This is a genomic window from Halobellus captivus (assembly GCF_003697845.1).
In the GTDB taxonomy this organism is placed as follows: Archaea; Halobacteriota; Halobacteria; order Halobacteriales; family Haloferacaceae; genus Halorubrum; species Halorubrum glutamatedens.
The window spans coordinates 112,993-170,384 of the sequence record NZ_RDQE01000006.1 but is presented as its reverse complement, the minus strand read 5'-3'; the positions used below and the strand labels follow the sequence as shown (position 1 = coordinate 170,384).

The 57,392-nt window shown below is 68.3% G+C and carries 50 protein-coding genes and 1 tRNA gene (2 of these 51 only partly in view); 27 read left to right on the top strand and 24 right to left on the bottom strand.

Going from position 1 to position 57,392, the window contains the following annotated elements; genetic code table 11:
- On the top strand, positions 1-633 hold the 3' portion of the coding sequence (locus EAO78_RS08925; RefSeq protein ID WP_122105494.1) for an ArsA family ATPase. Its footprint begins 339 nt before the window's first position; the window shows 633 of its 972 coding nt (coding positions 340-972); its start codon lies off the left edge, out of view; it ends in the stop codon at positions 631-633.
- 164 nt (positions 634-797) lie between these two features.
- Positions 798-2,645, top strand: coding sequence for a carbon starvation CstA family protein (locus EAO78_RS08920; protein ID WP_122105493.1), 1,848 nt, complete (start codon positions 798-800; stop codon positions 2,643-2,645).
- Positions 2,646-2,726: 81 nt separating this feature from the next.
- Here EAO78_RS08920 and EAO78_RS08915 read toward each other — a convergent pair whose 3' ends face one another.
- Entirely contained in the window at positions 2,727-3,359 is a 633-nt protein-coding gene (locus EAO78_RS08915; protein WP_122105492.1) for a hypothetical protein, read from the bottom strand.
- Positions 3,352-3,765: a cupin domain-containing protein gene (locus EAO78_RS08910; protein ID WP_122105491.1), complete on the bottom strand. Its 414-nt coding sequence runs from the start codon at positions 3,763-3,765 to the stop codon at positions 3,352-3,354. The genes EAO78_RS08915 and EAO78_RS08910 overlap by 8 nt, the downstream gene beginning before the upstream one ends.
- 205 nt (positions 3,766-3,970) lie before the next feature.
- Here EAO78_RS08910 and EAO78_RS08905 point away from each other — a divergent pair, with 205 nt between their 5' ends.
- The 4 genes from EAO78_RS08905 (at position 3,971) to EAO78_RS08890 (ending at position 5,702) form a co-directional block, all read left to right on the top strand.
- Positions 3,971-4,195 (top strand): hypothetical protein, encoded by a 225-nt coding sequence (locus EAO78_RS08905; protein WP_122105490.1) that lies wholly within the window; start codon positions 3,971-3,973, stop codon positions 4,193-4,195.
- 117 nt (positions 4,196-4,312) lie between these two features.
- Positions 4,313-4,999, top strand: a complete 687-nt coding sequence (locus tag EAO78_RS08900; protein WP_122105489.1) for a DUF5828 family protein — start codon at positions 4,313-4,315, stop codon at positions 4,997-4,999.
- A gap of 57 nt (positions 5,000-5,056) precedes the next feature.
- Positions 5,057-5,296, top strand: coding sequence for a hypothetical protein (locus EAO78_RS08895; protein WP_122105488.1), 240 nt, complete (start codon positions 5,057-5,059; stop codon positions 5,294-5,296).
- A 31-nt stretch (positions 5,297-5,327) separates the two neighbouring features.
- Positions 5,328-5,702: a helix-turn-helix domain-containing protein gene (locus EAO78_RS08890; protein WP_122105487.1), complete on the top strand. Its 375-nt coding sequence runs from the start codon at positions 5,328-5,330 to the stop codon at positions 5,700-5,702.
- A 29-nt stretch (positions 5,703-5,731) separates the two neighbouring features.
- Here the strand turns inward: EAO78_RS08890 and EAO78_RS08885 are convergent, their stop codons facing one another.
- Entirely contained in the window at positions 5,732-7,858 is a 2,127-nt protein-coding gene (locus EAO78_RS08885) for a S9 family peptidase (protein WP_122105486.1), read from the bottom strand.
- Positions 7,859-7,933: 75 nt separating this feature from the next.
- A complete protein-coding gene (locus EAO78_RS08880; RefSeq protein ID WP_122105485.1) occupies positions 7,934-8,524 on the bottom strand; it encodes an IMP cyclohydrolase in 591 nt (196 codons plus the stop codon).
- A gap of 208 nt (positions 8,525-8,732) precedes the next feature.
- On the opposite strand from EAO78_RS08880, the gene EAO78_RS08875 reads away from it, so the two are divergent.
- Positions 8,733-8,805, top strand: a tRNA-Gln gene (locus tag EAO78_RS08875).
- A gap of 197 nt (positions 8,806-9,002) precedes the next feature.
- On the opposite strand, the gene cgi121 is transcribed toward EAO78_RS08875, so the two are convergent.
- The 4 genes from cgi121 to EAO78_RS08855 form a co-directional block, all read right to left on the bottom strand.
- The gene (gene cgi121, locus EAO78_RS08870) at positions 9,003-9,602 is read right to left on the bottom strand and encodes a KEOPS complex subunit Cgi121 (protein WP_122105484.1); all 600 of its coding nucleotides are present in this window, start codon (positions 9,600-9,602) and stop codon (positions 9,003-9,005) included.
- Entirely contained in the window at positions 9,599-12,055 is a 2,457-nt protein-coding gene (locus EAO78_RS08865; RefSeq protein WP_122105483.1) for an ATP-dependent DNA helicase, read from the bottom strand. The genes cgi121 and EAO78_RS08865 overlap by 4 nt, the downstream gene beginning before the upstream one ends.
- A gap of 370 nt (positions 12,056-12,425) precedes the next feature.
- On the bottom strand, positions 12,426-12,680 hold the full coding sequence (locus tag EAO78_RS08860) for a hypothetical protein (protein ID WP_122105482.1): 255 nt from the start codon (positions 12,678-12,680) through the stop codon (positions 12,426-12,428).
- A 26-nt stretch (positions 12,681-12,706) separates the two neighbouring features.
- Positions 12,707-13,486 (bottom strand): helix-turn-helix transcriptional regulator, encoded by a 780-nt coding sequence (locus tag EAO78_RS08855; protein ID WP_122105481.1) that lies wholly within the window; start codon positions 13,484-13,486, stop codon positions 12,707-12,709.
- A 202-nt stretch (positions 13,487-13,688) separates the two neighbouring features.
- Here EAO78_RS08855 and EAO78_RS08850 point away from each other — a divergent pair, with 202 nt between their 5' ends.
- Complete coding sequence (locus EAO78_RS08850; RefSeq protein WP_122105480.1) at positions 13,689-13,931, top strand: ferredoxin; 243 nt, start codon at positions 13,689-13,691, stop codon at positions 13,929-13,931.
- A 45-nt stretch (positions 13,932-13,976) separates the two neighbouring features.
- On the opposite strand, the gene EAO78_RS08845 is transcribed toward EAO78_RS08850, so the two are convergent.
- Together EAO78_RS08845 and EAO78_RS08840 are read right to left on the bottom strand one after the other, a co-directional pair.
- Positions 13,977-14,282, bottom strand: coding sequence for a putative quinol monooxygenase (locus EAO78_RS08845; protein WP_122105479.1), 306 nt, complete (start codon positions 14,280-14,282; stop codon positions 13,977-13,979).
- 103 nt (positions 14,283-14,385) lie between these two features.
- Positions 14,386-15,030 (bottom strand): bifunctional 4-hydroxy-2-oxoglutarate aldolase/2-dehydro-3-deoxy-phosphogluconate aldolase, encoded by a 645-nt coding sequence (locus EAO78_RS08840; protein WP_122105478.1) that lies wholly within the window; start codon positions 15,028-15,030, stop codon positions 14,386-14,388.
- Positions 15,031-15,351: 321 nt separating this feature from the next.
- Here EAO78_RS08840 and EAO78_RS08835 point away from each other — a divergent pair, with 321 nt between their 5' ends.
- The 5 genes from EAO78_RS08835 (at position 15,352) to rpsJ (ending at position 21,272) form a co-directional block, all read left to right on the top strand.
- A complete protein-coding gene (locus tag EAO78_RS08835) occupies positions 15,352-17,541 on the top strand; it encodes an elongation factor EF-2 (protein ID WP_122105477.1) in 2,190 nt (729 codons plus the stop codon).
- A 347-nt stretch (positions 17,542-17,888) separates the two neighbouring features.
- Positions 17,889-18,479 carry an amino acid-binding protein gene (locus EAO78_RS08830; RefSeq protein ID WP_122105476.1) on the top strand — a complete coding sequence of 197 codons (591 nt, stop codon included), beginning with the start codon at positions 17,889-17,891 and terminating at the stop codon, positions 18,477-18,479.
- On the top strand, positions 18,476-19,468 hold the full coding sequence (locus tag EAO78_RS08825) for a homoserine dehydrogenase (RefSeq protein ID WP_122105475.1): 993 nt from the start codon (positions 18,476-18,478) through the stop codon (positions 19,466-19,468). Before EAO78_RS08830 ends, EAO78_RS08825 begins: the two co-directional genes overlap by 4 nt.
- A 226-nt stretch (positions 19,469-19,694) precedes the next feature.
- Positions 19,695-20,960, top strand: a complete 1,266-nt coding sequence (tuf, locus tag EAO78_RS08820) for a translation elongation factor EF-1 subunit alpha (RefSeq protein ID WP_122105474.1) — start codon at positions 19,695-19,697, stop codon at positions 20,958-20,960.
- 3 nt (positions 20,961-20,963) lie between these two features.
- Positions 20,964-21,272 (top strand): 30S ribosomal protein S10, encoded by a 309-nt coding sequence (gene rpsJ, locus EAO78_RS08815; RefSeq protein WP_023497061.1) that lies wholly within the window; start codon positions 20,964-20,966, stop codon positions 21,270-21,272.
- A gap of 119 nt (positions 21,273-21,391) precedes the next feature.
- On the opposite strand, the gene EAO78_RS08810 is transcribed toward rpsJ, so the two are convergent.
- Positions 21,392-21,949: a rhomboid family intramembrane serine protease gene (locus tag EAO78_RS08810; protein WP_122105473.1), complete on the bottom strand. Its 558-nt coding sequence runs from the start codon at positions 21,947-21,949 to the stop codon at positions 21,392-21,394.
- Positions 21,950-22,017: 68 nt separating this feature from the next.
- Positions 22,018-22,341 (bottom strand): hypothetical protein, encoded by a 324-nt coding sequence (locus tag EAO78_RS08805; RefSeq protein WP_122105472.1) that lies wholly within the window; start codon positions 22,339-22,341, stop codon positions 22,018-22,020.
- A 100-nt stretch (positions 22,342-22,441) separates the two neighbouring features.
- On the opposite strand from EAO78_RS08805, the gene EAO78_RS08800 reads away from it, so the two are divergent.
- From EAO78_RS08800 to EAO78_RS08785, 4 genes are read left to right on the top strand one after another with little or no spacing between them, the layout of a single operon-like run.
- Positions 22,442-23,638 (top strand): lysylphosphatidylglycerol synthase transmembrane domain-containing protein, encoded by a 1,197-nt coding sequence (locus EAO78_RS08800; RefSeq protein ID WP_122105471.1) that lies wholly within the window; start codon positions 22,442-22,444, stop codon positions 23,636-23,638.
- Between the two features lie 22 nt (positions 23,639-23,660).
- Positions 23,661-24,842 (top strand): alpha-1 4-glucan-protein synthase, encoded by a 1,182-nt coding sequence (locus EAO78_RS08795; protein WP_122105470.1) that lies wholly within the window; start codon positions 23,661-23,663, stop codon positions 24,840-24,842.
- A 39-nt stretch (positions 24,843-24,881) separates the two neighbouring features.
- A complete protein-coding gene (locus EAO78_RS08790; RefSeq protein ID WP_122105469.1) occupies positions 24,882-26,033 on the top strand; it encodes an extracellular solute-binding protein in 1,152 nt (383 codons plus the stop codon).
- A 13-nt stretch (positions 26,034-26,046) separates the two neighbouring features.
- On the top strand, positions 26,047-28,188 hold the full coding sequence (locus EAO78_RS08785) for an ArnT family glycosyltransferase (protein ID WP_122105468.1): 2,142 nt from the start codon (positions 26,047-26,049) through the stop codon (positions 28,186-28,188).
- 35 nt (positions 28,189-28,223) lie between these two features.
- Here EAO78_RS08785 and EAO78_RS08780 read toward each other — a convergent pair whose 3' ends face one another.
- The 3 genes from EAO78_RS08780 to EAO78_RS08770 form a co-directional block, all read right to left on the bottom strand.
- Positions 28,224-28,877 (bottom strand): dolichyl-phosphate hexose transferase, encoded by a 654-nt coding sequence (locus tag EAO78_RS08780; RefSeq protein WP_238987655.1) that lies wholly within the window; start codon positions 28,875-28,877, stop codon positions 28,224-28,226.
- Positions 28,878-29,092: 215 nt separating this feature from the next.
- Positions 29,093-30,742: a GMC family oxidoreductase gene (locus EAO78_RS08775; RefSeq protein ID WP_122105466.1), complete on the bottom strand. Its 1,650-nt coding sequence runs from the start codon at positions 30,740-30,742 to the stop codon at positions 29,093-29,095.
- Positions 30,739-31,311 (bottom strand): gluconate 2-dehydrogenase subunit 3 family protein, encoded by a 573-nt coding sequence (locus EAO78_RS08770; protein WP_122105465.1) that lies wholly within the window; start codon positions 31,309-31,311, stop codon positions 30,739-30,741. Before EAO78_RS08770 ends, EAO78_RS08775 begins: the two co-directional genes overlap by 4 nt.
- 130 nt (positions 31,312-31,441) lie before the next feature.
- Between EAO78_RS08770 and EAO78_RS08765 the strand changes: the two genes are divergently transcribed.
- The 6 genes from EAO78_RS08765 to prf1 all read left to right on the top strand — a co-directional run bounded on the left by EAO78_RS08765 (position 31,442) and on the right by prf1 (position 39,901).
- A complete protein-coding gene (locus tag EAO78_RS08765) occupies positions 31,442-33,052 on the top strand; it encodes an ABC transporter permease (protein WP_122105464.1) in 1,611 nt (536 codons plus the stop codon).
- A gap of 485 nt (positions 33,053-33,537) precedes the next feature.
- Positions 33,538-34,137, top strand: coding sequence for a hypothetical protein (locus tag EAO78_RS08760; protein ID WP_122105463.1), 600 nt, complete (start codon positions 33,538-33,540; stop codon positions 34,135-34,137).
- Between the two features lie 81 nt (positions 34,138-34,218).
- Positions 34,219-35,154, top strand: coding sequence for an NAD-dependent epimerase/dehydratase family protein (locus tag EAO78_RS08755; protein WP_122105462.1), 936 nt, complete (start codon positions 34,219-34,221; stop codon positions 35,152-35,154).
- A gap of 144 nt (positions 35,155-35,298) precedes the next feature.
- Entirely contained in the window at positions 35,299-36,384 is a 1,086-nt protein-coding gene (locus EAO78_RS08750) for a hypothetical protein (protein WP_122105461.1), read from the top strand.
- Positions 36,385-36,492: 108 nt separating this feature from the next.
- Positions 36,493-38,274 carry an arginine--tRNA ligase gene (gene argS, locus EAO78_RS08745; protein ID WP_122105460.1) on the top strand — a complete coding sequence of 594 codons (1,782 nt, stop codon included), beginning with the start codon at positions 36,493-36,495 and terminating at the stop codon, positions 38,272-38,274.
- A 376-nt stretch (positions 38,275-38,650) separates the two neighbouring features.
- A complete protein-coding gene (gene prf1 / locus EAO78_RS08740) occupies positions 38,651-39,901 on the top strand; it encodes a peptide chain release factor aRF-1 (protein ID WP_122105459.1) in 1,251 nt (416 codons plus the stop codon).
- Positions 39,902-39,928: 27 nt separating this feature from the next.
- Here the strand turns inward: prf1 and EAO78_RS08735 are convergent, their stop codons facing one another.
- Together EAO78_RS08735 and EAO78_RS08730 are read right to left on the bottom strand one after the other, a co-directional pair.
- Positions 39,929-40,366, bottom strand: coding sequence for a metal-dependent transcriptional regulator (locus EAO78_RS08735; protein WP_122105458.1), 438 nt, complete (start codon positions 40,364-40,366; stop codon positions 39,929-39,931).
- Between the two features lie 64 nt (positions 40,367-40,430).
- Entirely contained in the window at positions 40,431-40,916 is a 486-nt protein-coding gene (locus tag EAO78_RS08730) for a ferritin-like domain-containing protein (RefSeq protein ID WP_122105564.1), read from the bottom strand.
- Positions 40,917-41,116: 200 nt separating this feature from the next.
- Between EAO78_RS08730 and EAO78_RS08725 the strand changes: the two genes are divergently transcribed.
- Positions 41,117-42,457: an aminotransferase family protein gene (locus EAO78_RS08725; RefSeq protein WP_122105457.1), complete on the top strand. Its 1,341-nt coding sequence runs from the start codon at positions 41,117-41,119 to the stop codon at positions 42,455-42,457.
- A gap of 64 nt (positions 42,458-42,521) precedes the next feature.
- Here the strand turns inward: EAO78_RS08725 and sufD are convergent, their stop codons facing one another.
- The 4 genes from sufD to EAO78_RS08705 form a co-directional block, all read right to left on the bottom strand.
- Positions 42,522-43,745 carry a Fe-S cluster assembly protein SufD gene (gene sufD / locus EAO78_RS08720; protein ID WP_122105456.1) on the bottom strand — a complete coding sequence of 408 codons (1,224 nt, stop codon included), beginning with the start codon at positions 43,743-43,745 and terminating at the stop codon, positions 42,522-42,524.
- A gap of 1 nt (position 43,746) precedes the next feature.
- A complete protein-coding gene (gene sufB / locus EAO78_RS08715; RefSeq protein WP_122105455.1) occupies positions 43,747-45,174 on the bottom strand; it encodes a Fe-S cluster assembly protein SufB in 1,428 nt (475 codons plus the stop codon).
- A 52-nt stretch (positions 45,175-45,226) separates the two neighbouring features.
- Entirely contained in the window at positions 45,227-46,141 is a 915-nt protein-coding gene (locus tag EAO78_RS08710; protein WP_122105454.1) for an ABC transporter ATP-binding protein, read from the bottom strand.
- A gap of 123 nt (positions 46,142-46,264) precedes the next feature.
- Entirely contained in the window at positions 46,265-51,616 is a 5,352-nt protein-coding gene (locus tag EAO78_RS08705) for a DNA polymerase domain-containing protein (RefSeq protein WP_122105453.1), read from the bottom strand.
- Between the two features lie 129 nt (positions 51,617-51,745).
- On the opposite strand from EAO78_RS08705, the gene EAO78_RS18160 reads away from it, so the two are divergent.
- The 3 genes from EAO78_RS18160 to EAO78_RS08695 all read left to right on the top strand — a co-directional run bounded on the left by EAO78_RS18160 (position 51,746) and on the right by EAO78_RS08695 (position 53,023).
- On the top strand, positions 51,746-51,919 hold the full coding sequence (locus tag EAO78_RS18160; protein WP_203227857.1) for a DUF7331 family protein: 174 nt from the start codon (positions 51,746-51,748) through the stop codon (positions 51,917-51,919).
- A 95-nt stretch (positions 51,920-52,014) separates the two neighbouring features.
- Positions 52,015-52,494 (top strand): DUF7322 domain-containing protein, encoded by a 480-nt coding sequence (locus EAO78_RS08700; protein WP_238987653.1) that lies wholly within the window; start codon positions 52,015-52,017, stop codon positions 52,492-52,494.
- 46 nt (positions 52,495-52,540) lie between these two features.
- Positions 52,541-53,023: a DUF7346 family protein gene (locus EAO78_RS08695; RefSeq protein ID WP_122105452.1), complete on the top strand. Its 483-nt coding sequence runs from the start codon at positions 52,541-52,543 to the stop codon at positions 53,021-53,023.
- A 36-nt stretch (positions 53,024-53,059) separates the two neighbouring features.
- On the opposite strand, the gene rad50 is transcribed toward EAO78_RS08695, so the two are convergent.
- The 3 genes in view from rad50 to EAO78_RS08680 are tightly spaced (each overlapping or abutting the next) and all read right to left on the bottom strand, a layout consistent with a single transcriptional unit that may run on beyond the window.
- The gene (gene rad50, locus EAO78_RS08690) at positions 53,060-55,753 is read right to left on the bottom strand and encodes a DNA double-strand break repair ATPase Rad50 (RefSeq protein ID WP_122105451.1); all 2,694 of its coding nucleotides are present in this window, start codon (positions 55,751-55,753) and stop codon (positions 53,060-53,062) included.
- On the bottom strand, positions 55,750-57,093 hold the full coding sequence (mre11, locus tag EAO78_RS08685) for a DNA double-strand break repair protein Mre11 (protein ID WP_122105450.1): 1,344 nt from the start codon (positions 57,091-57,093) through the stop codon (positions 55,750-55,752). Before mre11 ends, rad50 begins: the two co-directional genes overlap by 4 nt.
- Positions 57,090-57,392: the 3' portion of a hypothetical protein gene (locus EAO78_RS08680; RefSeq protein WP_122105449.1), read on the bottom strand. Its footprint extends 54 nt past the window's final position; the window shows 303 of its 357 coding nt (coding positions 55-357); the start codon falls outside the window, past its right edge; its stop codon occupies positions 57,090-57,092. The genes mre11 and EAO78_RS08680 overlap by 4 nt, the downstream gene beginning before the upstream one ends.

The following is a 57,392-nucleotide window of genomic DNA, read 5'->3' as shown; positions in this document are numbered from 1 at the left end:
GAGGCGGCGCTCTTCGACGCGTTCGTCGGCGTGATGCGCGAGGAGGGCGAGCCGTACGACCGGGTCGTCTTCGACACGGCCCCGACGGGGTCGACGCTGCGGCTGCTCGGGCTGCCGGAGTTCCTCGGCGACTGGATCGACCGGCTGATGTACAAACGCCGCCAGTCGATCGATCTCTTCGAGAAGGCGGCGATCGGCGACAGGGAGGCCAGACGGATGATGGACGGGGACCCGGTGTTGGCCCGGCTTCAGAAGCGCAAGGAGTTCTTCGAGTACGCGGGCGAGGCGCTCCGGGAGGACGCCGCCTTCTTCCTCGTCTTGAACCCCGACCAGCTGTCGGTCAACGAGACGGGCCGGGCGATCGAGGCGTTCGCCGACCGCGACCTGACGGTCCGCGGGCTCGTCGCGAACAAGCTGACTCCCGAGCCGGACGACGACGAGAACGGCCGCGGGGCCCGCTACCTCCGCGACCGGGTCGCCACCGAGCGCGAGCGGATCGAGCAGGTCGAGGAGGGGTTCGAGCCGCCGCTGCTCGCGACGATCGAGTCACGGACCCGGGAGGTTCGCGGCGACCTCCTGGCGGAGGTGGCCGCCGAACTCGACGTCGAACCCGCGGAGCCGGAGCGCGCGTGATTGATACCGAACGAATATTCTAGAGAACAAGTACAAATACGTCGAAAATAAATGGGGACGTCGCTCGGTAGCCCGATTTCCTAGCCGTCGCGCCCGCAATTATCACGGATGATGGTAATATTTAACACGTCGTTCGAAAATCCGTAGCACGAGGCAGGGAACCTATGACAAGTGTAATCTGGATCGTAGTTGCCGTGCTGGCGACGTTCACCGCCGGGTACATGGGGTACTCGCGGTACCTCTCGCGTTTCGTCGACCTCGACGACGACCGCGAGACGCCGGCACACAAGTACGAGGACGGACAGGAGTACGTACCGGCGAAGAAGCCGGTGCTACTGGGGCATCACTTCTCGAGCATCGCGGGCGGCGCGCCGATCGTCGGCCCGATCACGGCGGGGGCCATCTGGGGATGGGTCCCCGCCCTGCTGTGGGTCGCCATCGGCAACCCGCTGATGGGCGCGGTCCACGACTTCATCTCGCTTTCCGGATCGATCCGTCACGAGGGGCGGTCGATCGGGTACATCGTTGGACAGTACGTCGGCGAGAAGGGGAAGGACCTCCTGTTGTGGTTCGCGTTCCTCACGATCATCCTCGTCGTCGCGGTGTTCGCGCTCGTCGTCGGGATCGTGTTCAACGCGTACCCGGAGGTGACGACCGCGAGCTTCGTGTACGTCGCGCTCGCGCTTGCTTTCGGCGTGTACCTCTACCAGCTCAACGGCCCGTTCATCCCGGGGACGATACTGTTCGTCGCCGGCGTGTTCGCCGGCATCTGGCTCGGTATCCAGTACCCGTTCGCGCTGTTCGAGGCCGGGAGGGACGCGTTCGTCCTCTCCGAGGCGCTCGGACTCGGATCGGGGAGCTGGGTCCCCGGCGCGGCGGCCGTCGGCGCTAACACCGCCGCGTGGGTCCCGGTGATCATGGTGTACGGGGGAATCGCGAGCGCGCTCCCGGTGTGGGTGTTGCTCCAGCCGCGTGACTACCTCTCGTCGTTCCTGCTGTACTCCGGCGTGGGCGGCGGGATCGTCGCGATCATCGTCGGCACGGTGTTCGCGACCTCGAGCCAGCCGCTCGTCGTCGACTCGTCGATCGCTGCGTTCGAAGGATTCTGGGGCGTCGACGCCGCGGGGCTGTATCCGCTCTTCCCGCTGCTCTTCATCACCATCGCCTGCGGGACGATAAGCGGGTTCCACTCGCTCGTCTCCTCGGGGACGACCTCGAAACAGCTCAACAAGGAGAGCGACGCCCGCCTCATCGGCTACGGCGGGATGCTCGGCGAGGGGCTGTTGGCGGCGCTCGCGCTGTCGACGCTCGCGGTCGCCGGCTTCGTGGCCGACGCCGCGGCCGGCGGGATCGGCGGTGCGCTCCCCAACTTCGCGTCCGGGGGCGGGATCATCCTCACGAGCCTCGGGATCCCCGAGACGATCGGCGCGGTGTTCATGGCGCTCGTCCTGGTGAGTTTCCTCCTCACGTCGACCGACACCGCCGTTCGGCTGGGTCGGTACATGATGGAGGAGATCGTCGGCATGGACGACGGGATGACCGTCAGCGGGCTCTCCGGCGACTTCGGTTCGATCGCCCGCGGACGGTACACGAACCCGATCATTCAGATCGGGATCGCGTACGCGCTCGTGATCTCCGGCGAGTGGGCGACCCTGTGGCCGCTGTTCGGCGGGGCGAACCAGCTGCTCGCCGCGCTGGCGCTGCTGACGGCGACCATCTGGATCGCGAACTGGGACGACTCCAAACAGCTCGTCACCACCGGCGTGCCGATGGCGATCATGGTGACGATCACGGTGCTCGGGCTGCTCTGGTTGGCGTTCTACCAGAACCTCTACGTCAACCTCATCCAGGGCGGCGCCGACACGCTCAGCGCACAGATCTCCTCGAGCGCGCAGATCGTCCTCGCGCTCGTGTTGATCGGGCTCGCGCTGTCGCTCGTCCGGATCGGCTACGGTAACCTGAAGACGGTGCGGGGCGGGAGCCGACCCGCCGCCGAACCCGGCGACGACTGACGGTCGGTACCGCTCGACCGGTTCGGCTCCCGCTCGCGAACTCCCTCCTCTCACGCGCGCAGATCCGTCAGCGACCGCCGACTACCGCCAGAACCGCTTCGCGAACCGCGAGAAGAAGCCCTCGTCGGGCGTCTCGACCGGCTCCCAGAGCCGGAAGGCTCCGGTGACGCCCGCCGCCTCGCTGTCGACGATCTCCTCGCGTTCCGGCGCGACGACGATCAGGTTCACCTCGTAGTGGCCGTAGTAGCCGAACTTCAGCAGGGTCCGGTCGCGGAAGCCGTCGACGAAGTCGGCGACGTCACCGGGGACGCGGTCGCCGACGAGCACGAACGTGATGTCGGTGCCGTAGTGCTGTTCGTCCCCCTCCACCCGCTCGTCGGCTATCCCGTGACCGAGCTCGACGAGCCGCTCCAACTCGGCCACCGTCGGGGTCGGGACCCGTCGGGCGAACACGTACTCCTTCGTCTCGTGGTCGGCGTAGCTCAACGCGGGGTGGAGGAACTGCTTCTGGTTCCGCATGCGCATCTCCGCGTACAGATCGAACCGCTCCCCGTTGACGACGACGTCGGCGTCCAGATCGTAGCTGTACATCAGCCGATCGGAGACCCGGTCGAGGTACTCGTCGTCGTAGTCGGGGACCCTCTCGCGGATCTCCGCGGGGAGCTCCTCGGGGTCGTGTCGCGGACCGGTTCCCGGCTCCGCGTTCTCACTCATGGTCGGCACTGGCGTCGGTCGAGTCGTCGACCGCGTCCGGATCGTACGCGACCGCGTCGTCGTCCGCCTGCGGTGCGCCGATCGCGAGCAGTTCGACCGCGCCGTCGGCGTCCGCGGGGTTGTGCGCCCGCTGGGGGCTCCCGGGATCGACGGCGAAGAGCCCGCCGGCGTCGACCTCGTAGGTCCGATCCGGGGTCTCGACCGCGAGCGTCCCCGACAGGACGTAGAAGGCCTCCTCCTGGGTCTCGTGGTGGTGGTACGCGAGCGGGACCTGTTCGCCCGGCTCGGCGCGGAAGCGGTTCAGCGCCATCTCCTCGAGCCCCGCCGGCCCCGTCAGCTTCCGGCACTCGCAGGGGCGGTCCGGCTCCGGCTCGACGGAGTCCGTGTCGACGACGCGGTATCCCATGCGTGATGATTCCACACGCGATATAAAAGCGCGTCGGGGGAGGAGGTGCGGGGCGAAGGGAGACGAGGGGAGACGTGCGTGGAACTGGACGGGGATCGTGCCGAGCGTCGAAGCGGACGGGGATCGCGTCGAACGCTCGTGCGTCCGACGCGCACCGTCGACACCGTTTAGTGGACTCGCATCCACGATCGTGACAGATAGCCCCATGACCGAGGGAGAAAAACGGACCGAAGCGTGCGGGCGGTGTTCGATGTCGACCGTCGTCGACGCGGTGAGCGACGGCGAGGGGCGCGCCGAGCGAGACCCGTTCGCCGGCGAGCGGATCGAGGTCGACGAGTCCGCGATCCGGCGGGTGTCGCCGGCGGGGTTCCTCGGCGACCTCAAGACCAGGATCGACGACGCCGCGCGGCGGATCGCCTACGGGAAGTAGACCACGTCGATATCGGATCTCGACCACGTCGGGACTGGATCCCCGCCGCAGCGGTATCGCGGCCGAGAACTCGACGGGGAGACTTATACTCGTCCGACACGTCGTTCCGTACAACCAATGGAAGAGAGCATCTCCGGGTTCAAGCAACGCGGGGACTGGGGGGACGTCGTCGAACACGGCGAGCGGATCACGCTCGCGCTCCGGGAGACCGGCGTGGACGGCGACGCGTTCCACGAGTTCGACGACTGGCGGCCGAAGGCCCACGAGCGGATCGACGAGGACGTCTCCGAGAAGACCGCGAAGCAGGCGTCGGTGAGCGAGGGTAACGGCGAGAAGGCGGGAAAGACCCCGGGAGACGACCTCCAGACGGCCGGCGAGAAGCTCACCGAATCCTACGAGAAGGTCGAGGAGGACGACACGGAGGGCGCGGTTGAGCGCTGGGGCGAGTCGATAAACCACGTCGCCCGCGCCGCCGACTCGGCGGGCCGGAAGGCGATCCGGAAGGTCGAGGACACGGTCTACCGGAAGGTGATGACCCAGATGGCGCCGTACTACTTCGACAACGAGCTCATCAGCGCCAACGTCACCGAGGTCGCCCGCGGCGACGACGGCGAGACCTTCGAGTTCGAGGTGAACGTCAACGACGACGAGCTGAAATCGGAGGTGAGCGACGTCCTCGCGGAGTACGAGTCGGAGATCGACCGTTGGCACGTCGAGACCGAGAAACGCACCGAGGACGTCGCGGCCGCGGAGGGGGTCGAACCGCCGGAGGAGGAGGGCGGCCCCGAATCGACGATGACCTGACGTGGGCCGGTGACCTGACACGGGGACTTTTTGTTCCGACCGCTCGAACCGGGGGTCATGAAGTCCCCACTCCGGCTCGAGCCGGGCGAGCGTCCGGCAGACGACATCATCGCCGCGCTGCGGGAGGGACGGCGGGTCGTCCTCGACGTCCAGGTGGCCGGGAGCGCACACGAGGTGGTGTTGCGGTACGACGGCGAGACGTACCACTGTGACACTCCGACGAGCCTCCACAGACACAGCGAGGAGGCCGAAATGCGTGCCTGCCTCGACCGCATGGGGTACGCCGCGGAAAACTGAGGTTTAATCCCGTCGCGGACGATTCCCCGTCATGGCCGAAGCAGAGATCGAGGACCTCGTCGGCGACGTCTCCCCGTCGTTCGAACACGTGCTCTCGTGCGTCTTCGGCATTCGAGACCACGAGAGCCGGACGTACCTGACGCTCATCGAGTATCGGGGCAGCACCGTCGCCGAGCTGGCCGACGTGCTCGACCGCGACCGCTCGAACGTGAACCGGTCGCTGTCGACGCTCCGGGAGAAGGGGCTCGTCGAGCGCCGCCGCCGACTGCTGGACTCGGGCGGGTACGTCTACCAGTACACCGCGATCCCCGTCCCGGAGGCGAAACGGCTCCTCCACGACGCGCTCGACGAATGGGTCGCCGGCGTCCACGAGTCGATAGACGCGTTCGATCCCGACGAGACGTGAACTGCCTGTAGAGCGCCCGACTGCCCCGGTTATTCCGCTTCCGTCGTCGACTCTCTCCCGCTCGCCGTCAACCCCGCGTCGGCCGGACGGTCGAGAGCGCGCGGCGCGTCGTGGTACTCGGAGTAGCCGTCGAACCAGCGAGCGATCCGCTCGATCCGGTCGACGATATGCCCCGGCTCGCCGGACCGCGAGAGCTCGTGACCCTCCCGCGGATAGCGAACCAACCGGGTGCCGACGCCGTTCTTTCGGAGGATCCGGTGGTACAGCTCCGCCGTACAGATCGGGGTTCGGGTGTCGTCCTCGGAGTGGATCAGAAGCGTCGGCGTGTCGACCTCGTGGGCGTGGCCGGTCGGCGACTGCTCCCACAGCCACCCCGGCTCCTCCGAGGGGACGGTGTCGAAGTCCCCCTCGAGCAACCCGTACGCCCCGTCCGTCGACCCGTAGAAGCCGGTGAGGTCGTAGACGCCGCGCTGGGCGACCGCCGCACGGAACCGGTCGGTCCGTCCGACCGCCCACGCCGTCATGAACCCGCCGAAGGAGCCGCCGGTGACGAGGACGTTCCCCTCGTCGATCGGGTACCGGTCGATCGTCTCGTCGACGCCCGCCGTCACGTCGGCGAGGGTCGTCTCCCCCCAGTCGCGGTCGATAGCCCGACTGAACGCCTCGCCGTACCCGGTCGATCCTCGCGGGTTCGACCAGAAGACGACGTAGCCGCGGGCGGCGAGCGTCTGGAACTCGTGCCACATCGTCCCCGCGGTCGACCACATCGCGTGCGGACCGCCGTGGATCTCGACGGCGAGCGGATACTTCCCGTCCGCGTCGGGGTCGAACTCCGGCGGCGTGAGGACCCACCCCTGGATCTCGGTCCCGTCGGACTCGAACCGGACCTCCTCGGGCTCGCCGACGTGACGGTCGGCGAGGAGGTCGGCGTTCAGCTCGGTCAGCCGGGTCGTCGTCCCGGCCGCGGCGTCGAACAGGAACACGTCGCCCGGATGGTCCCACTCGCTTCGCGCGAGCGCGACCGTCACCTCGTCGGGACCCGCCCCGTCGTCGCCGCCGACCGTCGCGCCCGAGACGGTCCCCTCCCGGAGGAGTCGCTTGGGAGCGGTGCTCCCGTCGGCGGGGACGTGCCACAGCGCGGTCTCGCCCTCGTCGGGCGTGGCGAAGTAGAGCGTCTCGCCGTCGGGCCCCCACTGCGGGGCCACCCCGTCGTCGAGGTCACGGTCGAGACCGTCGGTCAGCGAGATCACCGAGCCGTCCGCGCGGTCGAGGAGGTGGAGGTCCGTCTGCCGGAGGGATATGCGGTCGGGCTCGGCGTGGGTGAACGCGATCCGTCCGTCGGCGGTCGCCGCCAGCGGCGATGCCCAGTCCGTCGTGGTGTGGAGTCGCTCGACCGCGTTCGTCGCGAGGTCGTGCGCGTGGATCGCGATCTCGTCGGAGTCGTCGGGATCGCCGCCGACGGACTCGGTGTAATACAGCGTGTCGGCGTCGCCCCACTCCGGCGCGCCGAAGTCGGCGTCGCGGTCCGTCACCCGCTCGATCGAAGGGGTTCCGTCGGCCCTCCCGCCGCCGTTCGTTCTCTCGACGCCGTCCACGAACGCGTCCGCGTCGACGACGTAGATCCCCGGCCGCCGCCCGCCGAAGAACGCCTCCTCCGAGCGGAACACCGTCCGGTCGATCACCCGCGGGTCGGGGTGCTCGTCGAGCTCGTACCCGTCGGGAACCGACAGGTCGCGGTCGGCCGCTCGGTCCTCGGCGGTCACCGACTGGACGAACGCGAGCCGATCGCCGTCCGGCGACCACACCACGTCGGAGACCCCGCCGCCGACGTCCGTGATCCGGCGAGCCTCGCCTCCGGCGACCGGAAGGATCCACAGCTGTCGGCGGTCGTCGTCGGGCCCGCGCGTGGAGGTGAACGCGATCCGGTCGCCGGAGGGGCTCCAGCGCGGCTCCGCGTCGGCCCCCTCGGCGAGCGAGAAGCGGCGCGGCTCGTCGGCGTCGCCGTCGCCGGCCTCGACGAGATGGACGGTCGACTCGTACGTCTCGTCGCTTTTCGGCCGTCGACGAAGGAAGGCGACCCGCTCGCCGTCCGGGGAGACGCGAGGGTCCGCCGGCTTCGCGATGTCGTGATACGCCGCGGCCGTGATGGGCTTCATACCCGCTCGTCGACCCGTTCCCTCAAAAGCCGTCGGGAGCCGGAAGAGGGGCGAACGGACGCGCCGGTCGGCGGGTCACTCCCCGTTGTCGAACGCCAGCGAGACGCCCTCGTCGTCGACGGTCGCGCCGGCGGCACACACCGGGTGCTCGAAGTCGGCTCCGAGGACCTCGCTCGCGGCGGCTTCGGCGTCCTCGGCCGCGATATCGTAGGCATCCGGCGAATCCCGCTCGTAGGTCGCCACGAGCGTCGGCTCGTCGACCGACTCCACGAGCAGGGCATCGCGTCGGACCGTGCCGATCGTCGCGGTCTCCGCGCCGACGACGCCGGCGATCCGCGGGGTGTCGTAGTCGTCCTTCTCGAAGTCGAGCGCGAGGAGCGGCGTCGCGAGCGCGTCGCGAGCAGGGTAGCCGAGCTCGAGCTTCTCGGCTATCGAGTCGACGTGCGAGCCGTTGCCGAGGACCGCGAGCGGCTCGCCGGTCGGCGTCTCGACCCGCCGAACGCAGTTGTACGAGACGTACGGGTTGTCCGTCTCCGGCGCGTCCGGCGTGGGCCCGACCGTCAGCGTGCCGTCCCGATCGACCACCCGCCGATCCGGGAACGACCGTGAGGAGACGCGATACGCGCCGATGCCGGGACCGACGACGACGAACCGTCCGATGTACATACACAGGTGTGAGTATTCGTCGGGTTAAAACACGTCGATCGATCCACGTCCGGCGACAGAGACGGGTGATCGGCGGGAACGATCGGAGGGGTCGGAGCGGTCGAACGGGCGTCGTGTGCGAGGCCGCGACTTCCGTGTGCGAGCGTGTGACAGGGAGAACGCGACGCGCAACGCTTACAAACACGCGTGGAGTAGCGATGGTGCGCACAGTCCATTGGGGTAGTGGCCAATCCTGAAGCCTTCTGGGGGCTTCGACCCTGGTTCGAATCCAGGATGGACTATCCGTCTTCTCCGCGACGACGTTCCCTTCGCGACGTCCCGAGGACTCCGTCCCGACGCCCCTCCCGATGCGTCGCGGCACCTCCGTTTCTTCCGTTTCTACTGGAACGATACCGTACTCCTGTATTGCGATCTCCAACGGAAGCAAGGGGGTATGTCGTGGCGTAACGAACGGGCCTTCGAGCGGCGACCCGTGCTCTCACTTCTCGACGTCCAGCAGCGCGACGCGCTCGTGGACGGCGTCGGCGAGGTCGCCGTCGGTCGCGTCGAGCTCGCGATCGGTGACCCCGTAGTAGTCGCGGACCGCCCCGTCGTCGAACTCGCCGAGCGTCGGTTCCGGTCCGTCCGAGAGCAGGTCCTCCACCGACGTGACGGCCGTCTCGAGGTCCGCGGGGGGACACTCCGCGTCGGAGACACCGCCGAGATCGCCGACCACGAGGGCGGCCCGTCGCTCGCCCGGCGAAACCCCGAGGTCGAGCGCACGGTCGATCTGGCGGCGGCCCGCGGCGTACACCAGTATCTCGACCGCGGGATCGCGGGCGACCGCCTCGTCCCGTGCGATCGATCGGGCGGCGAGCCGCGTCGCGAGACGGAGGTGGGCGGCGTCGACGACGCGGTCGGCGTCGAACGCCTGGACGACCGCGCCGGTCTCCTCCCGGATCGACTCGAGCGAGGCGAGGAACGCGTCGAGGTCGTCGACCACGAGAGTTCCCTCGACGATTCGGACCTCGGGATCCGGTGCGGGGTGGCTCGGCGACGGCGGATCCGTCGCTTTGTCCGGGTCGGTCGGACCCCTCACCGGAAATCACCGAGGCTGGCCTGCCCCTCGTCGTCGCCGTCGCCGCTTCCGGCGGTCGCCGCCGCGGAGGCCGACCGGTCCGCGTCGATCCCGTCCATCGAGGGGTCCTCGCGGCCGGCGTGTTCGAGGATCCGCTCCGCCGTCCGCTCCCGGCCGCGGAGCGCGCCGAGCACGACCGCCTTGTCGGTCTCCCGGAGGTCGGCGCGCGTCTCGACGCCCGCCTCGTACAGCCGACGCGCGCGCTTCCGCCCGACGTTCCGCACGCCGGCGAGGTCGAGCAGCTGCTCGCGGACGCCGTACTCGACCCGCTTTCGCGCCCGTCGAACCGCGAGGACCGCGTCGCCGTCGACTCCCTCGACGTCGGCGGCGAGCGTCTCGGCCGCGCGCAACAGCCACTCGGCGGTGTCGACCTTCCCGCGGATGTCGCCCGGGCCGACGCCGTAGCGCTCCGCGATCCGGTCCTCGTCGACCTCGTCGGCCCAGTCCTCGAGCAGCCGAGCGGTCTTGAGCGCCGCGAGCCAGTCCTCGAAGCGAACGTCCTCGTACTCGGAGGGGACGTCCCCGAGGAACTCCGTCTCGCGCTCGTAACAGATCTCGGTGTACGTCTCGCGGTCCCCCGACTTCAGGTAGAGCTCGTACATGTCCGGCGTCCGGCTCACCAGGTGATAGAGGCCGAGCGGGGTGACGTCCGGAGGCGAGTCGTCGGCGGCGGTGTCCTCGTCGTCGGCGACGGTTTCCTCCTCGCCGCCGTCGGAATCGTCATCGACCCGACTGTACGTTCCGAACCCGGGCTCCTCGATCCCGTCCTCCGGCGCCGACCGCTCGTACGCTCCGGCGGTTGCCCCGGCGGCGTCCTCGGTCGCACACGCGTCCCGGAGGCCGTCGATCATCTCCGCCGCGCTCATCGGGTCGAGGTAGAGCCGCGAGACGGTGTGGCCGATCCCGGTCGCCGAGAGCGACTCCGTTCCGCCCTCGCGGTCGCGCTCGAGGAAGCCGTTGACCGCGAGGTACTCGAGGACGCTGTCCGTGACCGCGGCGAGCCGCCCCGCGTCGTCGGTCTGGGCGGCGTACAGCGTGTTGTCGAGGAACTCGAGAAGTCCGCCGCGGGTCGAGGCGAAGCCGGAGGCGACCGTCGCGAGCACGTGGGTCCGGAGCGCGGGCTCGGCGGCGAGCTTCGAGCGGACGGGCTCGGCGGCGGCCCAGACGTACCGGTCGAACAGCTCCTCTTTGGTGTCGGCGTCGTTCGCGAGCAGCACCGCCTCGCCGTACGGGTCCAGTCCGGGACGGCCGGCGCGGCCGCACATCTGGTGGATCTCGAGGACGTCGAGCGGCTTCATCCCGCCGAACTCGCCGTCGTAGCGCCGCCAGTCGCGGACGATCACCCGGCGGGCGGGGGTGTTGACCCCGGCCGCGAGCGTCGGCGTCGCGGAGACGCACTTGATCAGCCGGTCGCGGAACGCGTCCTCGATCAGGCTCCGGTGTTCGGCCGCGAGCCCCGCGTGGTGGAACGCCGACCCCTGCTCCACCGCGTCCGCGAGGTCCTCGGAGGTGTCGGTGTCGGAGACGCCGCGGACCTCCTCGGCCAACTCGCGAAGGCGGTCGCGCTCGTCGGTCGTGAGACGCGGGCCGGTCACGTCGGCGAGCTTCCTCGCCGACGACTCGGCGTTCCGCCGGGAGTTGACGAACACGAGCGAGGAGCCGCCCTGCCCGTCCTCCTCCGTGTCGAGCGCGTCGGCGACGAGCCGGGCGGTCTGGTCCTCGCCGCGGTCGACCGGGACCTCCCGCTGGCTCCCGTCGTCGAAGTCGATCGCGTTGCCGAAGTGGACGCCGACCCGGAGGTCGATCGGCCGCCAGTCCGACTCGACGAGTTCGGCGTCGAGCCACCCGGCGATGGCGTCGGCGTTGCCGACGGTCGCCGACAGCGCCACGGTCTGGAGGCCGGGGTTCACCTTTCGGAGCTTCGCCAGGGTGACCTCCAGGGTCGGGCCGCGGCTCGCGTCGTCGACGAGGTGGACCTCGTCGCTCACGACGCAGGTGAGGTCGTCTATCCACGGCGCGCCGTTGCGGATCAGCGAGTCCACCTTCTCGCTCGTAGCGACGATGACGTCGCGGCTCGCGAGCCAGTCGCCGTCGGAGTCGTAGTTGCCCGTCGAGACGCCCACCGTGACCCCGTGGTCCTCCCACCGCTCGAACTCCGTCTTCTTCTCGCTGGCGAGCGCGCGCAGCGGGACGATGTACAGCGCCTTCCCGCCGCGTTCGATCGCCGACAGCATGGCGAGTTCGGCGATCAGCGTCTTGCCGGAGGCGGTGGGGACGGCCGCGACGAGGCTCTCGCCGTCGAGGACGCCCGCCTCGACGGCGGCCTCCTGGGGCGGGTACAGGTCGGCGACGCCCTCCGCCTCGAGCGCCTCGCCGACCCCCGCGGGGAGCCCGGAGAGGGCGGTCGGTTGCATTGGCGTCCCTTGGTCGCCGACGCGATTTAAACCGTCGGAAGGCTACGGAGGCCGGTGATGACTGCCGGCGGCGGGGCTCAGTCAGCAAACTCGTTCTGGCGCGCGCCCGCGAGCGCCCGACGGGGCGCGAGCCGGACCGCGCGAGGGAGCAGCGACCGCGACGCCGGACCGCACGGCGTCGCGGTCGATGCGAGGCTGGGGAGGCGTGAGGTGCGGGACTGTGCGGTCGCGGGCAACCGCGCCCGTGACTTCCGCGGCGTTCGGTTCGTGTCAGGGTGGTCAGATCCGATCCGGATCGCTATTGCGGCCTTCGATCCGGACCGAGCCGGAGACCCTCGCTACCGTGCCGTCGCTCCCGCTTGCGGCCGCTTCACACCGTGTCGTCGAGGTCGTGTTCGGCGGCCATCCGCGACGCCTCGGCGGCGAACCGCTCGACGTCCTCGGCCGAGGCCTCGCCGAGCGCGTCCTCGTTGACGTCCCGGCCGGCGGTCACCCCGTCGCCGGTGACCAGCCGCTGTTCGGCCAGCTCCTTCGTGTGGACGCGCTCGCCGTCCTCGGTCGCGTACGTCAGCCGGACGAGCCCCTTCGAGTCGAACCGTCGGTCGACGAGCCAGACTGCGGTCATCGCCGGGTTCTCCGCCCGCACCGGTCTTAAACCGGCTGGTCGACGGGAGTCGCCCGCTCCCGATACGACGCCAGCTCGGCGTTCGCCCACTCGACCGCCTCGGGCGAGTCGTTCGTCACCATCCCCGTGACGTCGCCCGTGCCGCGGAACGTGATCCCCGCGTGGTCTCCCTCCGGCGTCTCCATCACCCACAGCGCGTACGGGAGCGACCCCGGGCTTCGGTACAGATCGAATGAGTCGCGCGCGAGGAGGGTCGCCACCGGCGTGTCCGAAAGCTCGCCGAGCGCCTCCACCACCGCCGGCTCCGCGACCACCGTCACGTCGAGCGCCTCGCGGTCCAGCTCGCGGTCGATGATGAAGACGTCCGACTTGAGCACGGTCGGGGCCAATCCCCGCATCGCCGTCGCCCGCTCGAGGAGCTCGCTGCTCGCCGTCGACGCCCCTGAAGGCACGTGCGGGTCCGCGACGGTCACGGTCGCGTCCTCGAGGAAGACCGACGGGAGGGTCGTCCCCTCGGGGAGGCCGTTCAGGAGGCTACTCGCCGCCTCGATCGTTTCGGTCGTGGCCGCGTAGCGGTCGTGTTCCGCGAGCGCGAACCGGCCGGTCGCGGTGAGCGAGTAGGTCCCGTTCCGGGACTCGACGCAGTCCACGTCCGCCAGATCGTCGATCGCGCGGTCGACGGTCGAGCGCGAACTCGACAGTCGCTCGACGAGCTCCGGCTTGCTCGCGGGCGCGTCGGCGAGACGTCGGAACACCGCCGCGCGCTTGTAGAGCACGTCCCGGAGCGCGTGTCCGTCCGGATCCATGCGAGCAGGACGTGCGCCCGGATTAAAAACGGCCCGACGGAGAACGACGGAGGGCGTCGGCGTCAGCGGGCGGTTTTCCGAACGGTCGGCACGGAGATACCCTCACCGTCCGGGAGAACTCCCGGTACGCGGGAACGGCCACGGGGCGCACCGACGAACCGAACCCCGCCACCGCTTTGTACCCGCTTCGCGTATCCGCGGTATGCGCGTCGAATTCGACCGAGACACCTGTATCGGGATGTACCAGTGTGTCGCCGAGTGGGACGGGTTCGAGAAGGACCTGAACGACGGGAAGGCCGACCTCGTCGACGGCGAGGAGCGGGAGGAGGACGTGTTCGTCGTCGAGGTCCCCGACGGCGAGGAGCTCGACGCGAAGTTCGCGGCGCGGGTCTGCCCCGTCGACGCCATCGAGGTGTACGACGACGACGGCGAGCAGGTGGTGTGAACGGTCGCTCGACCGTTCCCGGCCGAAGCTAGTCTCGGGTTCCTCTCAGAGGTCGAGCTCCGCCGCGGACTCCACGTCGAACCGGCGTACCTCCGGTTCGCCGGCGAGCAGGTCCGGAAGCGCCGCCTCGAACGCCCGGAAGTGGTCGGTCTCCGTGTGAGCCTCGAACGCCGCCGCGTCCTCGTACTGCTCGAAGAAGCGAAGCGTGGTCCCGTCCTCGACGTCGGTCGCCGCCCGGTACTCGATCGTTCCGTCCTCCCGGTTCGACTCCTCGACGAGGGTTCTCGCGTGATCGAGCGCCTCGTCGAGCCGGTCCGCCTCGATCGGGAAGACCGCGTGGAGTACGATCATCGACGGGTGGAGGTGTCGGTGACACTCCGAAAACGTTCGGGTCGCGGCACGACTTCACCCCGCTTTCCGGCTCATCGAGTTCCACCCCCGTCGCGGAGCTACCCTACCCGTCCGCGCGCGCCTCCTCGACCACCCGCGTGAACTCGCGGGCGGTCTCGGTGATGGCCTCGTAGTCGCCGCGCTCGGCGGCGTCGTAGTCGACGAGCGCGCCGCCCGCGCCGACCGCGAACGCGCCGGCCTCGATGAAGTCGGCGGCGTTGTCGGGGCCGACGCCGCCCGTCGGCATCATCGGGATCTGGCCGAGCGGCCCCTTCATCGCGCCGACGTGGGCGGGGCCGACCGTCTTCGCCGGGAACACCTTCACGAAGTCCGCGCCGGCCTCGTAGCCGCGGATCGCCTCCGTCGGCGTCATCACGCCGGGCGCGCTCACGGCCCCGTACCGGTTACACGTCTCGATGACGTCCTCGTGGAGGCTCGGCGAGACGACGAACTCCGCGCCGGCCATCAGCGTCGTCCGGGCGGTCTCGGCGTCGAGGACGGTGCCCGTTCCCACGACGACCTCGTCGTCGAAGGAGCCGGACACCTCCTCGATGAGGTCCGCGACGCCGGGCGTGTCGGCGGTGATCTCGACGGCGGTGACGCCGCCCTCTCGAAGCGCCTCGGCGATCCCGACGAGCTGGTCGGCCGGCACTCCGCGCAACACCGCGACGACGCCGCTGTCGACGATCCGTGAGAGCGTCTCGTTCATGTTTCCCCGTCCCCGAGGGATCACTTAAATCCGCCCGGCGTGGGCCGGCGACCGGCGGCGTGGCGGAGCGGGTGGAGGCCGTCGCGGCGGGTCGGAGGCTGCCGCGGTAGAACGGAGGCCGTCGCGGCGGGTCGGAGGCTGCCGCGGTAGAACGGAGGCCGTCGCGGCGGGACGGAGACCCCGATGGGATCGGCGCGTGCGGCGACCGACGATCGTGCGAGCGATGGGCACGAAATCGGCGGCGATCGGGGGTGATCCCGGCCGAAACGGCCGCGGAGAAACACTACCCTTTTGACCCTGCTGTCGGTAACACGCGGTATAATGGGCCGACGCAAGAAGATCGTTCAAGAATGTGAGCGGCTGATGGACGAGCCGGAGAACATCCGGAACATCGCCATCGCCGCCCACGTCGACCACGGGAAGACGACGCTCTCCGACAACCTCCTTGCGGGCGCGGGCATGATCTCGCAGGACACCGCGGGCGAGCAGCTCGCGATGGACACGAAGGAGGACGAACAGGAGCGCGGGATCACCATCGACGCGGCGAACGTTTCGATGACCCACGAGTACGAGGACACCAACCACCTCATCAACCTCATCGACACGCCGGGCCACGTCGACTTCGGGGGCGACGTCACCCGCGCGATGCGCGCGGTCGACGGCGCGCTGGTGGTCGTCGACGCCGTCGAGGGCGCGATGCCCCAGACGGAGACGGTGCTCCGGCAGGCGCTCCGCGAGGGCGTGAAGCCGACGCTGTTCATCAACAAGGTCGACCGCCTCATCTCGGAGCTCCAGGAGGGCCCCCAGGAGATGCAAGAGCGGCTCCTCTCCGTCATCGCCGACGTCAACGAGCTCATCCGCGGGATGGCCGAGAACATGGACGACATCCCCGAGGACTGGACCGTCTCCGTCGAGGACGGCACGGTCGGGTTCGGCTCCGCGCTGTACAAGTGGGGCGTCTCGATGCCGTCGATGCAGCGGACGGGCATGGACTTCGGCGACATCATGGAGCTCGAACAGAACGACAAGCGCGACGAGCTCCACGAGCGCACGCCCCTCTCGGACGTCGTGCTCGACATGGTCTGTGAGCACTTCCCGAACCCGGTCGACGCCCAGCCCCGCCGTGTCCCGCGCATCTGGCGCGGCGACCCGGAGTCCTCGCTGGCCGACACGATGCGGCTGGTCGACGAGGACGGCGAGGTCGTCTTCATGGTCACCGACATCTCGATGGACCCGCACGCGGGCGAGATCGCGACGGGTCGCGTCTTCTCCGGCACGCTCGAGAAGGGCCAGGAGCTGTACGTCTCCGGCACCGCGGGCAAGAACCGCATCCAGAGCGTCGGGCTGTTCATGGGGTCCGAACGCGAGGAGGTGGAACACGTCCCGGCCGGCAACATCGCCTCGGTCACCGGCCTGCGCGACGCCATCGCCGGCTCCACCGTCTCCTCCGTGGAGATGACGCCGTTCGAGTCGATCGAGCACATCTCCGAGCCGGTCATCACGAAGTCCGTCGAGGCCCAGAGCATGGACGACCTGCCGAAGCTCATCGAGACGCTCCAGCAGGTCGCCAAGGAGGACCCGACGATCCAGATCGAGATCAACGAGGACACGGGTGAGCACCTCATCAGCGGGCAGGGGGAGCTCCATCTCGAGGTCATCACCCAGCGGATCCGGGACAACCAGGGAATTCCGGTCATCACCGGCGAGCCGATCGTCGTCTACCGCGAACAGCCCCAGGAGGCGTCCCGCGAGGTCGAAGGGCAGTCGCCGAACCGCCACAACAAGTTCTACCTCACCGTCGAGCCGATGGCCCAGGAGATCGTCGACGCCATCCAGCTCGGCGAGGTCTCGATGGACATGCCCGAACTGGAGCGCCGCGAGGCGTTACAGGAGGCCGGCATGGACAAGGACACCTCCCAGAACGTCGAGGACATCCACCGGACCAACATCCTCATCGACGACACGAAGGGGATCCAGCACCTCAACGAGACGATGGAGCTCGTCCTCGAGGGGCTCCAGGAGGCGCTCGACGACGGCCCGCTGGCCGCCGAGCCGGTCCAGGGGTCGCTGTTCCGTCTCCACGACGCGAAGCTCCACGAGGACACCATCCACCGCGGACCCGCACAGGTCATCCCCGCCGTCCGCGACGCGGTCCACCGCGCGCTGATCGACGGCGAGGTCCGCCTGCTCGAGCCGATCCAGGACGTCCGCATCGACGTGCCCAGCGAACACATGGGTGCCGCCTCCGGCGAGGTCCAGGGTCGTCGCGGCCGCGTCGACGACATGTACCAGGAGGGTGACCTCATGGTCGTCGAGGGCATCGCGCCCGTCGAGGAGATGATCGGGTTCTCCTCGGACATCCGCTCGGCCACCGAGGGCCGCGCCTCCTGGAACACGGAGAACGCGGGCTTCCGCGTGCTCGTGGACAACCTCCAGCGCGAGAAGATCATGGAGATCCGCGAGCGGAAGGGAATGAAGCTCGAACTGCCCTCGTCGATCGACTACATCTAGTCGAGGCTTCGCGGTCCACGCTCCGCGTTTTCCGACACGTCGCCCGTTTCCTCCGCCGTTTTCGCTCTCCGAGCGTTCTCACCTCGTTTCGCGCTCCGTTTTTTCTTAGGTTCCGCCTCCGGTCGCCGGCGGCCGCCCGGTCACCGTCGCTCGTTCTCGTGTGACGTGTTCGCGTACGTCGCGGAGGCAACGACTGCCATCGCCGAAGGCTTATACCGCTCCCCCCGACTCCTTTCGAGTATGCAGACGGGCACGACTCCCGCTCGGCGTATCGGCACGGAGCCAGCAAGCGACCGCTCCGCGTCGACAGGGACGTGCCGGACGGCTCCTCCGAGCGGGGTGATCGCGTGAGCGACGCTCGGGACGGCGCGCCCGAGGAGGCGGCCGACGCGGCGGACCCGGCGGCGGACGGCGGCCACGACCCCGCCCCCTCGACGCACACGGTTCGGCTCGAGCTCGTCGACGAGCCGGGACAGCTGCTCGCGGCGCTTCAGCCGATCGCGAACAACGGGGGGAACCTGCTGTCGATCTACCACGAGCGCGGGAACAAGACCCCGCGCGGTCGGATCCCGGTCGAGGTCGACTTCGAGGCGACGACCGAGCGCTTCGAGGGGATAGTCGAGGCGCTCCGCGAGGAGGGGATCACGGTGATGCAGGCGGGAACGGAGCGGTACGCCGAGGAGATCACCCTCGTCCTGTTCGGCCATCTCATCGACACCGACCTCTCGGACACCCTCTCGCGGATCGAGGCGTCCGCGTCGGCGTCGGTCGCCGACGTGTCGCTCGCGGCTCCGCAGGGGACCGAGGAGGTCTCGAGCGCCCGGCTTCGCCTGGAGGCACGGTCGGGCGAGACGAGCGAGGCGATCGCCGCCGTTCGCGAGATCGCCGACGAGAAGGAGTTGCGCGTCGTCGCGCCGCTCGTGGGGGTGGAAGCGTGAAACTCGCTGTCATCGGCGCGGGTGCGGTCGGCCGCTCCGTCGTCGAGCTGGCGGGCGAACACGGCCACGAGGTCGTCGCCGTCGCGGACTCCTCGAGCGCGGTCGTCTCGGACGGGACCGACGGTTCGGGCGGGGCGGTCGGCGTCGACGCGGACGCGGTGGTCGCCCGCAAGGCCGAGCGCGGGATCGTCGGCGACGGCGACCCGGCGGAGGCGCTCGCGGCCGACTACGACGTCCTCGTCGAGGCGACGCCGACGACGCTCGGCGACGCCGAACCCGGGTTCTCGCACGTTCGGACCGCCCTCGAGCGGGACCGACACGTCGTCTTGGCGAACAAGGGTCCGGTGGCGGAACGGTACGGCGATCTCCGGGCGCTCGCGGCCGACAGCGACGGCGACGTGCGCTTCGAGGCCACGGTGGGCGGGGCGATCCCGGCGGTCTCGACGGTCGAGGACATCGAGCCGAGCCACGTCACCGCCGTCCGTGGCGTGCTCAACGGGACCGCGAACTTCATCCTCACGCGCATGGCCGCCGAGGGCCTCGACTACGACCACGTGCTCTCGGAGGCACAGGACCTCGGCGTCGCGGAGGCGGACCCCTCCTTCGACGTCGACGGGACCGACGCCGCGCTCAAGTGCGTCGTCCTCGCGAACGTGCTCTCGTTCGGCGCGGCGGACGACCCGGCCGACGCCAGGGAGTTCACTCTCGCGGACGCGTCCGTGGAGGGGATCCGCGACGTGCCCGGCTCCGTGCTCCGGCTCGCCGCCGAGGACGGTCGGACCGTCCGGCTGATCGGGGAGGCGACGGGGGAGACGGTTCGGGTCGCCCCGCGGCTCGTCCCCGAGAACGGGACGCTCGCGGTCTCCGGAACCCAGAACATCGTCCAGATCGAGACCACGCACGCGGGGCGGCTCAACATCTCCGGTCGCGGCGCGGGCGGCCCCGAGACGGCGAGCGCGATCCTCGGCGACGTCGGTCGGCTCGGCTGAGTCCCGGACGCGGTCGGAGTTCCCTCGTTTCGCGACCTCGCTCGTCTCCTGACGGACCGCCTCACGACGCGCGACCGATCCGACCCGTCCGTGCGCCTCGATCCCGTGCCCCTCGATGACAGGAATCACCGGACTGCGGCGCTCTCGCCTGTGAGTCGTATCGAAACCGTTTTAGTGGAATCAACCGAAAACGTACTCACAGAGCGCCTTAGCGCGTGATTACCCCATGAGTGACAAACCGCACCAGAATTTGGCCATTATCGGCCACGTCGACCACGGCAAGAGTACGCTCGTGGGTCGACTCCTCTTCGAGACGGGGAGCGTCCCCGAGCACGTAATCGAGCAGCATCGCGAGGAAGCAGAAGAGAAGGGCAAGGGCGGCTTCGAGTTCGCCTACGTGATGGACAACCTCGCCGAGGAGCGCGAGCGTGGCGTCACGATCGACATCGCCCACCAGGAGTTCGACACGGATTCCTACTACTTCACCATCGTCGACTGCCCGGGCCACCGTGACTTCGTGAAGAACATGATCACGGGTGCCTCGCAGGCCGACAACGCGGTGCTCGTCGTCGCGGCCGACGACGGCGTCGCGCCTCAGACCCGAGAGCACGTGTTCCTGGCCCGCACGCTGGGAATCAACGAGCTCATCATCGGCGTCAACAAGATGGACCTGGTCGACTACCAGGAGTCCTCCTACGACGAGGTCGTCGAGGAGGTCAAACAGCTCCTCAACCAGGTTCGCTTCGCGACCGACGACACGACGTTCGTGCCGATCTCGGCGTTCGAGGGCGACAACATCTCCGAGGAGTCCGAGAACACCGGCTGGTACGACGGCCCCACCCTGCTGGAGTCGCTCAACGACCTGCCCGAGTCCGAGCCGCCGACGGACGCGCCGCTCCGGCTCCCCATCCAGGACGTCTACACCATCTCCGGCATCGGGACCGTTCCCGTCGGACGCGTCGAGACCGGGATCCTCAACACGGGGGACAACGTCTCCTTCCAGCCGTCCGACGTGGGCGGCGAGGTGAAGACGGTCGAGATGCACCACGAGGAGGTCCCCAAGGCCGAGCCCGGCGACAACGTCGGGTTCAACGTCCGCGGCCTCGGCAAGGACGACATCCGTCGCGGCGACGTGTGTGGTCCCGCCGACGACCCGCCGAGCGTCGCCGAGACGTTCCAGGCGCAGGTCGTCGTCATGCAGCACCCCAGCGTGATCACGGCCGGCTACACCCCGGTCTTCCACGCGCACACGGCGCAGGTCGCCTGTACGATCGAGTCCATCGATCAGAAGATCGACCCGTCGTCCGGTGAGGTCGCCGAGGAGAACCCGGACTTCATCAAGTCCGGCGACGCCGCGGTCGTCACCGTTCGCCCGCAGAAGCCGCTCAGCATCGAGCCGTCCGGCGAGATCCCGGAACTCGGCAGCTTCGCCATCCGCGACATGGGTCAGACCATCGCGGCCGGGAAAGTGCTCGAAGTCAACGAGCGATAATCGATGCAGCAGGCACGCGTCCGCCTCGCCGGTACCAGCCCCGAGGACCTCGACGCCATCTGCGACGACGTCCGCGAGATCGCGGACTCGACGGGAGTCGCCCTGTCGGGCCCGATCCCGCTGCCGACGAAGACGCTGGAGATCCCGTCGCGCAAGTCCCCGGACGGTGAGGGGACGGCGACGTGGGAGCACTGGGAGATGCGCGTCCACAAGCGGCTGATCGACATCGACGCCGACGAACGCGCGCTCCGTCAGCTCATGCGCGTCCAGGTGCCCAACGACGTCAGCATCGAGATCGTTCTCGAGGACTAAGCGCTAAGGCGCGTTCGCGCCACGCTCTCGGTTTTCCGTTTTTTCGCCGGACAGCGCCGCCGTCGTCGATCGGTCACGCCCGCCTGCGCGATCGCCTTGACCGCCGCCGAGCTCGTTCGTCAGCGCTCCAGCAGTCGCACCCGCCCGGCGAGGAGACCGCAGAACGCCCCGGTCGCGTGGGTGACGAGCGCGACGCCGGGCGCGGCGGTCGCGACCGTGAGGAGGACGGCGAGCCCGCCGAACAGCGCGAGTTGCGCACGCGACGAGAGTCGAAGGCGGTCGAACAGCGTCGCGGTCACGACGTTGCCGGCGAGCAGATACCCGCCGAGCGCGAAGGCGGCACCGCTGAGCCCCAACACGGCCGCCGACGGTCCGAGCAGGCTACCGACGGTCACCTGTGCGACCCCGGCGAGCGCGCCGGTGACGACGACGAACGCGTGGAACCGGGCTCGGGTCGTCCGCCGTTCGACGAGGGGACCGACCAGAAGCACCGCGATCCCGTTCGCGAGCAGGTGTCCGAGCGAGCCGTGCGCGTACACGCCAGTGACGAGCGTCCACGGCGCGACCGAAATCGGGGCCGAGAGCGCGAACGCCGTGGCGAAACCCACGACGCCGAGGACGGCCTGCACCGCGCCGACGAGGCAGGCGATCGCGAGCGTCTCGAGGGTGGCGCGCATCGGATCGGGGTCAGGTCCGTGTCGTGATAAGGATGTACGTGGTTCGGCGTCGACCGGCGCCCACCGCGTCACTCGAAGCGGTCGGCCCGCACGAGGAGATAGCCGACCACGACGACCGCGAGCAGTATCCGCATCGCCGGGCCGCCGGCGGAGCCGCCGCTCCCGAGGGCGAAGAGCAGTCGCATGCCGGCGCCCAGCGCTCCCGTCGCGTACAACGGCACCGCGATCCCGGACAGGAAGTCGACCCCGCCGCCGAGAAGCGCGAGGCCGGCGACGAGGTACACGCCGTTCGGTGCTCCGTCCTCGTCGGACCGTTGCTCGTCGTCGCGGCGATCGGTCGAGCGGGAGTCGCGACGCTCCGCTCGTCGCTTCTCGGCGTCGGGGAGGGACACGGCTGCCCGGACGACGAGGGAGGACAAGCGTCTTCTCACCGGCTCACCCGGCGCCGTGAACCGCCAGGACTATATTGTTTAGGCCAACCTAAACGATCGTATGACCACGCACGACGGCGACTCACGGCGCCGCGACCGCCTCCCGCGAGGATGGCTCACGGCCGTGGGAACCGTCCTCGTCCTCGCGGTCGGCGGCGTCGTGTTGACGCGGACCCTCGACGCCGGGACCGTCGTCTCGACGGTCGCCGCGGCGGACCCGTCGCTGCTCGTCGCGGCGCTCGTCGCCTACCTGCTGTCGTGGCCGGTTCGCGGGCGACGGTACCGCGACGTGCTCGCCCCGATGGGCCATCGGTGTGGGTCGGCGTTTCTCACGGCGACGGTGTTCGCCAGCCAGACCGCGAACCTGATCGTCCCCGCGCGGGCCGGCGACGGCGTTCGCGCGTATCTCCTGAAGGACCGGCGGGACGTGCCGTATCCGACCGGCGTCGCGTCGCTGGCCGTCGAGCGCGCGTTCGACCTCGTGGCGCTCGGCGTGCTCGGCGGCACCGCGCTCGCGGCGCTCCTCCTCGACGGGCGAACCGTGCTGTCGGCGGACGCCGGTGAAACCGCCGCGGCCGTCGGACCGGGTCGAGCCGTCGCCGCCGCCGCCGGGATCGCGGCCGCGGCCGCGCTGGCTTCGGCCGTCACGGTCGCGGTCGCCCGGAGCGACCGCCGGTTCGGTCCCGGCCTCCGTGACCAAGTCGACCGCCTCGATCGGCCGCGACTCTCGCGGGTTGTCGACGCCGTCGTCCGGTTCGGGGCCGCGGTTCGGGTCGTCGCCGCGGACCCGGGCGCGCTCCTCCGAGTCCTCCTCGCGAGCGGGGCCGTGTGGGGGCTCGACGTCCTGACGGCCGTCCTCGTGCTCGCGGCGCTGGTCGGCGGGACCGGCGGTCTCGCCCCGGTGACGCTCGTCGTCGTCGGGACGCTCGCGGTCTCGGCCGGGAACCTCGCGAAGGTCCTGCCGCTCTCACAGGGGGGCGTCGGCCTGTACGAGGCGGCGTTCACGGGGATCGTCGTCGCCGCCGCTCCGATCCCGGCCGAGATCGCCCTGGCCGCGGCGGTCCTCGACCACGCGCTGAAGAACGCGGTCACGCTCGGCGGCGGCGGGGTGGCCGGACTGGCGTTCAACGTCTCTCCGACGGCCGGAGCCGGCGAGGCCGAGGGGACCGACGCGCCCGCGACCGCGGAGCCGACCGCCGACGGGGCCGAGCCGGCCGCCGAGGGCGACCCCTCGGCCGCCGGACCGCCAGGTTTTTAGGCCAGCCTAAAAACTGGATCGCATGGACGAACGCCGCTCACCGGAGGGGAGAGGAGACGTCTGCGTGGTCGTTCCGACGATCCGCGAGTACGAGTGTATCCGCGCGTACGTCGGGAACGCCCGCGACCACGGCTTCGACGTCTCGCGGCTCCACTTCGTGCTCGTCACCGAGGACTTCTGTGACGTCGCGGAGATGCGAGAGATGCTCGCGGATCTCGGCGTCTCCGGCGAGGTCTTCGACGGGACCGCCCGCGAGGAGTGGTACGAGAGCGAGAGGGTCGCCGAGTACGGCCACGTCGTTCCGGCCGCGAGCCACGCGGAGACGAGCTTCGGCCTGCTGTACATGTGGGCGAACCCCGAGTTCGAGTACGGGATGTTCATCGACGACGACACGCTCCCGCACGACGACGCGGACTACTTCGGCCGACACATGGAGAACCTCGCCTTCGAGGGGGAGATAACGCGCGTCCGGTCGGACGAGAACTGGGTGAACGTCCTCTACGAGCGTGCCGACGAGCACGGTCTGTACCCCCGCGGGTACCCCTACTCGGCGATGGACGAGACCGTCGAGACGGACACGGTCGCGATCGACTCCGGCGAGGTCGTCGCCTCACAAGGGCTGTGGACGAACGTCCCCGACCTCGACGCCGTCCGGATCCTGATGGACGGCGACCTGCAGGGCCAAGCACGGACGCGAACGACCGCCGACGACTTCGGCGAGGACTTCGTCGCCGCCCGCGACAACTACCTCACCGTCTGTTCGATGAACCTCGCGTTCCGCCGCGAGGTGATCCCGGCGTTCTACCAGCTGCCGATGGACGACAACGAGTGGGAAGTCGGCCGGTTCGACGACATCTGGTCGGGCGTCTTCCTCAAGCGCGCCTGCGACGTGCTCGGCAAGCGGATCTACAACGGCGGCCCGCTGTGTGAACACAACAAGGCCGCGCGCTCGACGTTCGACGACCTCCACAACGAGGTCGCCGGACTCGAGCTCAACGAGCACCTCTGGGAGCTGATCCGCGACGCCGGCGCGGACGCCGACGGCTACGCCGCGGCCTACGACGCGATGACCGACCGGCTCGCCGACGGCGAGTTCGAGGAGTACCGGAACGGCGAGTTCTTCGTCCACGTCGGCGAGTACATGCGCGACTGGCTCGACTGTCTCGAGGCGCTCGACCGGACGCCGGCGGTCGCCGACGACTGAATCGACACGACTAAGTCTGTTTAGGTGGGCCTAAAACATATGACGGATCACGATCGTCTTCGGGACGGGATCGACAGACGCCGCCTCCTCGCCACGACGGGTGCGGTCGGCGTGCTCGGGACGTCCGGGTGTCTCGGCATCCTCGGGATCGGAGACGACGGCGGCGACGGCAACGGCGACGCGACCGACTCAACGGTCGGCCAGATCGGCTCCGGCCGCGAGGGGCGCGGACTCCCCGGCGGCACCTCGATCGCCGATATGCCCGACCTCTCCGGCGAACTCACCGTCTACTCCGGGCGCGGCGAGTTCCTCGTCGGCGACCTCGTCTCCTACATCGACGACCAGTACGACGATTTCGACCTGACGGTTCGATACGGCGGGTCGACCGACCTCGTGAACACGATCATCAACGAGGGCGACGGGTCGCGGGCGGACGTGTTCTACTCCGTCAACGCGGGCTCGCTCGGCGCGCTCGCCGACGAGGGACGCACGCAGTCGCTTTCCGAGGAAGTCACCGACATGGTCCGCGCGGAGTTCCGCACCGACCAGTGGATCGGGACCTCGGGCCGTGCCCGCACCGTCCCGTACAACACCGACGAGTTCTCCGACGACGACCTCCCGGACGACGTCATGGCCTATCCCGAGGAGTTCTCCGGCGACCTCGGCTGGGCCCCCTCCTACGGCTCCTGTCAGGCGTTCGTGACCGCGATGCGGCTCATCGCGGGCGAGGAAGCGACCCGCGACTGGCTGGAGGCGATCGTCGAATCGGGGATCACGAGCTATCCCGACGAGTTCGCCGCGTGCCAGGCGATCGCCGACGGCGAGATCGACGCCGCGTTCACGAACCACTACTACATCCAGCGCGTCCTCGACGGCAACCCGGAGGCGTCGATCGCCACCGCGTTCACGAGCGGCGACGCCGGCGCGGTGTTCAACGTCGCGGGCGCGGCCGTCGTCGACACCGCCTCCGACGCGACGCTCGCGGAGAACTTCGTCCGGCACCTGCTGTCGGCGGAGGCACAGGACTACTTCGCCCGGACCACCTTCGAGTACCCGCTGGTTCCCGACGTCGAGCCCATCGGCGACCTGCCGACGATCGACGAACTCGACGTGCCGGACGTCGACCTGGCCCAGCTGTCGGACCTCGAACCGACGATCGACCTCATGCGCGACGCGGGCGTCGACGTCTGATAGGGCGGCTCCCGTGACCGCCGACCGTTCCCTCCCGTCCGCCCCCGACCGCCCGACGCTCGCGGCCGGGCTCGTCGCGGGCGCGGCCGGCGCCCTGACGTTCGCCATCGCCGCGACCGTCTTCGCGTACCACTCCAGCAACCACGACGAGGCGGTCTACCTCACGCAGGCGGCGATGTTGCTCTCCGGGCAGCTCGAGCTCCACGCCGGCGCGCTCGCGGACGCCTTCCACCCGTGGTTCTTCGTCCAGGACGGCGGCCGGCTCTACCCGAAGTACACGCCGGTCCCCGCGGCGATGTACGCGGTCTCGATGGCGCTCCTCGGCGAGCCGCGGGCCACGCTCGCGGTCGTCGCCGCCGGCAACGCCTTCCTCGTCTACCTCCTCGGGTCGATGGCGTTCGACCGGCGGGTCGGCGTCGTCGCCGCGGCGCTGTTCGCGGCGTCGCCGCTCGCGCTCGTGACCGGCTCGACGTTCCTCCCGTACGCGCCGACGACGTTCCTCAACCTGTGTTTCGCGGTCGCGTACCTCCGGGGCGTCCGGGATCGGTCGCTTTCGGCGGCCGGCGTCGCGGGCGTCGCGGTCGGGCTCGCGTTCTTCGCGCGCCCCTACACGGCGGTGCTGTTCGCGAGCCCCTTCATCCTCCACGCGCTCGTCGGGGTGTTGTCGTCGTTGCGGAAGGTCGAGTTTCGACGTCGTCCGCGCCTTCCGGGTCCCGTCCGTCGCCACGGACTCACGGCGCTTCTCGGCACGCTGTTCGTCGGGATCACGCTCGCGTACAACCTCCGGCTCACGGGGTCGCCGCTGACGTTCCCGTACCAGGCGTTCGCGCCGATGGACGGTCCCGGCTTCGGCGAGCGGCGGATACTCGGCCATTCGGCCGACTACACCCCCGGAATCGCGCTCGAAACGAACGCCTACGCGCTGTGGTTCCTCGCCACGCGCTGGGTCACTGCGGGGCCGCTCGGGACGCTGCTCGCCCTCGGCGGATCGGGGCTTTCGGTCCGGCGATGGAGCCGCTCGGAGCGAGGGGACCGCGAACGCGACTTCGAGCGCACGGCCGGCCTCCTGCTCGCGGGCGTCGCGCTGGCGGTCGTCGTCGGCAACCTGTTCTTCTGGGGAACGCACAACCTGCTCGCGACGTTCTCGGACCCAACTGACGGACTGGTGTCGGGGTTCGGCCCGTTCTACCACTTCGATCTGCTCGTTCCGTTTTCGATATTCGGCGGGGTCGCCGCGGTCGCCGGGTGGCGCTCGCTCCCGCGGCTCCGGCGACGGCTTGAGGCGGTCACGACCGCGAGAGCCGCGCGAACGGTCGTCGTCGTCGCGGTCGCGGCCGCCCTCCTCGTCGGGGGGATCGCGGCGGTCACGGCCGTCTCGACCCCGCTCGACCGGAACGCCGAACACGCCGAGAAGTACGAGGTCGCCTACGAGCCCGTGGAGTCGGAGTCGTTCGACGACGCGCTCGTCTTCCTCCCGACGCCGTACGGCGAGTGGCAGAACCACCCGTTCCAGGCGCTGCGGAACGAACCCGGCTTCGACGGCGAGGTCGTCTACGCGCTCGATCGCGACCCGGGGGAGGACTTCGCCGTGCTCGACGCGTACCCGAACCGGACCGCCTACCGGTACGCCTATCGGGGAGAGTGGACCCCGGACGCGAACCGGCACGTCTCTCCGAAGCTCGAACCGATCGAGGTCCGTCGGGGATCGACGCTCTCGGCCGGAACGACGGTCGGCGTTCCCGAGCGCGTGGAGCGCGCCCGCGTTCGGCTGGAGGTCGAGGGTGCGGCCGGCGGCGACCGTGCGGGCTACGTCGTCGACGATCCGGGCGACTCGGTCGCGGTCGACTGGGTCTTCGACGCCGACACGGCGCGGCTGGCCGGCGACCCGGACTCGACGGTTCCGGTCGGCGACGGGGACGACGTCGTCGTCCTCACGGTGACGCTCGTCGACCCCGCGGGGTCGACGTTCACCTACCGGCAGGAGGTGACGGTCCGGACGGACGGCGACCGCGTCGAGACGGTGTGGCCCCCAGAGCGCTCCGTCTGCCCGCTGGTCACGGAGTGTGGAAACGAGGGGACGTACCTCCCGGACGACGCCGAGGCCCATCCGGAGTGGGTCGTCTTCGAGGTGGATGCCGAGACGGACGGAGAATAGATCGCTCGAGACGGACGACGGATCGACTCTCCAGTCTAGAGCCGCCGCAGTTGCTCCTCGAGACAGACGGTGACGATCGACTTCGCGATGGCCGCGCCGCCGCCGATCGGGTCGAGTTTCGTCTCGCCCAGCCGCTCGGCGTAGGCGATCGGGCGCTCTCGCACGTCGTAGCCGCGCATCAGCGGCCGGATCAGGAGTTCGGCCGAGAGTCCGGTGTTCTCGGTCCATCCGATCTCCTCGACGACCTCGCGGCGGTACGCGCGCATCCCGGTGGTGGTGTCGTGGACGCGCTCTGCCATGAGCAGGCTCGCGAGCGCCGCGAACGCGTGGTTGCCGAGGCGGTTGAACGCCGGCATCGCCTTCGCGCCGTGGTAGAGGCGGTCGCCGCTCACCACGTCCGCGCCGTCGTTGATCCCGGCGAGGAACTCGGGCAACGCGTCCATCGGGTATGTGTCGTCGCAGTCGGTCGTGACGACCACCGGGCGGTCGGGCGAGAGGATCGCCTCGCGGACCGCGACGCCGTATCCCTGCGGCTCCTGTTCGATCACGCGTGCGCCGTGTTCGCGGGCTATCTCCGGAGTTCGGTCGGACGACCCGTCGACGCAGACGACCTCGGCTCTTCCGTCGGTCACCCGGTCGACGTCCTCGAGCACCGTTCCGATCGCCTCCTCCTCGTTGTACGTACCCATCACGACGCTGAGGTCGTCGAAGGTGTACGGCTCCGCGGATCCGGCGTCGATCGTGGCCTCCTCCGCGTCGGCGTCGATAGTGTCGGCGTGATCCGTCGCGTCGTCGCCGCCGTCGACGGCCGCCGCGATTCCGTTCGTCTCGTGTACTGACTCGCTCATTGTTCCGTCAGAACGGCCGCACCCACTTGAGTTTTTAGGTTTACCTAAAACGAGGTTCAGAGCCACGCGTCGACGCCGTCGCCGACGCGCAGCGCGAGCGCGGCGATGGTGAGGGTCGGGTTCATCGCGCCGCTGGTGGGAAAGACGGAGCTGGAGGCGATCCAACAGTTCTCCAGGTCGTGGGTCCGACAGTCCGGGTCGACCACGCCCTCGGCGGGGTCGTCGCTCATCCGCGTCGTCCCCATGTGGTGGTAGGCGGGACCGGTCGCGTCGGGACCGGCGACCCACTCGACCTCCGCGCCGAGCTCCTCGAGGATCGCCACCTGGACCTCGTTCGCCCGCTCGATCGTCGAGAGCGCGCGGTCGTCGACGGTCCACTCGATCCGCGGCACGGGGTTGCCGCGGTCGTCGACGCGGTCGTCGTCGAGGGTGATCCGGCTGTCGGCCCGCGGGAGCTGCTCGACGAGCCCGCCCATCGCCACGTGGTTCCCGTACCCGTCCCGTAGCCGCTCCAGGAGCGGATCGCCCCAGTCGTCGCCCGACAGCGCCATCTCGACCGGCGAGGGGCCGGCGTAGTTGAAGAACTCGAGCTTGAACGGGGCCCGCTCCTCGTCGGCGTCGTCGTAGAACTCGTCGCAGGCGCTGGTGTAGAAGCCGACGTGGTTCTGGCGGGTCGGCTCGTCGAGGGTGCCGCCCGCGCCCGCGAACAGATGGTCCATGAAGAACCGTCCGACCGCCCCGCTGGAGTTCGCGAGCCCGTCGGGATACGCCTCGGACTCCGAGAGCAGGAGGAGCCGCGGCGTCTCGACGCCGCCCGCGGCGACGACGAAGGCATCGGCCTCCTGTCTGTGTTCCCCCCCGTCGGGCGTCGCGTAGACTGCGGCGGTCACGCGGTCGGCGTCGTGGTCGAGGTACTGGACCGGGGCGCGGTCGATCACGGTCGCGCCCGCCGCCTCGGCCCGATCGACGTGGACGGTCGCGTCGTACTTCGCGCCACTCGGACACACCGGCTGGCAGGTGCCGTAGCCGACGCAGGGCGACCGGTCGTCGTACGGCTCGGAGTTGCGCGCGTTCGGCACCGAGTGGATGTCGATCCCGAGCTCCTCGCACGCCTCGGCGAAGAGCGAGTCGCTGTAGGAGGGCTCGAAGGCGGGCATCGGATGCGGCTCCTCACGGGGCGGCGCATGGGGATTGTCGACGCCGCTCCCGCCCGCGACGCCCAGCTCCCGTTCCGCCTCGGCGTAGTAGGGACGCAGGTCCGCGTAGTCGATCGGCCAGTCGGGGCCGACGCCCCGGACCGTCCCGGAGTTGAAGTCGTCCTCGTGGAGCCGCATCACCATCCCCTGCCAGTGGAGCGTCGAGCCCCCGATCCCCTTCACGCGGGCGTGGTTCAGCGGATAGAACCACTCGCCGGCGTTCTCGTGGGCGTCGCGCTCGCCGCCCACGTCCCAGACGTCCGGGCGGTCGTACGCCGGGCGGATCGCCCGCTCCCGTCTGGCGAGGCGGTCGTCGGGATCGAACCGCGGTCCGGCGTCGAGGACCACCACCTCACGGTCGGCGGCCAGCCGGTCGGCGACGAGCGCGCCCGCCGGGCCCGCGCCGACGACACAGACGTCCGCGTTCGGGACGGGGGTACGATCGACGTCGTCACCGGTGGTACCGTCGCCGCCCGATCGGCCGTCTCCGACGCTTTCCGCGCCGCTCACGGCGGCCCCCGCTGGTAGCTCTCCGCGCCGCCGGGGTGTCCCTGTGGGTTCTCGATCCCGACCAGCTCCCCGCCCGTCGGCGAGGCGTACAGCGCGAGAAGCAGGTCGTTCACGACGTAGTACCGCACCCGCTCGGCGGTCGTTCCGTCGGGGTCCTCGTCGGCGGTGTCGGCTCCGATCCCGCGGAGCAGCTCCTCGCGTTCGGCCGCGGGGAGCTCCTCGACCGGCGCGTCGTGCCACGCTTGCGAGGCGTCGGCGAGCTCGCCGACCGCCTCGCGGAGCCCGCTCGCGTGCGCGGACCCGTCGAGCCGGCCGTCGAGGAAGCGGTCGACGAACTCGTCGATCCCGTCGACCTCCCCAGGGTAGACGACTTCCGCGACCGCGACCATCGTCGCCCGGACCGTCCCCTCGTTCGTGTCCCGATCCGACGGATCTCCGGCCGACGCGCCGTCCGTCGCGGCGTCCTCCCCGCCCTCCCGGTCCTGCATGCGACGGACGCCGACGGCGACCCCGCCGGTCGCCCCGACGGCGGCCAGCGCGGCCACGGCGTCACGTCTCGTCAGCTCCATGTCGTGATTTAGGCTTCCCTAAAAACTTATACCCGTCGGAGTCGATCGCACACTCGATGCCGCCGGGATCGGAATTCCTAACCGGGACAGCACCTTCCATCCGGATCGAACCCGGTTTCGTTTCCGACCCATGAGCAGGATACAGCGCATCATCGACCGCGCGACCGACGGCGACGGGCGGCTGCCGCCGGGACTGACGCTTTTGTCCGCGGCGATCGCCGCGACGCTCGTGTTCCCGCTGGCGTGGCTCGTGATCGAGGCCGTCACCGTGGAACCCGCTCGTGCGCGCGAACTCCTCTTCAGCCGCGGGACGGTCGAGGTGCTTCTCAACAGCCTGCTCCTGATGGCGGGCGTCACGGGCCTCTCGATCCTCCTCGGCGTCCCGCTCGCGTACCTGACGGTTCGGACCGACCTCCCGTTCCGCCGGTTCTGGTCGATCGTCGTCGCGCTCCCGCTCGTCGTTCCCAGTTACGTCGGCGCGTTCGCGTTCGTCTCCGCGTTCGGTCCTCGCGGGGAGTTCCACGACCTCCTCGCGCCGCTCGGCATCGAGCGGATCCCGGAGATCTACGGACTTCCCGGCTCGATCCTCGTGATCACGCTGTACACGTACCCGTACGTCTACCTCTCGACGCGTGCCGCGCTGCTCTCGTTCGACACGACGCTCATCGAGGCGGCCCGAACGCTGAACCACGGTCGCGCCGAGGCGTTCCGCCGGGTGACGCTGCCCGTGATCCGCCCGGCCGTCGCCGCCGGGTCGCTCCTGGCGGCGCTGTACGCGGTCTCCGACTTCGGCACGCCCTCGATCATGCGCCTGCCCGTGTTCACCCGACAGATCTACGTCGAGTACAACGCGTTCGGCCGCGACTACGCGGCGCTGCTCTCCATACAGCTCCTCGGCGTCGTGCTCGTCGTGCTCGCGCTGGAGTGGCTCGTCCGGTCGAACCGGAGCGTCCACGGCGACGACGCGGGCACCACCGACGACCTCGTCCGCCTCGGCCGATGGCGGTGGCCGGCGACGCTGGCTCCCGCCTCGGTCGCGGCGACCGCGCTCCTCGTCCCGCTGTGGATCCTGTTCCTCTGGCTCGTGCGCTCCGACGCCGGCCGTCGTCCGTCGATGGCGTTCGAGCCGGTTCAGGTGCTGAACTCGCTTTCGGTCTCGTTGGCGGCCGCGGTCGTCGCTGCACTCGCTGCGCTGCCCGTCGCCTACTTCGCGGCCACGCACGACTCGCCGCTCGCGACGCTCTTCGAGCGGGCGACGTACGTCGGCTTCGCCGTCCCGGGGATCGTGTTGGCGCTCGCGTTGGTCTACTTCGGATCGGGATACCTGCCGTGGCTCTACCAGACGCTCCCGCTTCTGGTGTTCGCGTACGTCGTCAGGTTCCTGCCGCAGGCCGTCGGATCGACCCGGACGTCGATCCTCGGCGTGGATCCCCGGCTGGTCGAGGCGGGCCGCACCCTCGGGGAGTCCTCGCTGGGCGCGTTCCGTCGGGTGACGTTCCCGCTCACCCGTTCGGGGATCGTCGCCGGCGCGGCCCTCGTCTTCCTCACCACGATGAAGGAGCTCCCGGTCACGCTCATCCTCCGCCCGTCGGGCTTCGAGACCATCGTCACCCAGATCTGGCGCGCTCAGGAGACCGCGCTCTACCAGTACGCGGTCGTTCCGACCCTCATCCTGCTCGTCATCTCCGGACTCTCGATGGTCGTCATCCTCTCCCAGGAGGGAGGCGAGGAGGGGCTGTAGTCGCGAGTATCGTGGATCCGAGGAAAGTCGTCGAGCGGCTCACCGTCCACGCGGACCCGGTTCGATCGAGGCCGGCGAGCGAGCCATCGCGACGGTGACGTCACCGGTCACGCGGTGGTGCGCGCCTCCGAGCGGCCGCACCCGGCGGCAGCGAGGAGCGCCGCGCGAGGGACGCGGTGAGCGCTCGAAGAGCGCGAGCCGCGAGGCTGGGGAGGCGTGAGGTGCGGAGGCGGTCGCGGTCGAGTGGGATCGGAACCTCGGCAGCCCCCGTCGCAGTCGCGTTCACCGCACGGGCGAGTTCACCGCGCCAGCAACGACCCCCGTTCCGTCTCGCGACCCGTCCTCCAGTACGCCCTCTCGCTGGACCGTTCCACGAGCGGTGACGCGAAACGGACGATCACGACGCAGCCGCGTCCACGTATCTGTGCTAACCACATGACTTATCGTCTTCCTGACGCACGGTCGATCCGTCACGGAGCATCCCCATGTCACTGGCCGACGCACACCGACCGACGAGCCGGCGCGAACGATACAGTCTCATGGCCGACGCCGCGAGCCGACCGTTCACGGTCGGCGCGGTGGCGGTTCCGCTCCTCCTGCCCCTTCTCGGCTACCTCTCCGGGGACGTCCGGGTCATGTTCACCGTCCACCTCTTTCTCGGCGCGTTCTGGTTCGGCACCGCGGTGCTCGGCGCGGTCGTTTTAGGTCCCGTCATGGGTTCGCTCTCCGAGGAGGCGAACGTCGAGTTCGCCGAGGGCTTCGTCCCGAAGATGAACCTCCTCATGGAGCCGGTCTCGGTCGGCGTCGTCGGCTCCGGCGTCGGGCTCTCCGCCATGATGGGACTGTTGGCCTCCCCGTCCCCGTCATTGTGGGCGGCGCTCGTGCTCGCGGTCGCGCTGCTCGTTCTCGGTTTCGGCCCGCTTCACGCGTTCACCTCCGGAATGTTCGACGAGATCGCCGCCGAGGAGACCGACCACGATCGGCTCGCGAGCCTGAACGCGAAGTACGGCATGTTGAGCATGGTCGAGCTCGTCCTCATGGTCGCCATCGTCGCCACGATGTCCGGGATCCGCTGGGGCTTTTGAGCCACGGGGCCCCATCGGGACGTTCGGCGCCGACCCGACCGAATCCCACACGTACTTACCCCTCACTCGTCACTGACGCGTATGGATCTCGCCGATTCACACGCGCTCATCACGGGCGGAGCGGGGCTCGTCGGCAGTCACCTCGCGGCCCGGATCCTCGAGGAGGGGGGGACCGTCCGGGTCGCGGACGACCTCTCGAAGGGCGACCGTGACCGCGTTCCCGACGGAGCGGAGTTCGTCGAGGCCGACGTGACCGACCCCGCGGACGTCGCCGAGGTCGTCACCGCGGACCTCGACGTCGTCTTCCACTTCGCCGCGTACACGGACACGAACTACGACGACGACCGCGAGCTGTTCGAGGCGAACACGGCGATGACGTACAACGTCCTCGAACGGATGTGCGAGGTGGGCGTCGACCGGTTCGCGTTCACCTCCTCCTCGACCGTCTACGGCGAGGCCCCGCGTCCGACTCCCGAAGATTACGCCCCGATGGAGCCGATCTCCATCTACGGCTCCTCGAAGCTGGCCGACGAGGCGCTCATCTCGACGTACGCACACTCCTACGGGGTCCGGTCGTGGGTGTTCCGGTTCGCGAACATCGTCGGGCCCCACCAACGCGGAAACGTGATCCCCGATTTCATCCAGAAGCTCGAGGACGACCCGTCCTCCCTTACCATCCTCGGCGACGGTCGCCAGGAGAAGTCGTACATGCACGTCACCGAGTGCGTCGACGCGATCCGCCACGTCGTCGAGCACGCCGAGGACGACCTGAACGTCTACAACCTCGGGACGCGGACGACCACCTCGGTGACCGAGATCGCCGACGTCGTGAGCGAGGAACTCGGCGTCGATCCCGACTACGCCTACACCGGCGGCGACCGCGGCTGGACCGGCGACGTGCCGCGGATGCGGCTCTCGATCGAGCGGCTGGCCGACCTCGGCTGGGAGCCGTCGATCGAGAGCGACGAGGCGGTTCGCCGCGCGGCGCGACAGTTGATCGACGAGATCGTGGAGTGAGATAACACGCCAACGGAAATCGAGACGATCGGGCGGATGACGTGCCTGTCACACCCATCGTCTCTCTAACTCGTGGGGTTTCGTACTTCCGCTGTCGGGTCAAATCGACCCTATATTGAAATGAGACGGTACTCAAACCACGATATGGGCGCTACAGACGAAGAGGTAGGTGACAAACAACTGTTGACATACGTCTTCGTAGAGAGGTTCGGGTTCGACGGTCTATCGACGAGGTTTTCGGTAACGATCCCGGCGCTCTATCTGTACTCCGCGACGTTCGTGCTCCTCGATTTCGGCCTGATAAACGCGTACTTCCACGTATTCACGGAACGGTCTCATGGGTTCATCCAGAACCCGTTCTCGCTTGCGATCCCTGCGGCCGTGCTACTCGCCGCTATCGGCATTCGGTACATGACGGTCAACTGTCGACGAGCACTTGACCAAACGAGTCTGTGGGAGCGGAGCGACGGTGCTGTACGGACGAACTACGCCGAATTGACGATATCGCTCCGCACGAGAACGGCGTTGTATATCTCCGTTCTCGGGGCCTATTATGTCTACATCTTCGGTATCATCGGCGTTTCGTCGTACATCGAGACGTTCGGCGTCGTCTCGACCGTCGCGTTCGCGGGGGTGATTTACCCGCTGGGGTACGTTCCTATCGCGGTCGATTTCCTGATACAGTTTATCTCGATCCAGTTCGTGTTACCGAGACGGATCGGTAAGTCTCGCCCCACCCCCGCGTTCCTTGACCCGCGCGATCTCGGCGGGTTCTACCCGATCGGAGAAGTGCTCAAACGCACGTACTACATCTACACTGCTGGCCTGTTACTCGCTCTGTGTTATATTTACGGTCCGCCCATCACCGGACTCGGGACGGCGGCGGTCTCTCGGGTCGGCGCTCCCGAGGCCGGGTTTTTCACGGTTCTCTGGGCGTTCGGACTCGTTGCCGTGGGGAACTCCATGTTCAGGATCCACCGATTGATGGTCTGCGAAAAGACGTCCCACCTCGACCAACTCGAACAACAACTCTACGACGTCGTCGACGATCCCTACGATATCTCCTCTGCTGAGCTCCACGACAATCCAGAGGTCGAACAGATTCAGCGACGTATCGAACAGGTGTGGGCGATGAGAGAATACCCGACGTCAGCGAACACCTCGATACAGTTGCTCGCCTCGATACTGGCACCGGAAATAATAAATCTGCTCTTACAGTCCATCTCGTGATTGGGGAGTGCTACTGAGGCCAGCGTCTCCGTTCCGAACACCACACCGCCGCGCTCCCTCCCGCGCCGCTTCGGAAGGCCCTTTTAATCCGCCCGTCGAACGGACGGTATGTTCAGACAGTTCCGGTCGGAGGTCGAGTCGGCGCTTTCCGACGCGCTCGCCGAGCTCGACCTCCCGACCGACGACCTCGGGATCGAACGCCCGCCGGAGGACATGAACGCGACGCTCGCCTCCAGCGTCGCCTTCCGGCTCGCGGGCGTCGTCGGCGACGCGCCGCCGAACGTCGCGAGCGACGTCGCCGCGGCGGTCGACGTCGAGCCCTCCGACTACCTCGTCTCCGTCGACACCGCCGGCCCCTACGTCAACTTCCACGCCGGCGAGCGCTACCTCGCGGACACCCTCGCGGCCGCGGCCGGCGACGAGACGTACGGAACCCTCCCGGACAAGGAGAGGTCGGTGGTCGTCGAGCACACGAGCGCGAACCCGACCGGCCCGGTCCACGTCGGCCGCGCGCGCAACCCGATCGTGGGCGACGCGGTCGCGAACGTCCTCGAGTACGCCGGCTACGACGTGGACCGCCACTACTACGTGAACGACGCGGGCCGCCAGATGGCGGTGTTCACGTGGGCCTACGAGACGTTCGACGAGTCTGACCTCGAGGGCGAGCCCGCACGCGACCGGGTCGAGTACGACCTCGTGCGCTACTACCGGCGGGGGAACGCGTACCTCGAGGAGGCCCCCGAGGAGGAGGTCGAGGCCGCGGAGGCCGAGATCTCGGCCATCCTCCAGGGGTTGGAGGAGGGTGACGAGGAGACGTACGAACGGGTCGGCGAGGTCGTCGACGCGGTGCTCGGCGGCATGAAGGACTGTCTCGCTCGGTTACCCGCGGAGTTCGACGAGTTCGTCAAGGAGACGCGGTTCATGCGCGACGGCTCGACCGACGAGATCGCGGCGCGGCTGAAGGAGACCGACGAGGCGGTCTACGAGGAGGACGCCTGGCAGCTCGAACTCGACGAGTGGGGCATCGACAAGAACCTCGTCTTCCTCCGCTCGGACGGCACGAGCCTCTACACCACCCGCGACCTGGCCCACCACGAGTGGAAGTTCGCGAACTACGACCGCGCGGTGACCGTCCTCGGCGAGGACCACAAACTGCAGGCCGACCAGCTCGGCGCGGCCCTCGAACTCCTCGGCAACGACACCGACGACCTCGGTCACGTCATCTACTCGTACGTCAACCTCCCCGACGGAAAGATGTCCACCCGGGAGGGAACCGGCGTCATGCTCGACGACCTCCTCGACGAGGCGATCGACCGCGCCCGCGAGGCGGTCGAGAGCCGGATGGAGGACCGGATCCGCGACGACGACCTCGCCGACGAGGACGTCGAGCGCATCGCGCACCAGGTGGGGATCGGCGCGGTGCGGTACGACATCGTCTCGAAGCAGCCGGCGAAGGCGATCACCTTCGAGTGGGAGGAGGCACTCGACTTCGAGGCGCAGTCGGCCCCGTTCGTCCAGTACGTCCACGCGCGCTGTTGCGGGATCCTCGCGGAGGCCGCCGGCGAGGGGGTCCCGGTACCCGAATCGGGCGACCCGATCGACGTCGACGCCGCCGTCCTCGAGACCGACGAGGCGGAGGACCTCCTGCGGGAGGTCGCGCGCTTCCCGGCGGTCATCGAGTCGGCGGCGGACGACCTGGAGCCGCACACGATCGCGACGTTCACCCGCGAGTTCGCCGACGCGTACAACGCCTTCTACCGCGAGTGTCCCGTGTTGACGGCCGAGACCGACGAACTGCGGGACGCCCGGCTCGCGGTCGTCGCTGCCGCGCGATACACGATGGCGAACGCGCTCGACGCGCTCGGCGTGGAAGCGCCCGAGTCGATGTAGAGCCGGTCGTCGTACTCGATCGTGGCTCCGACTGCCGGGAACGCCTTCAAAGCCCCAGCCGTGAGGGCTCGAGAGCCGCCGGCGACTGCCCCTTCGAGTCCCACGCAGCCGCCCCGCACCTCACGCCTCCCCAGCCTCGTCGACCGGCCTCCGCTTCGCTCCGGCCGGCCGACTCCCTCGCGCGGGCCGGCCCGCGCCCTTCGGGCGCTCCCGGGCGCGCGCCACCGCACCACCTGCGAACTGCTCCTGCGAACTGCTCCGCGTCTTTGCGAACTGCTGTTCGCCTCTCGTCGTCGACGCGGCCCGTTCTCGCGTACTCGGCGGTCCGATCGGGAGGTCAAAGCTTACTTACACGCACGGGGCCGTAGTTCGGGTAATGAGTAGCGACGCCCAGGAGGCGAGCGAGGACCGGCGGAAGTACGAGTTCCGCAAGGTCATCGAGGAGCTCAAGGACTTCGAGGGCTCCGGCACGCAGCTCGTCACCATCTACATTCCCGAAGACAAGCAGATCTCGGACGTGGTCGCCCACGTCACTCAGGAACACAGCGAGGCGTCCAACATCAAGTCCAAACAGACCCGGACGAACGTGCAGGACGCGCTGACGAGCATCAAGGACCGCCTCCGCTATTACGACACCTTCCCGCCGGAGAAGGGGATGGTGATCTTCTCGGGTGCGGTCGACTCCGGCGGGGGCCGGACCGAGATGGTCACCCGGACGCTGGAGTCGCCGCCCCAGCCCGTCGAGTCGTTCCGCTACCACTGCGATTCGGCGTTCCTCACCGATCCGCTCGAACACATGCTCGCGGACTCCGGGCTCTTCGGGCTCATCGTCCTCGACAGGCGGGAGGCCAACGTCGGCTGGCTGAAGGGCAAACGCGTCGAGCCGGTCAAGTCCGCCTCCTCGCTCGTCCCCGGCAAGCAGCGTAAGGGGGGCCAGTCGGCACAGCGGTTCGCCCGCCTCCGGCTCGAGGCCATCGACAACTTCTATCAGGAGGTCGCGGGGATGGCGGACGAGCTCTTCGTCCCCAAGCGACACGAGATCGACGGGATCCTCGTCGGCGGCCCCTCGCCGACGAAAGACGAGTTCCTCGACGGCGACTACCTCCACCACGAGCTCCAGGACAAGGTGCTCGGCAAGTTCGACGTGGCCTACACCGACGAGTCCGGGCTGAAGGACCTCGTCGACGCCGGCAGCGAGGCGCTCTCCGATCAGGAGATCGTCGAGGACAAACGCCACATGGAGACGTTCTTCGAGAACCTCCACACCGGCGAGGAGGCCACCTACGGCTTCGAGCAGACCCGCCGGAACCTGATCATGGGCTCGGTCGACCGACTGCTCATCTCCGAGGACCTCCGCTCCGACGTGATCGTCTACGAGTGTCCCAACGGCCACGAGGAGTTCGAGGTCGTCGACGCGCGCCACTCGACGCCCGACCACGAGTGCTCCGAGTGCGGGGAGGACGCCGAGGTCGAGGAGCGCGAGGACGTCATCGAACACCTGATGGCGATCGCCGAACAGCGCGGAACGGACACGAAGTTCATCTCCACGGACTTCGAGAAGGGCGAACAGCTGCTCGACGCCTTCGGCGGCGTCGCGGGGATCCTGCGGTATTCCACCGGCGTGTAGGGCGGCTTCTCGCTTCTCGTTTCGATCTCAATCCTGTTCGACCGGCACCGCTCCGACCTCCAGACACGCGCAGGCGTCGGTCTCGGGGTCGAAACAGTCCGGACACTCCGGCTGGCGGTCGATGATCGTGTCCAGCCGCTCGGCGACGGTGTCGTCGATCACCGCCTCCAACTCGTGGGCCTCCTCGCGGAACTCCTCGACGGCGAGGACGTTCGCGAGGAACCGCTCGATGATACAGTAGGTCTGGAGGGCGTCCCGCGCCTTCACGATGCCGTCGTCGGTGAGTCGGACCCCCTTGTACTTCTCGTGTTCGGCGAGCCCGCGCTCCTCGAGTTTGCCGATCATCTCGTTGGCGCTCGCGGGGCTGACGCCCAGGGCGTCGGCGATCGACCCGGTCGAGGCGGGGCCGTCCGCCTGTTTCTGTACGACGTATATCGTCTTGAGGTACTGGTCTGCGGTGTTCACGGCTCCCCTCCGTCGGTCGTCCTCGTTCTCGTCGGCGGCCGTCCCGCCGGTTCGTTCCTCCGGTTCATCGGCGTTCCATGACCTCCGTGACCTCGCTTACGCCCTCGGCTTCCTCCTCGCGGATCGCCTCCAGGGTGTCGAGCAGTTCGGCGCGGTCGATCGAGAACTCGGCGTCCGAGCCCGCGATCGCCTCGATGAGGTCGTCGTAGAACTTGTAGGCGGTCTCCTCGTTGCACAGCTGATCGTACAACACGCCGTCGAAGTCGTCCGGCTGCGTTCTCCCGTAGCGCGCGTCGACGAGCGACTCGATCTCGTCGAACGGAACGCTGTCGACCCCGAGCCCCTCGATGAGTCCCTCCAGCCGCGCGCGGTGCTCGGCGGACTCCTCGGCGGCGTCAGCCAGCAGCGTCTCGACCTCCTCGTCGAGCTCCGCGTCGAGGCTCTCGTAGTGGTGGTGTGCTCGCGCCTCGACGACCTCCTCCAACACGATCCCGATCTGTAGCAGTCTGGCGAGCTGGTCGTCGGAGGTGATCCGCTGGCTGACGCTCACCTCGACCACCCGTCGCCGTTCGATACGCCCGTTCGCATAGTGCCACGTCGGGGCCTGCCCGACTTAAGCGGTTCCCTCGGCATCCCGGTCGGAGATCGAGTCGCGGGCGGGGATGATTCCCGATCGGTCCGGTTCATGGCCGGGAACCGATTCACGGTCGGGGGATCGATTTATGTCCTCCACCCGCGACGTCCGCTTCCATGGGCGTGTTCTACAAATGGGGCGCGGGCCGCAACCCGGACCATCCCGAGATCGTCGACGCGCACGACTCGACGCTCGTGACCGCGGACGGCGAGGAGATCATTGACGCGGCCGCGGGCGCGGCCGTCGTCAACCTCGGCCACTCGCTCGAGGGCGTCGGCGACGTCATGGCCGCACAGGCCGACCGCGTCGGCTACGTCTCCACCTCGCACTTCACGAGTCCGCCCGTCGAATCGGTCGGCGAGAAGCTCGCGTCGATGACGCCCGGATCGCTGAACGAGGCGTTCCTCGTCGATTCGGGAAGCGAGGCGATCGAGGCGGCGATCAAGCTCGCCCGCGACTACCACGTCGCCCGCGGCGAGCCGACGCGCGAGGCGGTGATCGGCCGGTGGGCGTCCTACCACGGGTCGACGCTCGGCGCGCTCGCGGCCTCCGGGAACACCGGCCGCCGGACGGTGTACGACCCCCTCCTGCGGGATTGGCCGAAGATCGGTCCCGCGTATCCGTACCGCTGGGATCACGAGGGAACTCCCGAGGAGCAGGCCGTCGCGGCCGCGGGGGAGCTCGAGCGGCTCGTCCGCCGCCTGGGTCCCGAGACGGTCGCCGCCTTCGTCGCCGAACCCGTCGGCGGGTCGAGCATCCCCGCGGCCCGTCCGCACCCGGCCTACTACCGCGAGATCCGCCGGATCTGTTCGGAGTACGGCCTCCTCTTCATCGCCGACGAGGTGATGGTCGGGTTCGGCCGGACCGGGGAACCGTTCGCCTGTGAGGGACTCGGAGTCACGCCGGACCTCATGGCGCTCGGCAAGGGGCTCTCGGCGGGCTACGCGCCGATCAGCGCGACGATGGTCGCGGACCGGGTCGTCGAGACGCTCGAGGGTCACGACCATTCCTTCCAGCACGGCCACACCTATAGCGGGAACCCGATCTCGACGGCCGTGGCCGACCACGTGCTCGACCGCTACTCCGAGGACCTGTTCGCGGCGGTCCGCCGGCGTGGGCGGCGGCTCGAGGCGGTCCTCGATCCGCTCGCCGACAGCCCGATCGTCGGCGAGATCCGGCGCGCCGGCCTCCAGGTCGGCGTCGAGTTCGTCTCCGATCGGGAGACGAAGGCACCGTTCGACCCCGACGCCGACGTCGCCGACCGGATCTACGACGCCGCCCTCGAGAACGGCGTGTACACGTACCCCGGCGGGGGAAGCGTCGACGGACAGGCGGGCGACCACCTCATGCTCGCGCCGCCGTTCGTCCTCGACGACGACGCCATCGGGGCGATCGGCGACGCCGTCGTCTCGGCCGTGAACCGCGTCGCCGAGGCGGAGGGGCGGCGAACGGCGTAGCGGACTGCCGAACGATCCGTGTGGATCAGAGAACCGAAAGTGGTGAGAGTCGACGCGACCGCGCCTACTGGAGCCGCTCGACGACGAGCTCCTCGACGTCCTCGCGGAACTCGTCGACCGCGATCTCCTCGAGGACGGGCACGAAGAAGCCCTCGACGAGCATGTTCCGCGCCGTGCGCGAGTCGATGGAGCGGCTCTCCAGGTAGAAGAGGTCCTCGGCGTCGACCTGGCCCACGGTCGCGGAGTGTGACGCCTCCGTGTCGTGGTTGTGGATGATCAGCTTCGGCGACGCGTCCGCCTCGGCGTCGTCCGACAACATCAGCGTGTTCTCACGCTGGTAGCTCGAGGTGTTCCACGCGTCCCTGCCGACGTCCTGAACGCCCTCGTACACCGAGCGCGCCACGTCGTCGAGCACGCCACGTGTGACGAGGTCGGCCGTCGTGTGCTCGGCCTGGTGCCAGACGCGCGCGTTGACGTCGAAGTGCTGGTCCTCGCTGCCGAAGAACGTCCCGACGATCTGGCTCTCGGAGCCGTCGCCGTTCAGTTCGGTCTCGACGTCCGAGCGCGTGAGCTTCGAGCCGAAGTTGCTCTCGATCCAGTCGATCGTGGCGTACGTGTCCGTGACGCCGCGTTTCAGCGAGTAGGTGTAGGTGTCGTCGTCGAGGTTCTGAAGCGAGCCGAACTGGACGGTGGCGTTCTCGCCGCCGACGACCTCGACGAGGTTCGAGAAGTAGCGGTCGCCCTCGCTTCCCGAGCCCGCCTCGCTTCCCGACTCGATCGACTCGAGGATCGTCACCGACGACGACTCCTCGGCGACGACGAGCGTCTGGCTGAACAGCGACCGGGAGTTCATCTCCGCGCGCACCGTCACGTCCTCGACGTCGACGCCCTCGGGGACGTACACGAACGTCCCCGTGGTGAAGAGCGCGACCGACAGCGCGGTGAGGTAGTTGTGCTCGGGGTCGAGCACGGTCCCGAAGTGCTCCTCGAGTACGTCGCCGTACTCCTCGAACGCCTCGGTGAAGGGTGCGACGACGACCTCGTCGTCGCCGGCCGTCCGCTCGGTCGTGTCCGACTGGTTCAACGGGTCGACGAGCGCCTCGAAGTCAAGCGCCTCGAGGTCGGTCCAGCGCCGGCCGGGCGTCTGGATCACGTCGGGCAGCTCCGCCGTCTCCAGCGCGTCGAGCGCGTTCAGACGGGTCTCGAGGAGCCACTCGGGCTCGTCGCGTTCCTCGGCGATGCGTCGTACCGTGTCCTCAGAGAGGCTCTCGATTGCTTTCGTGCTCATGTTATCCGAGCGAACCCTCCATCTCGAGCTCGACGAGCCGGTTCAGCTCGACGGCGTACTCGATCGGCAGCTCCTCCGTGATCGGCTCGATGAACCCCGAGACGATCATCTGTTTGGCGTCGTCGTCGTCCAGCCCGCGCGACTGGAGGTAGAAGATGTCCTCGTCGCCGATCTTCCCGACGGTCGCCTCGTGGGCGACGTCGACCTTCGACTCGTTGATCTCCATGTACGGCATGGTGTCCGACGTCGACTCGTTGTCGAACATCAGCGCGTCACACTCGACGGCCGTCGACGAGTTCTCGGCGCCGTCGGCGATGTGGACGAGCCCGCGGTAGTTGGTGCGGCCGCCGTCCTTCGAGATCGACTTCGACTCGATGGTCGATTTGGTCTCCGGCGCGTTGTGGTACACCTTCGCGCCGGTGTCGATGTCCTGGCCCTCGCCCGCGAAGGCGATGGTGATGTGGTTGTCGGACGCGCCGCGGCCCTTCAGGATCGTCGAGGGGTACAGCATCGTCGCCTTCGACCCCATCGACCCCGAGATCCACTCCATGCGACCGCCCTTCTCGGCGATCGCGCGCTTGGTGTTCAGGTTGTACGTGTTCTTCGACCAGTTCTGCACGGTCGAGTACTGGACGTGGGCGTCCTCGCCGACGAACACCTCGACGCCGCCCGAGTGGAGGTTGAACGCCGAGTATTTCGGGGCGGAACAGCCCTCGATGTAGTGGACCTCCGAGCCCTCCTCGGCGATGATGAGCGTGTGTTCGAACTGGCCCATCCCCTCGGAGTTCATCCGGAAGTACGCCTGGATCGGCATCTCGACCGTGGTGTCCTCGGGGACGTACACGAACGAGCCGCCCGACCAGATCGCGCCGTGAAGCGCCGCGAACTTGTTGTCGCTCGGCGGCACGGCCTTCGTCATGAAGTACTCCTTGACGAGCTCCTCGTGCTCCTGGACCGCCTTGTCCATGTCACAGAAGACGACGCCCTTCTCCTCCCAGCGCTCCTGCATGTTCTGGTAGACGATCTCGGACTCGTACTGGGCGCCGACCCCGGAGAGGGCGTTCTTCTCGGCCTCCGGGATGCCCAGCTTGTCGAACGTGTCCTTGATGTCATCGGGGAGGTCCGTCCAGTCGTCGACGCCGCCGCGCACGTCGATGTCGGGGCGGATGTACGGAACGATCTCGTCGATGTCGATCTCCGAGAGGTCCGGTGCCTCCGGCCAGTCGGTCGGCATCGGCATCGCCTGGAACTGCTTCAGCGCGCGCAGACGGCGCTCCAGCATCCACTCCGGTTCGTCCTTGTCCTCCGAGATGACGCGAACCGTCTCCTCGGTGAGGCCCTTCTCGCTTTTGAACGCCGAGTTCTCCTCCTTCTTGAACTCGAAGCGCGCCTCGGTGTCGGTCTCTTTCAGGTGGTCTTGTGAACTCATATCAGTTAGTTACGCCTCCGGTTGTATAGCGTTGGTGTGTAACCACGGGCGATTACGCGGCCTCGTAGACGTCCTCGCGGACCCAGTCGTATCCCTCGTCCTCGAGCTTCTCGGCGAGCTCCGGGCCGCCGCTCTTGGCGACCTCGCCGTCCAACATCACGTGGACGTGGTCGGGCTCGACGTAGTCGAGGATCCGCTGGTAGTGGGTGATCTGGAGGATCCCCGTGCCCTGTTCGTCGCGGAGCGCGTTGATGCCCTTCGAGACGTCCTGGAGCCGGTCGATGTCGAGCCCGGAGTCGATCTCGTCGAGCACGGCGATCGCGGGCTCCAACATCGCGGCCTGGAGCACCTCGTTCTGTTTCTTCTCGCCGCCCGAGAAGCCGGCGTTGAGGTACCGCTGCATGAACTTCTCGTCCATGTCGAGAAGCTCCATCTTCTCCGAGAGGATCTCCTGGAACTCCGCGACGCCGATCTCGCCGTCGTCGGCGGGACCCTCCATCGGGGAGGTGTCGTAGCCGGCGTCGTCGTCCGCGTCCGCCTCCTCGTCCTCGTCCTCGAACAGCTCCTCGCGCTCGTCCGCCTTCGCGTTGAGCGCCTGCCGGAGGAAGTTCGTCATCGTGACGCCCTCGATCTCCGCGGGGTACTGGAACCCGAGGAAGATCCCGAGCGCGGCGCGCTCGTTGGGCTCCATCTCGAGCAGTTCCCAGTGGTAGTCCTCGTCGTCGAGGTCGGCGTCGACGTCCGCTACGTCGGCCTCATCGAGGTGGAGCGCGACGCTCCCGTCCGTGACCTCGTAGGCGGGGTGGCCGGCGATGACCTTCGCCAGCGTCGACTTCCCCGAGCCGTTCGGACCCATCAGTGCGTGGATCTCGCCGGACTCGACCTCGAGGTCGACGCCTCGAAGGATCCGTTCTCCGCCCTCTTCGGCCACCCGCACGCGTAGGTCGCTGATCTCGAGAGTTGCCATGTGTAGGGTTATGCCTCGTAGGTGTACCGAAGGTGTTGCGGAGGTTAATAGTTACGGATATCCCGTCCAAAATCACGAATTAGAGAACAATTCTTTCAGGAACGAAAACGTAGTTTGGAGAGATCACATGAACGAGCCGAGGCCCGTCTGCTCCTGGCCCGTCTTGACCTCCTTCCAGGAGGTGCCGAGCGCCTCGATCACCCGCTCGATGGGTCCTTTCAGCGTCTTCTCGAGCATCTTCTCCCAGTCGACCTCGAACTCCTCGGGGATCTGGTCCGCGTACTCGAAGCAGATCACGTCCGGGTCGCGTTTGAACTCGCCGTAGAGCCCGTTCCGCTGGGGATCGAACCCCTCCTCGCCCTCCATCCGCTCCCAGAAGTCCGGGTGGACCTTCCTCAGGTAGAGCCGTTTCGGCTTCGAACCCCGCCCGAAGTTCGTCCCGAGCAGCTCGTTGGCGTACTGTGCGCCCCGGACCTGCGCGGTCGGCGTCTCGTAGGCGTCGAGCCGCTTGCCGATCCCGCCCGGGATCCCGATCTCCTCGACGTCGACGTCCCCCGCGAGGAAGTCGTCGATGACGCCCGAGAGGTACGTCGTGATCTCCGCTAAGTCCTCGTCGATGTCGTCGCCCGTGACGATGGTCTCGATGACGTGCTGTTGGACCTCCTTCGTGATGCCCGCGATGTCCGACCGCTTGTACTCGAAGCCCGTGATGTCGATGTCGTCGACGTCCTTCCCCTCCTTCCAGACGATGTGACCCGCGTAGCGCTTCTTCTTGCCGGCCTGGAAGAACCGCCGGTAGAGCTTCTCGAACTCGATCTCGAAGCGATGGAAGTCGGCGTTCAACTCCTCGCGTGCGAAGTCGTCGTACCGCTCGTTGATGTGTTCTTGAATGTCGAAGGACGTCTCGATAGCCTTTTCTTTTGACATGTCAGACAGAGATAACATTACTGAATCAGTATCTCCATAAGCTACTTGATAGTTTAGCTCGTTTGCGGCAGTCTCAGTAAAGTCGATAACTTCACGACCGGTAGATGTGACGGCTGCCGCACCTTCTTTGTCGTACAGCCGGAACCGATCCCAACCTGTCACACCATAGAGTGATTGACCGACGAACTGGAACTTCCCGTTCCGTCCCGCGAGCAACGTGTGGTTGTCCGCGACCGTCACACAGTAGACGCCGTTTTCGGCCTCGCTCCGTGATCCGCTTCGATGCATTCGTAGCGTGTTCTTCGCGTTCTCGGCCACGTAGATCCGCCAGCTCCCGCTGTCGCGGTTGTAACTCGCGGTCAGCCCGAGGTGCGCACACAGCCGGAGTACGTCGTCGCGAAGCCGATCGCTGGACGTGGTGTACCGCCACGATCCGGACTGCTGGTCCCCGTCCCCGTCGATCAGCGTCTCCAGGAAGCGGCGCTTCTGGTCCCGGGACACGTCGAAGACGAACGCCGGGATCCGTTTTTCGAAGCTGTCGCCACCACACCGGTTTCGAAGCATCTCCCCGAGAAGCTTCGAGGTGAACTGATGGGCGCGGTCGTCGACGTAGCAGTCGAACCCCATCCCGTCGAGTAGATCGCCGATATTGGCGTGGTGACCGCCGCCGTCGGCGATGGCGTTCTGTGCGATCTTCACCGTCGTCGCGGATCCTCGATGGTTCTCGCCGAACGTCTTCTCCTCAGAGGTGTACACGTTGCCCTCGGTGACGTACCACGCCAGCAACTCGAGGAAGTCGTCGCCGTCGTAGGTCCGTGGGATCCACTTTCGACCGGATTCGCGGTGGACGAAACTCGTCTCACAGACCGACTCGACGTACTCGCGGTGCTCCTCGAACTCCTCGGCGGTGAAGACGTACCCGGTCCGTCCGACGTCCGCCTTCGGGACGCGCCGCGGCGTCCAGCCGAGTTCGGCGGTGAACGTGTGGCCGTGTACGCTCGGTCGGACCCACACCTCGTACTCCCCGTCGATCAGTTCCGTCAGGTCCACCTCGTCGATCCGTTCCCCCTCCGGGCCGTCCCAGTCGTGCGGGAGTTCGTAGTTCGTCGCACGGTCGAGGTCGCCCGCCTCGACGAACCCGTAGCCGTCCTCCGTGATCCCGTTCGTCTCGTTCTTCCGGACCACCATCCGGTGGTTCGGCGTCACGCGGAAGTCGGCCTTCGACGTCTCGATGTCGACGAGTTCGCCGCGATACTCGGGATACGCGTGCGTCTCCTCGACGGGCTTGACCGCCATCTCCTCGGTGTCCGGATCGAGCGAGTACACCTCGTCGCCGACGTCGAGATCGGTGATCGACCGCACTCCGGCGGGCGTCAACACCTCCGTGTCCGGCGTAAAGCAGTTCATGATCACCTTGACGGCTCCCTGTTGCCGGTCGTACTGTTCGTACGCGTCCGTTCCGGGATCGTGGTCGTTTCTGAGCGCCTTCTTCTGTTCGCGCTCGTCGAGCAACTCGTCGACCATCTCGCGCATGATACCGTCCGGCTCCTTCCGGAAGTGGGTCCCGTTCGGTGCGACGTACGTCTCGCCGTCGTACGCGTCGGGATCGACCTTCGTCTCCGGCCCCGCGTTGATCGTTACCATACACATGGGGTAGAGACTTTTCAAGTCTTGGACAGTTACCATCTCTTTCACCCCCGTAATGGGCTCGAAGACCGCGCCGCCCTCGAACTCCTCCGACTCCTGTTGGCCTTTCGTCGGGAGCGCGAACTTCCCGAACGCCTTGTGGAGGACGTACATGTCGACGGTGTCGCCGGGTGTCGGCGCGTCCTCGATCTTACAGCCGACGAACGTCCGCACCTCGTCCCAGAACGCGATCACGTCCTGTGCTCGGTCGATCTCGACGCACAGCTCCACGTCGCGGATGCTGTACTCCAGGAGACGCTCGGGGTCCTGCTCCCAGAGGTCGCCGATGTCGCCGGCGTACCGTTCCTTGCCGACGCCGAGTTCGCGCTCGCCGACCGCGTCGAGCCGGTACGACTCCAGCTCCGTGAACATCGTGCGCTTGTAGGCGTACAGCAGGTCGAAGACGACCCGACCCTTGATGTCGGGGCCGCCCCAGCCGGACCGCCACACCTCGTCGATGCGGGAGAATCGATCTACCGAAAGATCGTACTGGCTTCCCGGATCAAGCTCTTCCATCCGATCGAAGAAGTACGGAACGTCGAAGTCCTCGCAGTTGTGGACGAGACAGTCGTCTGCGAAGAAATTGTGCGTGCTCGTCTCGATGTCGTAGGTCGTCTCCGTACCGACACAATCCACGTCCGTCACCTCCACGAACACGTACTCTTCCCACTCGTTTCGCGTCGTCTCGTGGCGTTTGAGATTAATTCCTCGGCGGTGTTTGTCTCGACCGATCCGCTTCTCGTCGGTGCCGGTGTCCGCCTCAAAGAGCGCGTACGGGATGTTCTCGCTCCGCCCACTCTTTCCACCGTCCAGCGTTTTCACTGCATCTCGCTTCTCTGAATGGGAGAGGTAAGGGAGGATCCGAGCCTTGAGCTGCTGGATGTCACACTCTGCGCTCGGAACCCGAACCACGTTCTCACGCTGTTCTGCGTAGATGCCCAGCCGGCGGAATAACTTCACGTACCATTCACCGATGGTCCGGTTTTCGGCCGCAACGGTCACTGAAGACGAAACGCTCCCGTCTCCGTCGATAACTCCCGCCAGGAATTGTTCGATGTGTGATTCAGGGAGCTCGAAAACGGTCGAGAGATCGACCTGCTCCGCGTTTTTGTCACCAAACGGGATTCCGAGGCCGTTGAACGCGTACATTCTCGCGTAGTCCAACACGTTCTGTTTGTAGCATCCTTTCCCGTCGGGTTCGAGATGTATCTCACCGGGGAACTGTTCGTGTAACTCCTCGCGAGTGTTGTAGAAACGGATCCCATCGTCGGACGACATTGTCCCATCTGTGAGAACTAATCCCGCGAGATACAGCTCATGGGTGGTGAGTTCTCTGTCGAGGTCTTTCCGCGTACGGCGGTATTCATACCCTCCGTCAGGAAGCGCGACATCGTATTGGTCAGCCGCAACCCGACAGCGCTCCGGGGTCCAGATGTCCGTCTTCGGATGATGTAACGTTCCTGTCGCGAGGCCGAACTCATCTGCGAGCTCCGAAACGGCACCGTAGGGAAGTTCGGATTTGAACGATTTGATAGCCTCTTTACTTCCGAACCGCTGGTATTCGATCGGGACGAGGTCACCGAGAGTCGGAATTCGAGCCGAATCGACGTTCAATTTTCGTGGCTTGAGGAGATAATCGCCGACCCCGATCTCGCTTCCCTCCTTCCAGTCGATCTGCTCGTCGTCGCCGACCATCACACGATGATCTTCAGAGCTGCTGAGAGTAGTTCCGTCCGCGAGTTCGTACTGGAGGATCTCTTTCTCGCTTTTCCACTTGTTCGTGACCTCCGCGGTTGTCGTCTCTTGTTCGTTGCTTCCGATCACCTCGTCCCCAACGGATACGTCTTCGATCCGCTGTTCAGTCCCGTCAGCTTTGAGAATTTGGCTATCCGCTGGAAGGCAATTCCACCCCGTGAAGAGATCCGGATCGGTCCCTTCGAGGTAGTCGACGAACGCGTCGAGCATCGCCGCCTCCTCCTCGAAGACTTCGACCCGGAAGTCGAGTTCCGCCCCCTCGACGATCCCCTCGTAGTCGGGGAGCTCCGCCGGCGGCGGCACCGCCGCCTCGGGCGCGTCGTACAGCCAGACGACGTACTCGTCGTCGTAGGAGTCGTGGCTGGTGAGACAGACGATCGGCTCCTCGCCGTCCTCGGGGAACCCGCGGCGGTCGTCGACCTCGATGTCGAAGGTGTTCACCCGCATCTCGGCGTCGACGTCGGCCGGCTCGAGGTGGCCCTCGTGGACCTGGATCGTCCCCTCGTCGTCGTCGAGACGGCGCTCCTCGACCCGAAGCCCGCCGTTGAGCCCGTTGTCGATCAGAAAGCGATTCGGAAAGAGGATGTCCGCCTCGAAGGTGGTCTCGAAGTCGTCGCGGACGTTCCCCACGTCGCGGGGAGTTCGGGTGACGATCCGGGTGAGCGGCTCGCCGCGGATGCTCTCGTACGGCTCGCCGTCGGGGCCCTCCTCGCGGACGCCGATGACGACGTCGTAGGCCTCGACCGGGTCGCGATCGAGCTCCGCGGTGGGCACGTAGAAGTACGGCTCGACGCCGAGCACGCGGAGGTGTTCGACGGTGTCGTCGCCGTCGGGATCCGGCCGCCGGCCGAACACGTGGACGACGGGGTACTCGTCGCTGCCGTACCCCTCGACCGCGTAGTCGATCTGGGTGATCATCAGATCGACGGTGCCGGTCGATTCCGGGAACTTCGCCTCGTCGACGTCGACGACGTCGCTGACGCGTCCGTGTCCGCCGCCGGCGACGACCTTCGCCTCCTCGGCGGCGAGGTCGCCGCGGGAGTCGTCTCCGTCGCCGTCGCCCGTCCCGCCGGGCGACGAGAAGTCCGAGAGCCCCGACTGAGTCATACGCTCCGTTCGGCGTACCCGGCTAAAAGACCGGCGTTCGTCCCCGCCACCGTCGGTCGCCAACGGGCCCGACCGGTGACACTCACCCCCACGGAAAAGCATATATCGTGTAACGACTTACCACGGTCCATGCCCTCGAACCCACTTCGGGACGACGGGACGCACCGCTCGGGCGACCACGACGCGGTCGACGCCGACGTGGAGGTGTACGAGGACGACGGCAACGTGGTACTCTTCGAGGCGGAGAACCCGCTCGCGTGGGTCGAGGCGAGCCGAACGGTCCGACTCGCCGACGCCGCCTGAGGCGGTCCGTCGGCCACGAACCAGCGATCCCCCGACGCATCCGCCCATGGCGGGCGGACACAACCCCTTTGACCCGTCGCGTCGTAGCGGCGGACGTGTTCTTCGACGAGGACGACGAGGGCGAGGTCTCCTTCGGAGAGAGCTCCGACGCCGAACGCGACATGACGCCGGACATCCCGAAGGCGCCCTCGGTGAAGACGTTCGACGACGACGGCGACTTCTCCGCCGCCGGCGACGTCGACGGCGACACCCTCCGCGCGTTCGTCGTCGCCGTGATCTACGCGAACGCCGCGGTCCTCCTCGTCGCGCTCGGCCCGCTCGTCTGGTTCTTCGAGGGATGGAGCCGGATCGGCGCGGGGCTCCTCGTCGTCGGAGCGTTGGCCGGGATCCGGACGTATCAGACGTATCGCGCGTGGGACCGATCGCGTGAAGGCGCCGAGGACGAGGACGATGACGCCGAGAACGATGGCGTGGATCCGGTGAACGGGGATCCGGTGAACGGGGATCCGGCGAACGCGGACGAGGATGTCGGTCCAGCGACCGGTCCCGACCGCGATCGATCCTCGGAACCGTGATCCGTCCCCGGAACCGTAATGCGTCTCGACGCCCTATCCGAACCCCATGCAGACGGTTCGAGACGCCGACGGCGACACGTACCTCCTCGTGAAGCGATCCGGCGACTCGAGCCGGATCCTGGACCCGGAAACGGGCGAGGAGCGGTACGTCGCGAACGACGCGCTTGAGGTCGCCGACGGCGAGTCACCGCTCACGACCGCCGCGCGAGGGGTTCCCGAACCGGTCCGCCGGACGATCCGGGCGGTCCACGACGACCGGACGCTGGGACTGCTCGTCGAACTCGTCGACCGCGGGCCGCTGTCGGTCCTCGCGCTCGGCGACGCCTACGACATGTGCGAGTCCGACCTCCACGGCCGGCTCGCGGAGTTCCGCGTCGCGGGGCTGATCGAGGAGGCCGACGTGGGCGGTCGCCGGGGATACGCCGCGACGACGACCGCCGAGGAGGCGGTCCGGATGTTGCGCGGCGAGACGATGACCGACGACGTGGAGTCGCTCGACGACGCGGAGCCGACTGACGGCGGCTCGTAGCGGATCGCCTACCCGGACTCCTTCGTCGCCTGCGACTCAGTCGTCCGCGAGCGACGCGATGTCGATCCCGGCGGCGTCCTCCCGGGTGACGGTCGATCGGTTCGTTCGCGGGTCCTTCTCGACGGTCACGAGCTCGTCTGCGGCCCCGACCAGCTCGTCGTCGTGGCTCACGATCACGATCTGTTTGACGCCGAACCCGCGCATCTCCTCGACGAGGTCCACGAGCCGTGAGACGTGTCCGGAGTCGAGGAAGACCGTCGGCTCGTCGAGGATGAGCGGCGGCGTCGGCGCGGCCCCCTCGATCCCCTCCGCGAGCAGCCGGTAGATCGCACAACGCAACGAGAGGTTGAAGAGCGCCCGCTCGCCCCCGGAGAGCTGCTCGGGATCGAGCGCCTGCCCGTTCTTCTGGTAGACGGTGAGGGCGTACTCGCCGTCGAGTTCGATGTGCGAGTACGCGTCGTTGCCGTACACCAGCTCGAACGTCTCGTTGAGGGTGCGTTCGAGTTCACGAACGTTGCGCTGGCGGAGCTCCGCACGGAGGTCGCCGTAGGTCGCCTCCAGCTCGTTCGTCTCCTCGTGTAGCGACTCGAGGGCCGAGACGGTCTCGGCGAGCGTCTCGCGCTCCTCGCGGAGCTCCTCTAACGCCTCGATCTCGCCTCTCACGCCGCCGATCGCGTTCTGGAGTTCGGTTCGTCTCCCGTCGAGCCGATCGAGCTCCTCGTCGACCTCCTCGAGGTACTCCTCGGCGTCCGCCTTCCGCTCTTTCGCCGCCTCGACCGCCGCCTCGTCGACCGCCTCCCGCAACGCGTCGCGCCGGTCGCGCTCGTCGGCGAGCCGGTCGCGCCGCTCGTCGTTCACCGCCTCGAGGTTCTCGCGCTTCTCGCGGCGACGCTCGATCTCCGCGTTCAGTTCCTCGACGGTCGACAGCCGCTCCTCGACCGCGTCCACCGCCTCGCGGGCGTCCTCGACGATCGACAGGGCGTCCTCCAACTCGCTCACGCGCTCGGCGGCGGCCTCGGCCTCCCCGCGTTTCTCCGCGGCGATCTCGCGGGTCGATTCGGCCTCCTCACGCCTTTCGGCCGCTTCCTCGCGCTTCTCGGCCGCGGCGTCCCGCTTCGATTCGGCCTCCTCGCGTTTCTCCGCTGCACGCTCCTCCAGAGTCGCGGTCCGCTCGTCTATCTCGTCGAGCCTTTCGGCCGCCTCGACGAGCGCGTCGAGCGTCCCGATCCGGTCGTCGAGTTCGCTCGCTCGTTCGCGGACCGTCGAGAGGGTGGTCTCCAGCTCCGCGACGCGCTCGCGGTCCGCCTCGATCCCGGTCGCGTGCGGGGACCCCTCGACGGGCTGGCCGCACTCGGGACACTTGCCCGCCGCGAGCAGCTCCTCGGCCTCCGCGACGCGCTCGCGGGCGTTCTTCAGCTCCGTCTCCAGCTCCGCGACGCGTTCGCGCACCTCGCCGCGCCGCTCCCGCAGCGTCTCGTGACGCGTCCTCGCGTCGTCGCGATCGACGTCGACGTCGGCCGTCTCGAACCGATCGCGGAGCGTCTCGGCCTCCGCTTCGAGCTCCTCGAGCGCGGACTCGCGCTCCATGGCGTCCGACTCCGCGGCCTCGGCCTCGTCCGCGATGTCGTCGGCCTCGTTCGCCGCCTCCGCGGCACGTTCGGCGAGGTCGTCGGCCTTCGCCGCGAGGTTCGTCGCCTGGTTGCGGAACGCCTCGGCTCTCACCCGCCCGTCGTCGAGCTCCTCGCGGACCTCCGCCTCCCGGTCGTCGAGCGCCTCCCGGCGACTCGCGATCGCCTCGTCGGTCGCGGCCTCGAGATCGGCCGCGTCGAGCCGGTCGTCGATCGCGGACTCGACCGACTCGATCCGCTCGCGGGTCTCGCGGATCGCCTCCCGATGCTCGTCGCGTTCGCGTTCCGTCTCGCGGATCGCCGACTCGATCCCCGCGATGTCCTCCTCGAGCTCCGCCAGCTCGGACCGCTTCTCCTCGTGGGTCGCGAGCGTCTCGGCCGCCTCCTCCCGCGTCTCCCTCGCGCGCTCCCGCTGATCCTCGTAGTGGTCGACCTCCTCGGTCACCTCCGCGAGCTCGCTCTCGAGTCCGTTGAGCCGGTCGTAGAGGTCCTCGTCCTCCTTCCGCTCGATCCGCGTCTCCTTCTCGTCGAGGACGGCACGCTTGGCGTTCAACACGTCCTCTACGCCCAGACGGGCGTCCCCCGCGCGCTCGCGGTATTCCTCCAGTTTGCCCAGCTGGAGGAGGTCGTCGATCACGTCCTGCCGCCCGCTCGGCGTGGCGTTGATGAGCGCGTTCACCTCGCCTTGCCGGACGTACGCACAGTTGACGAACGCGTCGGCGTCCATCCGGAGCAGCTCGGTCACGAACCGCCGAACCGCCGTCGCGCCCTCGCGCGTCACGTCGCCGCCCGCGGTGGTCTCGAGCGAGCACGCGTGGTCGACGCGGTCGTCGTACCGCCGGAGTCGTCGCTCGACGCGATAGGCGACCCCGTCGTGGGTGAACCAGAGGTCGACCTCGGTCTCCTCCTCACCGTTCGTGATCACGTCCTCGAGAGTCCCCTCCAGCGCCTTCGATCCGTAGAGGGCGAAGAAACAGGCCTCGAGCAGCGACGACTTGCCGCTGCCGTTGATCCCGTGGATGACGGTGACGCCCTCCGAGAGCCGCAGGTCGGCGTCCCCGTACGGCTTGAAGTTCGAGAGCCGGATCCGGTCGAACCTCACAGGTAGTCCTCCATGGAGACCTGTCCGTCGGCGGGCGTCGACGACTCCGTCGGTTCGTCGTCGCTGCCGGGGTCGTCGTCCGTACCCTCCCGGGCGTCCTCGTCATCGGCGTCAGCGTCGCCGCCGTCGTCGTCGGCCGCCGTTTCTCCCTCGTCCGTCGCCCCCTCGTCGTCGGTCTCGACGTCCTCCCCGGTGCCGTCTTCGTCCCCCGCCGTTCCGACGAACGCACCGGGATCGTCGAGCCGTTCCTCGACGCGGGTCTTCACCGTCTCGCGGACGTTGCTGTCGGCGACCGAATCCGACCGGACCACGTCGTCCACGTCGAGCCCGGTCGACGAGAGTCCCATCCCCTCGATCCGCTCGCGGACGGCCACCTCCGGGTCGGCGAAACTCACGTCTATTTCCTCCTCGGTCTCGACCGTCCGGCGGTCGGTGACGCGCGCGACGAGCGCGCCCTCGGCGTCCGCGAACTCCTCGATCGCGGCCGGGGTGACCGGGTCGCCCTCGCCGGTTATCTCGACGAGCACGACGGCGTCCGCGAGGTCGTGTTCGCGGATCCGCTCGCGGACGCGTGCTTCGCCCTCCCCGGACCTGAGGTCGACGCTCACGAAGACGAACTCCCGGGTGTCGAGCGCGCGACGGCGGATCTCCACCCGGTCGTCGCCGCCCACGGCCGCCTCGTCGAAGGTGACGAGGTTGTAGCCGCGGCCCTCCCGCTCGCTGGCGCTCGCGCGCTCGGTCGACCCCGGATAGGTGACCCACGTCCCCGCGACCTCGGCGCGGTCGGGGGTGTGGTTGTCGCCGAGGAGCATCGCGTCGAAGTCGACGTCGCTCTCGTCGAGGACGGTCTCCGTGTCCCAGTCGGCGTGCGCGAAGGGTTCGAAGAGCCCGTGGGCGACGAGCGCCGCGTAGTCGGCGTCGTGCGGCTCGAACGCGTACTCGAGATCGTCGCGGCGGGAGACGGGGACGTGGTCGAGCCCGTAGAAGGCCGTGTCGCCGACGACGGTCGGCGAACCGCCGAGTCGGGTGGCGAGCCCCAGCCGCTCGAAGAGGTCGAGCCACTGGCCCCCCCGCGTCGACTCGTGGTTTCCCACGACGGCGAGGAAGGGAACGCCGGCGTCCGCGAGCCGCCGGAGGACGGTGATCGTCCCCATGAGGCCGGGGAGCTCGGGACGCCGGTCGTGGAAGAGGTCGCCTGCATGGACGACCGCGTCGACGTCGTCGTCGATCGCGTCGTCGACGACGGCCCCGAACGCGTCGAGGAAGTCCTGGCGTCTGACCGGCGAGTGGTACTGCTGGTACCCGACGTGGGTGTCGCCGGTGTGGATCACCCGTGTCATCTGGTCGCGGATTGGCCCGTGTCGGATTTAGGGGTTCCGGGGCCGTCGGGGGGGTTGGTTCCGGCTCGGTCGGACCGATCGTCGCCGCCCGCGGCGACGGTTCGATACCGGCGGTACGCCTCGAGCGCCTCGCGTCCGCGGTCCGCGAGGTCGCCGTCACCGGCGCGGTCCGCCTCCGCGACCGCCGCGTCGAGCCGGTCGAGCCCGACGGCCTCGACGAACCCGGCCGCTCGACGGAGGTCGGCGCGGGCGGCGTCCGCCTCGTCTATCACCGCCGCGTAGGGGCGGGTCGCGGTGTC

Coding starts and splice junctions, on each gene's coding strand:
- EAO78_RS08755 (WP_122105462.1), top strand. CDS start 34,219: ATGGATCTCGCCGATTCACACGCGCTCATCACGGGCGGAGCGGGGCTC.
- EAO78_RS08920 (WP_122105493.1), top strand. CDS start 798: ATGACAAGTGTAATCTGGATCGTAGTTGCCGTGCTGGCGACGTTCACC.
- prf1 (WP_122105459.1), top strand. CDS start 38,651: ATGAGTAGCGACGCCCAGGAGGCGAGCGAGGACCGGCGGAAGTACGAG.
- EAO78_RS08835 (WP_122105477.1), top strand. CDS start 15,352: ATGGGCCGACGCAAGAAGATCGTTCAAGAATGTGAGCGGCTGATGGAC.
- EAO78_RS08885 (WP_122105486.1), bottom strand. CDS start 7,858: ATGAAGCCCATCACGGCCGCGGCGTATCACGACATCGCGAAGCCGGCG.
- EAO78_RS08910 (WP_122105491.1), bottom strand. CDS start 3,765: ATGGGATACCGCGTCGTCGACACGGACTCCGTCGAGCCGGAGCCGGAC.
- EAO78_RS08840 (WP_122105478.1), bottom strand. CDS start 15,030: ATGAACGAGACGCTCTCACGGATCGTCGACAGCGGCGTCGTCGCGGTG.
- tuf (WP_122105474.1), top strand. CDS start 19,695: ATGAGTGACAAACCGCACCAGAATTTGGCCATTATCGGCCACGTCGAC.
- EAO78_RS08790 (WP_122105469.1), top strand. CDS start 24,882: ATGACGGATCACGATCGTCTTCGGGACGGGATCGACAGACGCCGCCTC.
- EAO78_RS08725 (WP_122105457.1), top strand. CDS start 41,117: ATGGGCGTGTTCTACAAATGGGGCGCGGGCCGCAACCCGGACCATCCC.
- EAO78_RS08800 (WP_122105471.1), top strand. CDS start 22,442: ATGACCACGCACGACGGCGACTCACGGCGCCGCGACCGCCTCCCGCGA.
- EAO78_RS08850 (WP_122105480.1), top strand. CDS start 13,689: ATGCGCGTCGAATTCGACCGAGACACCTGTATCGGGATGTACCAGTGT.
- EAO78_RS08890 (WP_122105487.1), top strand. CDS start 5,328: ATGGCCGAAGCAGAGATCGAGGACCTCGTCGGCGACGTCTCCCCGTCG.
- EAO78_RS08695 (WP_122105452.1), top strand. CDS start 52,541: ATGCAGACGGTTCGAGACGCCGACGGCGACACGTACCTCCTCGTGAAG.
- sufD (WP_122105456.1), bottom strand. CDS start 43,745: ATGAGCACGAAAGCAATCGAGAGCCTCTCTGAGGACACGGTACGACGC.
- mre11 (WP_122105450.1), bottom strand. CDS start 57,093: ATGACACGGGTGATCCACACCGGCGACACCCACGTCGGGTACCAGCAG.
- EAO78_RS08880 (WP_122105485.1), bottom strand. CDS start 8,524: ATGTACATCGGACGGTTCGTCGTCGTCGGTCCCGGCATCGGCGCGTAT.
- EAO78_RS08895 (WP_122105488.1), top strand. CDS start 5,057: ATGAAGTCCCCACTCCGGCTCGAGCCGGGCGAGCGTCCGGCAGACGAC.
- EAO78_RS08865 (WP_122105483.1), bottom strand. CDS start 12,055: ATGCAACCGACCGCCCTCTCCGGGCTCCCCGCGGGGGTCGGCGAGGCG.
- EAO78_RS08705 (WP_122105453.1), bottom strand. CDS start 51,616: ATGACTCAGTCGGGGCTCTCGGACTTCTCGTCGCCCGGCGGGACGGGC.
- EAO78_RS08915 (WP_122105492.1), bottom strand. CDS start 3,359: ATGAGTGAGAACGCGGAGCCGGGAACCGGTCCGCGACACGACCCCGAG.
- EAO78_RS08905 (WP_122105490.1), top strand. CDS start 3,971: ATGACCGAGGGAGAAAAACGGACCGAAGCGTGCGGGCGGTGTTCGATG.
- EAO78_RS08760 (WP_122105463.1), top strand. CDS start 33,538: ATGTCACTGGCCGACGCACACCGACCGACGAGCCGGCGCGAACGATAC.
- EAO78_RS08860 (WP_122105482.1), bottom strand. CDS start 12,680: ATGACCGCAGTCTGGCTCGTCGACCGACGGTTCGACTCGAAGGGGCTC.
- EAO78_RS08855 (WP_122105481.1), bottom strand. CDS start 13,486: ATGGATCCGGACGGACACGCGCTCCGGGACGTGCTCTACAAGCGCGCG.
- EAO78_RS08810 (WP_122105473.1), bottom strand. CDS start 21,949: ATGCGCGCCACCCTCGAGACGCTCGCGATCGCCTGCCTCGTCGGCGCG.
- EAO78_RS08770 (WP_122105465.1), bottom strand. CDS start 31,311: ATGGAGCTGACGAGACGTGACGCCGTGGCCGCGCTGGCCGCCGTCGGG.
- EAO78_RS18160 (WP_203227857.1), top strand. CDS start 51,746: ATGCCCTCGAACCCACTTCGGGACGACGGGACGCACCGCTCGGGCGAC.
- EAO78_RS08845 (WP_122105479.1), bottom strand. CDS start 14,282: ATGATCGTACTCCACGCGGTCTTCCCGATCGAGGCGGACCGGCTCGAC.
- rpsJ (WP_023497061.1), top strand. CDS start 20,964: ATGCAGCAGGCACGCGTCCGCCTCGCCGGTACCAGCCCCGAGGACCTC.
- sufB (WP_122105455.1), bottom strand. CDS start 45,174: ATGAGTTCACAAGACCACCTGAAAGAGACCGACACCGAGGCGCGCTTC.
- EAO78_RS08710 (WP_122105454.1), bottom strand. CDS start 46,141: ATGGCAACTCTCGAGATCAGCGACCTACGCGTGCGGGTGGCCGAAGAG.
- EAO78_RS08750 (WP_122105461.1), top strand. CDS start 35,299: ATGGGCGCTACAGACGAAGAGGTAGGTGACAAACAACTGTTGACATAC.
- EAO78_RS08795 (WP_122105470.1), top strand. CDS start 23,661: ATGGACGAACGCCGCTCACCGGAGGGGAGAGGAGACGTCTGCGTGGTC.
- argS (WP_122105460.1), top strand. CDS start 36,493: ATGTTCAGACAGTTCCGGTCGGAGGTCGAGTCGGCGCTTTCCGACGCG.
- EAO78_RS08900 (WP_122105489.1), top strand. CDS start 4,313: ATGGAAGAGAGCATCTCCGGGTTCAAGCAACGCGGGGACTGGGGGGAC.
- EAO78_RS08765 (WP_122105464.1), top strand. CDS start 31,442: ATGAGCAGGATACAGCGCATCATCGACCGCGCGACCGACGGCGACGGG.
- EAO78_RS08780 (WP_238987655.1), bottom strand. CDS start 28,877: ATGGGTACGTACAACGAGGAGGAGGCGATCGGAACGGTGCTCGAGGAC.